Source organism: Niastella yeongjuensis, assembly GCF_900110245.1.
Classification (GTDB): domain Bacteria; phylum Bacteroidota; class Bacteroidia; order Chitinophagales; family Chitinophagaceae; genus Niastella; species Niastella yeongjuensis.
In genome coordinates this window covers 807400-865070 of the sequence record NZ_FOCZ01000002.1, presented here as the reverse complement: position 1 = coordinate 865070, position 57671 = coordinate 807400, and the positions used below count along the sequence as shown (strand labels likewise).

Below are 57671 nucleotides of genomic sequence, written 5' to 3'. Positions count from 1 at the left end.
ACGAAAGCGATTATGAGGTCTTCTTCAACTACCTTGAAAAAGAACGTTATTTCAAAAGAACAGCAGCAACCATGACGCCCATTAAAGCGGTTGGCAATTACCTGCTGGGACTGTTGTTAACCATAGGACTTACCATTTTTGCTTACTATCAGGCTGTTGGCATTGCCAATGGAACACTGGAAGATTCAGGCAATAGAAAAACAAGAGCCTTTAACGCGCTGGTAGGGTTACTGGGCGACAAAGGCGTACTTGCAGTAGGCGCGTTGATCGCTTGTTATTTGATTTACAAGATCTGGACTAGATTCAAAAACCCGCCTAATCAAACGAAGTTCATTGCGCCGAATGGGTATTAGAACCCACTAATCTTAATAAAGAATAAGTATTAAAAGGGTCGTTCACAATGGAACAGCCCTTTTTTTATAGCCAGGTTTATAGAAAAATTGTATTTTACCTGCCCTTCTAATATATGATACTCGAATGGAAACAATAATATTTTGCGGGATCCAGGCTACCGGGAAGACTACTTTTTTTAAGGAGAAGTTCTTTAAAACCCATATTCGCATTTCTCTTGATCAACTTAATACCAGAAATAAAGAACAAAAATTCATTGAAACCTGCCTCCTTACCCAGCAGGCATTTGTAGTAGATAATACCAATCCAACCAGGGAAGCAAGAGCCAGATATATCGCTGTTGCAAAAGAAAACAAGTTTAAGGTAATTGGTTATTACTTTCAATCCAAACTAACTGAGGCGCTTACTAGAAACAGCCAAAGAATGGGAAAAGAGAACATCCCTGAAATAGGGATCAAAGGCACCTTCAGCAAATTGGAAATGCCAGGCTGGGAAGAAGGGTTTGACGAATTGTATTATGTTGAAATAGATAATAACAATTTTATTATAAAAGAATGGACAAATGAAATTTGATGACTTAGACCTTAAAATGCGGGTATACGAAACCTCGCACGACCGCTGTGTTTTGCCCAATATGTATATCGTTGCAAGAATTGACGGCCGCAGTTTTACCAAACTCACCAAAGAGGTGCACAAATTCAACGCCCCTTTTGATGAAAGATTTCGCGACCTGATGGTTGAAACTGTAAAACACCTGATGAATTGTGGTTTCAATGTAATCTATGGCTATACGGAAAGCGACGAAATTTCCCTTTTGTTCAACCATAATGAAACAGCGTTTGGCAGGAAAACCAGAAAGTTTATTTCCATCCTGGCCGGGGAGGCAAGCGCAAAATTCTCTTCCTTACTCGGAGACGTAGGGGCTTTTGATTGCAGGCTTTCAGAACTACCAAATAAACAACTGGTGCAGGACTATTTCAGATGGCGGAATGAAGACGCGCACAGAAATGCCCTGAATGCACATTGTTACTGGCGTCTAAGAAAAGATAATCTTTCCCAGGGCGAAGCAACTTCCAAAATAGAAGGGCTTAGTATTGCAGCCAAGAATGAACTACTATATCAATATGGCATCAACTTTAATGAATTGCCCAACTGGCAAAAAAGAGGGATAGGGGTTTATTGGAAAGACGTTAAAAAGGAAGGGTTCAACCCTAAAACCAACCAAACAGTGTTGGTTGACAAACGTGAATTATATACAGACTTTGAATTGCCCATGCGCGATGATTACAACCAGTTTGTTAAAACCCTGATGGAAAAACATGAAGACCCAATCGTAATATAATTTGAATCCATGGGAAGCGGCTCATTGCCGCTTCCCATGATGTTCACTACTGCCCTGATGCAGTACTGCTTCGTTACAGCTCCCTGTTTCGTTTATTAAAAACTCCAGGCAGGCATCCTTTTCAAGCGCACAGAAATAATTGTCTTTTTCTGCCAGCATTACTGTCTTTGGCTGTCCTACAGGCTGGGCAACCAGTTTACCTTCTTCAACAGTAATATCCATAGAAAAGGTAGGCGTAAACACATAATGGCCCACGTATTTTTTTAGCAGAAGACTATCCACCGGTACATCAATTGGAAGTTTATACGGTTTCCCGTAAAGCAATTTACAGATGGCATTGTTTAATACATCCAGGATCGAGTTCTCATCATTGCTTAAGAGAATTATGCAAATACTGTCTTGCGGGATAAAGAAAAAATTGCTGGTAAATCCCGGTCCGCCCCCACCATGAGAAATGGCTTTTTTACCCTCTATGTTGCCTATCTGCCAGCCAAAACCGTAATGTGTGTTAATAGTGTCGGGTGTCTAGGCCTGGTATAATGACTGCCGGCTGATCAATTTAAATGCCTGTTGAGCTTTGTAATAGCGATAAAGATCATCTACTGTTGAGTAGATGGCACCTGCAGCATAAGGGCCCGGCGGATCAATATCCTGCGCCTCCTTTTTTGTACTGGCAGTAAACACTTCATAGCCGGTCGATTTATTTTTATCCTTGAGTGTTTTGAAATCAAAACCGCTGTGGTGCATTTTGCAGGGTTGGAAGATATAACGTTTAACAGCTTCCTCATAAGCAATGCCAGTCACCTTTTGAATGATATACCCCAGCAACCAATAACCTGAATTGCTATAATCCCAGCCTTTTCCGGGCGGAAACTCCAGGGGTTTAGCCGAAAGAAAACGGATAAAGGTGGCTTCCGACTGGTCCTTCATGTCATTGCCTTTCGTGTAATTATAAATGCCGGATTTATGCATAAGCAAGTGTTGAATGGTTATGCTGTCGCCCTTTGGAAAGGATGGATAGAATTTGCTTAACCGGTCATCGAGCGACAATTTCTTTTCTTCTATCAACTTAAATATAACCGTAGCCGTAAATGTCTTGGTAACAGAATAGATCCTGAAAAGCGTATTAATATCATTATTTGTTCCCTTTGCAGCGTTCTTTATTCCAAACGCCTTTTCATAAACAATAGCGTTGCCACGTGAAACCAATACAGTACCGTTGAACCGGTTCAACTTCGCATGTGCGCTAACCAGTTCATCCAGCTGTTTCGACTGGGCATTAATATTCCCCGTTGACCCGAGGGTCAACAAAAAAAGAACCAACTTTTTCATGTTATTTTATTTCCTTGTCAAGGTCTGACAGGTAGGCCGGCCCAATTGGTAGTTCAGCGTTACCAATCCAGACCGTCTTCCTGTCAATTTTGTGGAGGTGTTTCAATGAAACTATATAGGAGCGATGTATTCGAATAAAATGCCTGACCGGCAACAGTGCCTCTGCTTCCCCCATCGTAAGTCGCGAGGCGATCTTTTGGTGCGGCGTTACAAACTGTACATAATTGCCGCTGCTTTCGGCATACAGCACACTTTCAAGTTCTACCCGTACCTGTTCATAACCACTCTTAATAAAGATCGCAGGCAGTGCTGCGGGTGTCTTTTGCCTTAACTGATATTGTTCATACGCTTTATTACAGGCCATCAGAAAACGGGCCAGTGAAAAGGGCTTCAGCAGGTAATCGATCGCATTCAGCTCAAACCCTTCCACCGCATATTCGCTATAGGCAGTCGTAAAAACGATCATCGGCGGATCTGGCATGGTTTTCACCAACTGAATACCAGACATATCCGGCATATTGATATCCAAAAAGACAAGCTGTACCGCATTTTGTTGCATATATCCCAGCGCTTCAAACGCGTCGGTGAAATAACCGGTCACTTCAATGAAAGTTACTTTGCGGGTCAATTCCCGTATTACCTCCAAAGCTTTGGGTTCATCATCTATTACGATCGCTTGCAACATGGTTTCTGTTTGTTATGGTGATATGTAACCGGATAATGAATTCCCCGTCTTTTTCTTCGATCAACAGTTCGTGTTGATGTGGGTACAGCAGGTTCAACCGGCCCTTCACATTCTGCAATCCAATCCCCGTTCTCCCCGCTTCCATATCAACCCGGCGGTGAATGCTGTTCCTTACTTCAAACAGGATGTCTTTTTCGCTGCACTCCATTTTTAAAACGACCCACGACAATTCTTTCCCACTGATCCCATGTTTGAACGCATTTTCTACAAAAGGAATAAAGAGCATCGGCGCCACCAGGTGATGACAACGCACCTCATCCAGGTTATCCTCTATAGCAATGTCCGATGAAGATAAGATCCGAAGCTTTTGCAGGCTGATATAATTTTTAAGGTAATCGATCTCCTTTTCCATTGGGATGAACGCTTTTGTATTGTCATCCAGCATAAACCGCATCATATCGCCCAGCTGCTGAATGCCTTCCGCCGTTTTCTCCGAATCGTGTTGCAATGCAGTCGCATATAAAGTATTCAGGGCATTGAACAGGAAATGTGGGTTTATTTGCGAACGCAGCAGTTGAAGGTTCGCATCCGATTGGGCCAAGGCCGTTTCCATTCCCCGTAATTGCAGGATCTGTTTTTTCCGTTGTTGATATAAAAGCCAGCTGAGCGGCACCACCCCAAATAAAAGAAATGCCCAATACAAGGAGTAAAAAAGCATTGCCTTATCGTGGTGAAAGCAAACCTTGGAAAGTATGGAGCACAAGAAAGTAACGAGCAGGATCCTTTTAAGCACCGGCGCCTGAAGAAACGACGCATCTCCTTTAAATGGAAAAATCCAGAAAGTAGTAAACAGATACACAAGGAAGACCGGGGTAACGCAGCCAAAATACAGTAGAAAATCCTGGTGCAGGGGATTGAGTACAATCAATACCAGCAGGTAAATAAAGAACAGCGGTGTAATATTATTTGTTATCAGCACCCTGAATTCCCGGCGGCCCCAGGGCCGGACAATCAGCCAGCAGATAAATTCACGCACCCCCGCCAATGCAATAACCCGCAGCACCATGCCGGCAATGGCGCCCACCCCATTGAATACGTTTGTAAGTGGCTGGAAATTATTATACTTTAACCAGAATACATACCGGTGCCCCCAATAGGTATACAAATGTTGTCTGCTCAAATATGCAACGAGGTTCATGCCCGCTGCCAGCAGGTAACAAGTACAAATAACAGCGAGGGCAGCCCATAGTATGTTCTTTGAAAAAATCCGCTCTACGTCGTTGAAGGAAATCTTCTTTATCAGGGGAAGTATCACCAGGTTTATAGCCAGGTAGGCTGCAAACAATAACAATACCTCCATTAGTTGTGGTGCAAATACTTGCTTCCAGTAAATAAATTTTCCGCCTGCTTCTTCAAACTCCTTCGCATAACTGACCACGGTCATTCCCACCGAGGCTTCATAAAGTTGTTTCAGGTAAATGATCACCTGAATAATAACCAAGAGGGTAATAAAGATTATCTCATGTTCGCGCCACCTTATTTTCATGCCGGATAATTTTCAACAAGATTAAAGCATACTTCGACATGACTGTAGTAAATGTGATAAAACCGGTAAAAAAGGGATGAATTTAATAAAAGCTTGATGAAACTAAGTGATTCGTAGAAGAAGTAGACACTTCCTCCGTTGATATCACGTGCACATGAGTAAATCTGTTTTTTATGGCAATACTTCAGCGAGCTTTTCCTGCAACCTTGGTCCTTGTAGATTCATGGCTATGATCTTCCCATTTGGATCTATCAGGAAGTTGGAGGGTATGGCATGCACGCCGTATTTAACCGCCACTTCATCATCGAATCCTTTAAGGTTGGAAACCTGTAGCCATTCGAGTTTATCGTGCGTTACGGCATCGAGCCAGCGTTGGCGATCAGCATCAAGCGAAATACTCAAAATATTAAGGCCTTTGTCTTTAAATTGATGAAACGCGGCTGTTACATTGGGGTTCTCGGCACGGCACGGATGGCACCAGCTGGCCCAGAAATCAACCAACACATATTTACCGCGATAATCTGCCAGCTTTATGGCTTTACCATTCGCGTCTTTTTCTGAAAATGCAGGAGCAGACAGCCCTACAATGGCCGTACGGCGGCCATCGTTCAATGCCTTTAACGACTTTACCCTGGCATATTTTTTCAATTGCGGACTCAATCCATTATACAGGGCAGCTACTTTATCGCTACTGATATCCCGAAACCTGATCATTCTTTCCTCCAGCAACAGCACACTGAGCCACGAGTTGGGATGTGTTTTTATAAAGCCGGTTACTACCTCACTATCGGCCTGCTCATTTTTCCTGCGTAAACTTTCAAAATTATTAGCCTCTTCCTGTAATGGCGAGCCCGTGATCATTGATTTTGAGAATTGTGCATTAGTAGATACCGTTACTTTCTCAGGCCCTGCATAAAACTGAACGAACCCTTTCATTCTGCCACGGCGAAGTTCTTTTGTTCGATCTTCCAATGAAACACTTGCCCGTATGGCGCCATCCTGCATAACACCCTGCAAATGCCAGGTGTTGTTTACCAGATTGGCACTATCGCGCATCTCCTGGCCATTATCATTATACGCCAGGTATATTTTTCCTGTTACGGCAGTATCTGCATCGATCTTTCCGTCGATGCTGAATTTTTGGGTCTGCGCCTTTGTAATAAAAGGAAGCAGACCCATCATCGCTACAATTATGGGTTTGTTCATGATTGTTTAAATTAATTGTTCTTATAATATTTCAGCGAGCTTTTTCTCCAGCATTTCACCACGCAGGTTCACTGCAATGATATTTCCCTTTGGATCAATCAGGAAATTGGCAGGCACTGAATTTATGTTGTACAACAGAGCCGATTTTCCATTCCACCATTTCAACTCCGACACCTGTGTCCAGTCCATTTTAGTTTCCCTGATCTTATTCAACCATTTTTCTTTGGAGTCCGGACGATCGAGTGAAATACTTATGATGTCGAAGTTTTTGCTTTTATATTTATCATGTGCTTTAATGAGGTTGGGAATTTCGGCAACGCAGGGACCACACCAGGTGGCCCAGAAATCGACCAGCACATATTTGCCTTTGAAATCAGAGAGAGAGACCTCTTTTCCTACTGTATCGGGAATGGTGAATTGCGGTGCCATATCGCCTACGCCAACCGCGCGCATGCCTTTGATGCGATCGGCCAACTGAATGCCACTGGGAGAGTTTTTGAGGATGGGGCTTAATTTATCATACACCGCCTGCACCATATCGGCTTCTTTACTTCTTATGGCAAAGTCATCCAGTACATCTATACTAACCGGGCTTTGAGGGTTCGCGAGCACAAATTGTTTAATTACCAGGAATTTATGCTGCTGTACTTCCTTCGAGAATTGAAAATTCGCAGCTACCTGTTTTCCCGCGCTTAAGCTGTCGATCAAATGGCGAAACATAGTATTATACCGGTTCAGGCTAATATTGAATGTCGTACCGCCCAATGTATAGGTGTTTTTCTCCGCCGAATAATCGATCGTTATATTTCCCGGTTGCAGGTAAAACACTACCGATCGAGTTCCGTGTGCTGTATAAACGATCAATTGGTCCCTTTGTCTTTCTTCATTTACCACACCTTTTATGGTTAGTTTGCCGTTCACCGGTTGTAGGGTGTCAATGTGTTGCCCGGTCTTCAACGTATAGCGAACGAACATTACCTTTTGAACAGAATCTGCGCCCAGGTTAGCTTTTATAGTAAATGGGCCGCCTTTTTGCGCAAGCGCCATTGCAGGAATAAACCCTGATAACAGGATGAGTATTTTCTTCACTTATATGTCTTTTTTTGATTTACTATTATCTGTCTCTGTAGCCTACACTTACAATTTTTCCAAAACCGGTCCAGGAATTGGTTTTAACCAACTGCCCGTTTACATCGGGTATGCTGTACTGGTCAAGCGTACCATTATTCCCCGAAGTACCTGTTGCATCAAGCACGCCTACGAGCAGCGATTTTGACCAGGCGACGTAATTAGCTTTGCCAAACCGGGAGGCAAAGTGCGGGAATGACAAATATGTAATGGCAGAGGCGCCATAATCGGCCATTAAAAAGCTGCTCTTTAAATATATATCGTACTCATACAGCTTTCCGCCTACGCTATAAAAAACATAGTTATGGTCGGGGCTAACAGCATAATAGGTGGCTTTATCAAAGTCGGTACCGGTAATTTCAGCGTAATAGGTTTGTGGTTTTGCCAGCACAAAATTCAACAGGTATATTTTTTGTGTTGCCGGGTCTTTCAGAATGGCGTAGGTATTGGGAACTATACCGGCCTCTGTATAATAAATGCATTCCATGTATAACAGATCGAGGCCGGTTGGATAATTGAGCGCCGGCGCCACATCTGTAACAGCCGTGCTGGAAGCCGAAGCCGCTGTTACAAATGTTCTCTTATCTGTATTATACATAACTGCTATAGAACCATTGGTGGCAACAAAGGGAGCCACTTTAAAAGGTGTACCGGAAGGCGTATACACATTCAATGGTGAATACCGGAAAGCATAGCCCGCAATCGTGGAATAACAATATACATTGTCGTCCTGTCCAATCATATAATACAGATAATTGGTGGTGGTAATGTTAAGGCCCGTAATGCGCTTCGCCATAAAATTTGCCGGCACATTGCCTGCCATCAGGTAACGGATATTATAAGTTGGGGCCCAGGCAAAGGTTTCCTGGTTTACGCGATTGGTACCGGCGCTGTTCAATAGAAATATACCATAGCCCTGCGGTGTAATATTGGCGCCTACATAAGGCATACAATGTATCTGGTAAGGTATTCCATTCATGGGCACGGTTGAGTTCTGCCTTTTCAACACATCGGTAAACTGGGTAAAGATGCCGGCGGCCTTATTGTAAGAAAGCATATCCAGCCTCGACTGGCCATTCACCTCATTCAACACCATAAAACCTTCGAATACTTCGGTTGATACCGTAAGCGTTGTACGCACATGCACCATTACCCTGGTATTTTTATAGGTGACCTTGTACATCAAAGTATAACTTCCCGGCGCTATATTTACCAGCACTTTCAGGTTTTTGGTAGTTGCCAGCAATGAATCATCTGCAGTAGATACAGAGGTGCTTTTCCTGTACTTCCACTCGTAGGTGTAAGCATCTTCTCCTGTTACGTCTTCCGATGAAATGATCTGTGGCGATACGCGCAGTGTGTCTTTATACAAAGCAGTATAACCTTTCACCGTATCAAAATTGCCGATTGTTACCTGGTTAATGGCGTGGTAGTCATAATTGCCTGTATCCTTGTAACAGGAGGTAACGGCCACAGCAGCCAGGATAAATAAAATGCTATATAAAAATATTTTCTTCATAATGAGTTTGCTTTTTGGAACAATTAAATAAACAGGCCTATTGATAATTGGCACTCATAGCCATCGGGGTACCATCATCTTCGTACACAGTTTGGCCTGCAGCAGTCTGGTCTTTCAGGTAACGGCTCATGGAAATAGCGTAATAAGCGCATTTTGCGTCGAGGTTCAGGTCGTAGATGCCATTTATGGTAATATCTATCGGCATGCCGGTTACCTGGTTCAACAGATTTACCTTCTTTACGCTGAAGATGCCGAAATAGCCCTGAAAAATACCTGCCCAATAAGAGCCTGGGCCAAGAATGTCGGTAACATTTATCTTAAGCGTTAATGGATTAATTGAATCCAGGAGGCCTTCAATGATCTGTATGTTCGTTTGAAATTTACCATTGGGTTGCAGGTTCAGCTTCAGAAACATCGTTCCTTTCTGCAAATCGGGCGTGCGTAATAATTTAACAGGAAAGCTGTCGACCAGTTTACCGGCTCCCAGCACAAATTTGCCGGGTAATAAAAAATGCGTCCCAACCTGGGCGGAAGAGGACGGGTCAACAGTAATGATAAACTCCCGGTCTTCTTTTGCAGGTACGCCCGTAACGGCAAAGGGCACCATGACATTGCTATCTCTAACCGAATTGGGACTGTATGCAAAGGTAAAATTGATACTATCCAATCGCAGTCCGGATTTTTTATAATAAAAGTAGATGTTGTCGGATGCATTATAGGTAAGCAGTGATTCCTTCTTGCACGCATCCAACACCACTACTGTAACCAGGCCCCATACTATATATTTAAATAGATTCATTGCTGTTATTTTTTGAATTAACGGGGAGTTGTTTCGGACAATGGCAAAGGCACTAAATAAACCGGGCTTACATTAGCTGTTGACGAGCCGCTCATTACGGTAGCGGTTTTGGTTCGCTTATAGTAATAGAATATCTGTCCTTCGCCCCAAAATTCCTTTTGATATTCCTTTTTTATCTCAGCCGGTAGGTTGGCAGTAGCAGCCAGAACGGGCAATCCGCGGTGGTATCTTACTGTATCGAGCAGGGTCTTTGCCTGCGTCACGTCCGTTTCGGCCAGTATATAATATAGCTCGGTTTTACGTACCAGAGGTTGCACAAAACGCCATGACTTGGTTTGATCGCCAATGTCTTTGAATTTATCGAAGGCAGTGAACCCGTTCGCACTCGCATTATACCAATACGCATAGCGGTAATCGTTCTTATTGGCTTCAAATATCCTGTCGAGGCCGGTATTGTCCATGGTTACCACCTGGTTACTTTGAAGGGTGGAACTAAAGGTGGATATATAATTGTTGTACATCTCCTGATTATAGGAGCCGAACAATATCTCGGAAGAATATACGCGGTCGGGCGCCACGGCATTGGTAATAGCGGTAGTGGGTGTCCAGGGGAACCATTTTTCGCCATTCGCTAATACGGCTTGCGCTGAATCTCGGGCAGCATCGGTGTTACCACCCCATAGATACGCACGCGCCATTAATGCTTTTACAGCGAAATAGTTCAGGCGTTGGTTACGGAAACCACTGTAAAAGTCGGTGGTATTATTAATTCCCCGACTGATCACCGGGTCTACCAGTAATAGGTCCTCTGCAGTTGTAAGATCTGTGAGTACATTATCGAGCACCTGGCTGGCTGGCAATAAAGGTTGTGCAGCACCATTGGCCTGGGTATAATAAGGAATGGATGGTGCTGTTGGGTTATTGACATACACAGGGCCGAATAACCGCAGCATATCAAAATGCAACATAGCCCGGATGGCAATGGCCTCGCCCTTCATCTGCTGGGCATGGGCGGTAGTCAGGGTACCGGTTTCGGCCATTTTATCCATCTGGGGAATAAAGTCATTTACATACACAATTGTACTATAGGCTTTTTGCCATATCTGTTCGAATGTGGGTTGCACCTGCACATGGGAATAATTATATTGGGCCACAAACTGGTAATTGTTGGAGCTTCCGCTTGCAGGCGATTTAAACCGCTGCCCCAACAATTCAATGGTAAGCGTACTGAGGTTGGAACCATATAGCTGATTATCGGCGAGGTAATTGTAGATCCCATTCAACGCCTGCTGGGCCGATCTTTCACTGGCGAAAACCTGGTCGCGGGTAAAAGAAGATTCCGGTTGTACGGTGAGGTATTTTTTACAGCTGGTTATACTGGTTACAATAGTCAACAACCAGATTATATATTGATGTGTTTGTTTCATGTGAGTTGATTTTTTCGCATTTAGAAAGAAGCACTCAAACTGAAAGCCGCGGTACGGGCAAAAGGATAGTCTGTTCCGCGTTCGGTCCTTATACTCTCCATCCAAAAAATATTGTTCAGGAAAAAGCTCATGCTTAGTGACTGCATCCTGAGCTTTCTTATCCAGCCATTCCCAAGGCGATAGGCAAGGCTGAATGATTCGCCATTGAAGTAATTATCTTTCTCAATGAAGCGCGACGACATGGGTGTACTGCCCGTAAGTATAATGGACTTGAATTGCGCTACATCACCAGGTTTTTGCCAGCGATCGTACAACGCCCGTTTATCCTGGTTGGCCAGCAGATCGCCGATGTTTTCCACTTTCGTGTATACCGCACTGTTCAGCTTATGACCGCCCTGGCTGTATCGGATAGCAGCGGAGAGTGTAAAGTTTTTGTAAGTGATGCTTGTATTGATCACCCCTTGTATACCCGGCCGGGTATTACCCACCTGCACCGCATCTTTGGGATCGTAATTATAAGAGAGCGTTCCATCTTTTTTCTGGAACAACTCATTACCTGTTGCGGGGTCAATACCTCTTGACACTACCGCCCAAATATCGTCGGGACTGTTTCCATCAACATACCGGTTCAATCCATTGAGCGCCGCTGTTCCGCCTTTGTTATTGAGGCTATCAGATTTATTGTTGATCACATTTAAACTGTTGCCCAAACCGCCATAGGTGCTTTTATAGGCGCTACCGGTAACCCCTATTGTCCAGATGAGCTGTTTTTTCAGATCACGAACTGGCGTAAAGCGTACATTGAATTCCCACCCTTTTGTTTGCAGATGTCCGAGATTGATAACATAGCTGGAATTCACACCAACTGAAGAAGGCAATACCCCATTAATGCCAATGGCCATGGGATCGGTAAGTTTGGTAAAATAGTCAACCGTACCGCTTATTCTTCCACCCACAACGCCGAAGTCAACTCCATAGCTTTCCTGCCGGGTTTTCTGCCACTCCAGGTCGGGATTGCCTAATGACAACATATTCAAACCCTGGCCAAAATTGTTCTGGCCTGATTGAAAAGCGAAAGTAGAAACAGATGTAAACTGTCCCAGGTTTTCGTTACCGGTAATACCAATATCGCCTCTAACTTTCAACAAGGTTAACCAACGAACACCCTGTAAGAAACTTTCTTTATGAATATTCCAGCCTATACCACCGGATGCGAAATTTTTAAACAATTTATTAGAACCAAAAACGCTGGCGCCATCTAAACGATAGGTAGCGTCGAGCAGAAACCGGTTATCAAACACATAATTCACGCTGCCCAAGAAACCTACGCTGCGGCTCTTTAGTGTTGACGCACTGGGGCGACTGAAAGGGGTGTATTGAAAAGCATAGGAAGGATTGCCATTGGTACCATAGGGAAATCCTACCGCCGAGAAACCTGTTGACTGGCTGGTATTGTTTTGTATTTCGGAGCGGCCATTCACATTCAGCTGATGTTTTCCTATTACCCGGGCCCAGGTCACCATAAGGTTGGCGCTGTAAGAATTGAACTCTGTTGTAGCATTGGTATAGGCACCCTTTTGGTGCGGGTCTATGCCATCGAACTGGGTATTATCGGGTGGAATAAATGAGATCTTCGAACTATTGCCCTTAGCCAGTTGCAAACCACCCTGAATACGTACTGATCTGCTGATGGTATAAATGGCCGAGATATTATTCAGGAATGAGAAATTAGGTGTTTTATTTATACTGAACAAAGAAGCATTGTATAATGGATTGAACAATCGCGCCCCTGTTGTATCGAGGTATTTGGGAATAGAACCATCACCCAGGCGTTTTTTATAATAAGGGCTGGCTGTGGCGAAAGCACTGAACGAGCCATAGGGTGAAGCGATGGCATTACCGCCCGAAACAGACAACATATCTATAATGTTCAGTTTACCTTTACGGTAAGTAATGTTCATATTACCGCTCCAGGTACTCCGCACAGATCCTTTCATAATACCATTCTGAGTACTGTAAGAGGCGCCGCCGTTGAACATCAGATCGGAGTTACCACCGCTTAATTGCAGGGAATGCCGGTTATTGTATCCTATGTGCACGGGCTCGCTTAACCAGTAGGTGTTTATACCCGATTGTACAGCTTTCATACGGGTGGCGTACTGTTGATCGGTAGCCCATTGATCGGTGGGCTTTACATACACGTTTGATAATCTTTCAAACTCCAGCTTTTCTCCGGCATTCATGAGGTTGTAGCTGCGCAGATCCGGCATGTCTAATGACAAGTCGCTGGTATAATGCATTCGCAACTGACCGGCCACCGGCCGTTTGGTTTCAACCACCACTACCCCATTCGAGGCTTTAGCGCCATACAACGCAGTAGAAGCGGCATCTTTCAAAATGGTCACAGAGGCCACCCGGTTCATATCCAGGTCATAGATCGCCTGCAAAGTGCTTTCAAAACCATCGAGAATGAATAAGGGCTGGTTAGGGTCACTATTGAATTGGTTATTCAAATCGGTGGTATTCACACTTGTTCTACCCCGGACCTCAAACGTAGGCAATGCATTGGGATTAGAACCCTGGGCATTATTGGTAATTTGTACAAAAGAAGGGTCGAGCGTTTTTAAACTTTGCAACAAATTCCTGTTACCCACCAGCTTTAACTGTTCACCAGTATAGGTTGATGCAGCCCCGGTAAAGTTTTCTTTCTTGCGGCTGAACATCCCATTTCTTATTTCAACACCCGACAATTCGGTCACTCTGGTTTTTAACCGGGCAAAGAATTCGGTTTGAGTGCTGCTCACCTTTACTTCTTCATCTTCGAAACCAATGCTACTGATCACCAGGGTAAATGGTGGATACACATTTTGTAAAGAAACGTTCCCCTTGTCATTGGTAAGCCGGGCAAAACCTCCGTTCTTTATTACAACAGTAGCGCCCGGCACCGGCTTGCCTTCATCACTCACTACAATGCCTCTTACATCAATGCCCGGTTTGCCAGGCACAGTATCCGTACGTGTCCAGCCGGGATATTTTGGAGGCATCACCGGCTTTTGCGAAAAAATAATGTTCTTCCCATCTATCCGGTAATTCAGTGGTTGGGACTGCATTATTTTAGCCAGGAAATCTGTCAAAGGCATATTAGCAGCAGTGATGGTAACGGGTTTCGTCTCTTTCAACAAGGCATCATTTCCAAAAACCACATAGCCGGTTTGTTTTTTAACTTCAGCAAACACTTTTCTTAACGACACTTCTTTCCCTGAAAAATTAATGATTTGCCCCTTTGCAATGGTTTGCATACTCAACAAAGCCAGGGTTACAACAAAAGCCAATAACTGTTTTCTCAGCCTGGATCTGGCTGAAGGGTCACACCAATAAGCAGTTCTTTGCATGTACGTAGCATTTTACAGCCCGCCATAGTCTTTAGCTGTGGCGGCAGTTTGGTTATAAAAATAGAAGCCCTTAAGGCCTTGCGCAAGGCCATTCAATTTTGCAATTCAATAAGATAAGTGTGTGAGTGTGGTTTGGTATCTAAGGCAGTACAATCAATCTATTCCCATCTATGCGAAAACGTATTCCTGAGTCTTTTAATGCGTTTATTATTCCTGACAAATTTAACCCCCTGCTTAATTCTCCATAAAACTTCACATCCGGAACTTTCCCTTCATACACCACCTCTATATCATACCAGCGTTCAAGTTGTTGCATTACTTCGCGCAACTGCATTCCTTCAAAATTGAACAACCCGTTTTTCCAGGCCATCACGTTGTCCAGATCAGGTGAATGGTCAATGGTGAGTGGTGAGTGATCAGTAGCTATAGCCTGCTCTCCTGGTTTAAGAACTGCCGATTGATTACTACCGATTGCTCCCGTGCCTGGCAGGGACCGGTTGCCGACTTTCACCTTCCCTTCCAGTAAGGTTGTTTTAATTACTGATTCATCTTTATAAGCCTTTATATTGAAATGGGTACCCAGCACTTCCACTTCACAACGTTCGTCTATATTCACCTTAAAAGGCATGCGTGCGTTCTTCGTTACTTCAAAATATACCTCGCCGGTTATTGCAACCAGGCGTTGATCTCCAGTAAACTGTGTAGGATAATGTATTGAGCTGGCTGCATTGAGCCATACTTTTGTGCCATCGGGCAGGGTGATCTGGAATTGTCTTCCTTTGGGTGTACTCACCGTATTATAGATCATCCCGCCTTTGTTTGATCCCGTTGCATCATAGGAAAGCCTGCCTTCGTCGAGTATCACTTTTGTTCCATTTTGCGAAGTGATCAGGCCTTTGCCAAGGCTGTCGAGCACTACCTGCCTGCCATCAGCCAGGGTCAATACAGCACCGTTTTTACCGGGCGGCACATCTGCCGGCCCGGGTTGAACGGTATTGTGAGCGGTATCAGTGTGAATAGTATTTTTCAAAAGATAAAAAACACCTGCAAACCCTATCAACAAGACAGCGGCTGCGGCCCAGCCCCAGCGACGCATAAAATTGATCCGGTGTACAGGCCGTCTGCTGATATTGGGGGTATTATTTTCTTTGTCTACCTCTATTACCCGGTTAAATGTCGTTATAACTGTTTCCCGGCTTACCCCTACTGCCTGATCACTTTCCTGATCTATCCATGCATCCAACACCCTTATTAATTGGTCCTGGTCGGGCACTTCCAACAATGATTGCAATTCCTCCAACTCCGGTTCTGATAACCGGTCGGCAGCAAACTGTTGCATAAGAAATTGTAACCTTGTTGTTTCCATATTCATGTACATTGAAAGTCTGGCCCCTTCGGCATCGTTTCAGGCGTCGTCTTCTTCCGGGGATAATAAGACAACGCCGCGAAACGAACGTCACGACCAAAATGAACATTTATTTAAAAAATCTTTATTAAAGTGTAAATGATCAGTACGGGACCATGCCCGGAGGCAATTAAATGTTCCCTGATCTCCTTCAGGGCAGCCGAGAGTTGATTTTTCACCGTTCCTACCGGTATACCCAGCTTTTCAGCTATTTCCATGGGCATCAGTCCCTGTTCGCGGCTCATTGCATACACCCGTTTTTTTTGTTCGGAAAGTTTACCGATGGCCTGTTTGATGGCGGCACTGATCTCCCCTACTGAGGTGCGTTCAAAAGGAGTAACCGTTTCAACAGCAGTACCGGAACCGGCTATGAGGTTGCGCTTTTTTTCGCGGATTGCTTTTTTAAGATAATTCAAATACGTGCGGGAGGCAATTTTAAACACCCAGGCCTTTACATTTTCAATTGTTGCAAGGTCGTCGCGGTTCACCCATATTTTTATAAATGTTTCTTGCACAATTTCTTCTACGTCACTTTCAACGCGGGTGTATTTAAAAAGGAATGGCCTGAGCAAAGCGGAGTAATGGTCATAAAAAGAAAAAAAGGCCCTTTCATCGCCCTGTGCAATATTTTGCAGTAACTCTTTTTCATTATATAGGGCATTGTATGACAACAATACGAGCCAGTTTGGTTTTATCGTTCGAAGCTAAAATAAAAAATTGATTTATATTATTTCTTTCCCCTCTTCGATGATTTTGCTTTTTCATTAAAGCTTACACACAAACCAACCCAGTACTCAAAATCTTTTTTTGACTTGAACCCTTCGGGATGGATATAGCAATAACCTTTGTATTCTCTGCCTTTCATGATCATGGGTTGAAAGCCGTTTTTCTCAGCCACCTCGTCCTGCAAAGCAGGATCAAACCGGCACATCAGGTTTTCACCGCTTACGCTGACACACATTTTGCCATTCACCATAAATGTAAGCCCCCTGAACATTTGTTTTTCTTCGATCTTTAATTTGGGAAATTGCACAAGGTATTCCCGTATTCTGTCTGCCAGTTTTATATCGTAAGCCATGACAAGTTGATTTAAATTAACATTACCAAAATACAAAAAAGTGTTCACTCAGTGCCACTCACGCTGCACGGTTATTGGCTAAAATTGCACACTTATCGACCAAAACAACACGCTTATTAAGTTATTATTATAGGTTCTAAAATCTTGTTATAGTTTTACGGTTTGCAACTTTAATCAATCATGATCGTCATACATGGTGGAAGTCACATTTTGGGAAATAAAAAAAAGTAATCGGCTGCATGAATCCAGCAGATAATAATATTTATTTATTGCAGACAGAGTGGAACATACAGGGAAGTTCATATGCAACGGAGATAAATGCGCAGCTGGCATTTGTTGAGGAACATGGTTTGCATAACTGGAAGGGACAGGAGCCTGCAGATAGCCGCAGCGAACTGGCGCTGGAAGTATTATCTCTTTTAAAAAAGGCCAACAGGGAAGGCACTATCGATAATTTCAGGGCATCTTATCCACCTGCACATGCCCCTTTTTTAAATATCATTCAGGAACAGGGGCAAAACATAGAAAACCTTTGTTACATAAATGACAATACGATCGCATTTATTATAGGTTCTGCTTACGAAAAACGAAGGGCCTATGTACTCACCAACAGGAACATTGAAAAGTTATCCGATTCCATACAGGCAATTGGCCGTTCGCACCAGAACAATATTTACGCCATTGCAAAAACCAATTCTATAACAACCCATAAGAACTGGGAAGGCAGAAGAATTGCAGAATTCAAATTACCTCCTGTTGCCACCTTGCCCATTTCACAACTCATTCCCTTTAACGACGGCTTATCTGTATTGCTCATCTCTTCAGAAGGCATCTACCTGCTCACCACCAGTGGGCACACCCTGATACATCCCGTTCCCGATCCGCAGGATCAGGAATGGAGCTCCTATATAGACATGGAGCATGCCGCCCTGTCGTATGACAATGATTTAATTGCCGTAGGCGACCAAACTTCCGCTCACCGCCTCCTAAACCGCTTTGGGCATCACCTGGCCACCATCGCCCCGCAGTCATCATTTCCGCATTATGCATTGTTCTCTAAAGACGGGCAAAAAATATTACTGAACTCCTGTCATTTATACGATGGGGTTACCATCAGCGTACCCACTGCCTCATTTACCAATCTATATCCGGGTTTAACCAGTCAAACCATTATCGATAAAAATTGCCGGGTGTATGCTGCGGTAGCCACCTCGGAACTTTACATCTTTGGCGATGCCGCCGGTCACATCCAGGCATTCGATCAGGAAGGAAAAAAGTGCTGGCATTATTTTGTAGGTTCTACCATTACCAGCATGACACTTTCTGAAGATGAAAAAACCTTATGGGTTGCTTCCTGCTCAGGCATGATCCATAAACTGAAACTCAATGAAGGCCAGCGCGACAATCACACCATCGGCAACGGCAAGCACTACGAAGAGTTCAGGGTAATATTCTGGAAGAATGAACCACAACCATTGGTATGGTAACCCTCCTACGCCAAGGCTTCGGCGGGCAAAGAAAAAGCTTCCCCGGAATTTGCATTCCAGGAAAGCTAATACACAAGGGCGCACACGATTCTAACTCACACCAACTTCTTATAATTCTCGCTTTGAGGGCATGGCTTTGAGGGCAGCCTGTATTATTGAACGATTAACTTTTGCGTGTAATTATTGCTACCGTTGCTGATCTTTACCAGGTATACACCGGCAACTTTAGCAGCAGGGATAGTTACAGTGGCTTTGCCTGCATTGTAGGTGGCAATCGCCTTTCCTGAAAGATCCATTATCGTAACATGTACCGGGGCATTTGCATTGTATTTATCTACAGTGATCGTATACAAAGCACCGCGGCGTACAGGGTTTGGATATACCGAACCAACCACCCTGGCAGCAACAACACTTTGTGTTTCTACAGTGGTCAGTCTGGCCCCGGATACACTGCCAAATCTGAACTTCTCCCAACCATCGATAGTAGGCCGGTTACAATTCATTGGTTTTTCCCCGTTCTCTGAAGACACGAACATCCCATTGTTGCCGCGCAAAGAGATAGTACCATCACCATTATCGAACCAGTCGAACTGTTCCCAACCCTGTGGCGCAGGGCGGTTACAGGTCATCGCCTGTGCACCATTTTCTGATGATACATATTTACCCATGCTTTGCAGGGTTATTTTTCCGCCTCCCGCATCGCCTACATAAAACTGTTCCCAACCCTGTGGCGCAGGACGGTTGCAATTCATAGCCTGTGTTCCATTCTCAGAACTTACGAACATGCCGTTATTTCCCTGCAGCCAAATAGTTTGACCAACAGGTGCTTTGCCGGAAGGATTGTTTGGCGCAGTGCCCGGAGCTACTGCCGCAATGGTTCCATTGTTGCGAACACAATTGGCAAATTTGATATTGTTAAGCACGGTGCTCATAGTCCAGGCACCATCGGTAAGAAAAGGCGCATTCATATGCATCAGGGCCGCATTCTCTCCCCAGTCAAAACGTTTGTAAGTCCAATGACACCAGCCAATACCTTTTGAATTCAGCGCAGCGATATTTTCTCTTAACCAGTCGTTGTTGTTCTCACCGGTTTCACCCACCCATACCGGAACATTATAGGTGTTACGGAAGTTCACCATATTGGCGATCTTGTTGATCTGGTTAGGGTTGCCATCCGTTTCAGTGGTAGAATTGGTGAGCCAGTACCGGTGGGCATTGTAGATCAGGTTGGTTCTGTTGCTGAATGTCCAGGGCTCCATATAATCATAGTTATTGCCCCAGCCGTTTCCTTCAATCATCAGCATGTGATTATCGCCCTGGGCCCTCACTGCATTGATCAGTCTTTCAAACAGATCATGAATAGGCGGGTTTGAGGGCACATTATTGGGTTCATTGATCAGGTCGTAAAACGCTACGCGGTCATCATTGATGTAGCGGGCACTGATCTTCTGCCACAGGCGAACGGTGATGTCGCGATAGATCGCTTTGTTCCACAGATCATTTCCCACGAGGGCATCGGAAATATTAGCATCTGTACCCTGGGCACCAGGTGCAGCATGCAGGTCGAGGATCACATACATGTTATTGGCAGCGCACCAGCTCAGGATATTATCAATGATCCGGAAACCTTCCAGGTTAGGATCGGTAAACAGCGTATTGCCATTATACCAGCTGGTTAGGCTGTTCACATAATTATTATAATTACCTGAATTGCGTGCTACATTGTTTCGTACGGAACGTTGCGCATTGGTAAGAAATAATTCATAGTGCATAGGGAGTCGCACGCAATTGAAACCCAGTGATGCGATATAGTCGATGTCGGCTTTTGTAATGAAGTTATCGCGCCAGTTCTGATAAAAAGTTTCTACATCGGCTTCGGATACACCCTGATCGTATAAGCTCTTTTTAAATGACCATTGGGTTCCGCCTGTGCCGGGGTTTATCATATACCCTTCCTGCAGCAACCAGCCACCCAGGCCCACTCCTTTCAGCAATACTTCCTGGCCGGAAGCATTGACAATTTTTGACCCGTTAGCAGTAAGCCGGGAAAGCTGGGCTGTAGCCTGCTGCACGCCAGCAACAGCTATTGCCAGTAACCAGGTAAATAGCAAAGTAAATTTCATTTTCATACGATACTGTTTATTTTAAAGATTAAGGAATAGATTACCCGGCCATAACAGCGTTACAGCTAAATAATATATGGTAATGGCAATAAGGGCTTGATTGCTGCTTGCAACTGCAACAATAACAGTTTAGGGTGTGGGGCTATGAGAATAGTGTAGGCGTGCTCTTTGTGTAACAGGGATTGATTGCGATGATCATCAATGCAGAAGAAGTAGAAGGGTACATTGATGCGGCAAATTTACTTGACCAGATAATTACAGCATCTATTCTTTCTCATTTTATTTGTTAACATTATAATTGATCGTCATAACTATGCCCCATACCCGTGTAACCAAAAAATGAAGTTACTGTTACCAAATTTATCACAACGTTCATTCATACCACCACTTGCTATTTTCGCTGCATTAGAAATACGGTTATTTGCAAACGAAATACCATCTCCTTCTTTCCGCTTTACGCATAACATAACCCATTGAAAAATATAAACTTCGCACTGGGGAATGATTTGGGCAAAATGTATATAATCTGTAGATTGCTTTTAATATTAATTAAAAAGCAAGCAGTTATGGAATCGCATATTGTAAAAATAAAGACCATCAAACAGGTAACCCATGATGTTAAAAGTTTTCGCATAGAGAAACCGGAAGGTTATGTGTTTACACCGGGTCAGGCTACTGAAATAGCTGTCAATAAAGAAGGCTGGAAAGATGAACGCAGGCCCTTTACTTTTACTTCATTGAACAATGAGCCCACGCTTGAGTTTACTATAAAGCGTTATGCCGATCACAACGGCGTTACCAATCAGGTCCATCAACTGGTGCCCGGCGATGAATTGATCCTGCACGATGTGTGGGGTGCCATTGCGTACAAAGGACCTGGTTATTTTATAGCAGGGGGCGCCGGCATTACACCTTTCATTGCCATCCTCAGACAATTACACCGCGATAATCAAACTAAAGGCAATACCCTTTTCTTTTCAAATAAAACTGCGGCTGATGTTATTTATGAAGAAGAGTTTAAGAATATCCTCGGCAGCGATGCCATCAATATTCTTAGCCGCGAGCAGAAGGATGGATATGAAAATGGCAAGATCGATGAAGACTACCTGCGCAAACACGTTACCGATTTCAGTAAACATTTTTATGTGTGCGGGCCTGATAAGATGATTGCAGATATAAATGCTATATTGGAGAAATTAGGCGCCTCTGCAGATTCAGTTGTTTTCGAAAAGTAAAGAAGACGAAGTAAGAAGCAGGAGGTAAAAAGTTTCAGGATCTTCTTACCTCCTGCTTCGGCTAGACAAACCTCCGTCTCGTCGCCTTCGCCACTCTTTTCTTCCTGATATACGCGGACCCAAACCAGCCCACCAACAACAACCCAAATATAAACCCGCCGATATGCGCAGCATAGGCAATGCCACCGGCATCCTGTCCGCCCAGGGCACCCAGCCCGTTTACAACCTGGAAGACAAACCAAACCCCTACGGCAATAAAAGCGGGAACAGGAATGATAAAAAGGAATAGCAGGAGATGAACGGCCTTGCCGGGGAACAACCGCATATAAGCCGCTAATACGGCCGAGATAGCGCCCGAAGCGCCCAGACTGGGGATCAACAGGTTTTGCCCGAATACCAGCGTAGCGATCACATGGCTCAACCCGGCCAGCATTCCGCACAGCAAATAAAAGAACAGGTATTTTATATGTCCCAGGGCATCTTCTACATTATCACCAAAGATCCATAAGTATAACATGTTACCGGCCAGGTGGGCCAGTCCGCCATGCATAAACATAGAGGTGAACAGGGTTAAAAAAGTGGGAATATTGGTAGGCTGTAAGCCCGGCGTTTCAATCAAATTACCGGAAAGCGGGTCTCTTTCCACCAATGCCTTGGTAACAATATCATGACCAGTTAATATTTCACCGGGCACTGCCGCATACCCCAGGGTGAACTCGTAGTTCTGGCCAAAGCGCTGGTAATAGATATATACAAAAATGTTAAGCGCAATCAGCAGGTAGTTGATCACAGGAAAAGTTTTCCTGTCTCTATTGTCATCTCCGATGGGGAAGACCATACTTTTTTTACCAAATGTATGCAATTGGTATTCCTAAAAACAATCCAGCTGCAGTTTCAGGTTACAAGTTTCAAGGTTTTCCCTGAAACCTGCAACCTGGAACTTATAACAGCCTCTTCATCACAATTAATCATTTTAAAGTATAGGTAAGTGTAGTATAATAAAACCCACCTATCTGTGGCCCACCCAAAATGGAGTAGTAATAATGGTTCAGGAAATTGCCGGCACCCACTTTAACGGTAATTGCGGGTTTGTTAAAGGTATACTGCACCATGGCATCGGCATTGAAAACAGCCGGCACATTTCCATTTACCAAAAACGACTGGTAATAAAAATTGCTTTGGTACCTGCCCGATAAAGAAAAGCCCAGGTTCTTGTACACATTTGTTGCCCGAATGCCGGCATTCACCATCCACTTAGGCGTATTGAAGCCATCTTCTAATCCGTCGTTGGTGTTTGTTCTTTTCAGGGTTTTATAGCTGGCATTCCCGAATAATGAATAATGGTTGTCGATCAGGTACAGCAGATCGATCTCGGTACCATAATTATGAACAATGGTTTTTGAATTGGTCCACAAGCGATAGCGGGCCTGCTTGTTTTTATCATACAGGTAGGCCGGCATCTGGGCGCTGTCGGTGGTATTGGGTACACTGCCTTCTATCTGGGCAATAAAGTTCGAATAGAAATTGTAGTAAAAATCTATATCTACAGAAAAACGGCCATTGAGCAGAATAGACCGGTAGCCCACTTCAAAGGAGTGCATTTGTTCCGGTTGTAGATACGTATAGGTGTTATGCTGTAAAATTCCCTTGTTTTTCTCGATGGCAGCCGTCTGTGTCAGTCCCTGGGTATTTACATCTTTATTGACCGCGGCGGTAAATTCATCGATGGAACTTTTTAACCAGGTGTTTTCAAAAACGCCGTTCGACATCACTTTCAACCCGCCTACCCTTTTCACGCCTCCACTGTTGATATTGGAGAACCCTTCAAAAATGCTGGGGAAACGATAGCCGTTCTGATACGAGAAGCGTACAAAGCCGTTGCGTGTTAACTCATATACTGCAGTAAGGCGGGGGTTCCATTTTAAATTGAAGTACTCGTAACCGGTTCCACGCAATACAGCGCTCAACTGCAGTTTATCGTGCAGGAACCTTTTTGAGGCCTGCACAAAAAAGCCGTAGCTCGTATAGTTTAAATTATGTCCGGAGTCGGTTGGATTGATAAAATAATTGCCGTCAGGTACAATGATATAATCCCTGAAATCAGCGCCTACCTGCAGGTTGAAACCGGTATGCAATAATTTTCCCAGGTCAAAGGAACCTTCCGTATGCACCAGGTGGGCTTTTACTTTTAAGGCGGCGCCTATATCCCAGTTATTGATCTCCTGTAATTGTTTCAGCTTGTCTTTAAAGGCATCAGTGCCGGGTTGCAGCCGGCCGGCATCAGCGGCATCGCGCGCAGCATGGAGGGCTGCAGATACATCTCCTTTTGCGGCGTATGCAGTATTAAATGCACTGGTATAGTCCGCAAACCATTTGTTATTGTCTTTAAAATTCAGGTCCATCGTTTCTGCCATCGAGCGCAGGTTATAGGAGTGCCCGGTATTTTCTGAAGTAATGTAAGCACGCGCCTGCACCAGGGAATTTTTAAATTGAACAATGTGCTGTTGCAATAAATAATCCTGTAAGCGAAAGCGGTTCGACCGTTGATACGTATTATTCAGAAAAGCGGTGCGGTAGGTATAAGAAAGCTGTGCATTCTCTGTAGGCCGGAAATAAAGCGATACATCCCCCTTTACGTTTTGCAGGTTATAGTCGGCTACATCGCGTTCGTAATAACCGGTGCGCGCCACTACATAATTCTTTCCGGCAAGTGTCAATGTTTTTCGGTTCGATGATTCGTTCCCATAACCATTCACGGCATCATAGGCCGGGTTATCGGCACCCATTAAATTGGTTGTGGCATTGCCGTTGGGAAACAGGTCATTCCGGTTGTCGGCTACCCAGTCGTACCCACGGTTGTAACCCGCATTTATTTTAAAGGCCCATTTTTTTCCTATTACCCTGGCCCAGCGCAGGTTGGTTTCATTGTACAACCTGGCCGATACATCGTTGGGATCGTTTACATGGTTCACCGCCACTTGTTGTTGTATGCTAAACCCCTGCGTTGTAAATGGATCTTTCGTTGTAAAATTCACCAGCCCGTTGGTGGCATTCATGCCATATAACGCCGATGCCACACCCTGGATCATTTCCACATGATCGATATCGAGGTCGCCGGGTGACAATGCATTTGCAATGGGGGCACCTATATGCGGGGTCTGGTTATCTATATTATCGATCATTTGTACAAAGCGCACATTCGTAGTATTTGAAAAACCACGGGTATTGATGATCTTGAATCCCATACTGGGGACAATCATATGCACGCCTTTCATACTGCCAATGGCATCAAAAAAGCCGGGTGCGGCGCTTTGTTGTATCTGCGAGTTGCTCAGTTTCGAAATGCTCACCGGGGCTGTGAGTTGTTTTTCCTGTAAACGGGAAGCAGAGATTACAATCTCCTGTAGCACATGTACTTTGCGGCTGGTGTCTGGTACGTCAGGCTGTTTTTCCTGGGCCCCACTACTAATAGCCGATAATGAACATGCTATAATACATAGCATCTTTTTATCATAACCCATATATAAGCAGTTGATTCGTTATCTCCTTAAGAATACAACGCAAATATAGGGGGTTTTCAATTGAGGAGATAAATGATGAAAGTCAGGGTAGAGTTGACATGTTAACAGGTTGACAAGGCAAAGACAGACATGAAAGAGGCTTGCAAAAAACAGAGGCCAGAAATAGGAGATCCTACTTCTGGCCTCTATTGCCATATATTTATCAGGTTACCTTTTATCAACTCCATCAACCCTATCAACCTGTCAACGTGTTAACCTGTCAACATGTTAACCTGTCAACCCCATCAACTCTACCTAAACATCTCCTGATACAACTTCCCTTCCATGGACTTGAACGGTATACCGGTGAGGTGAATGATCAACGGACAAATATCCACGAGGTTCATCTCCGGCAACACTACACCAGCCTTAAGGCCCGGACCAACAGCTACAAAACCGGTCTGGATCTCTTTATGGTCGGGAAAGAAACCGTGGTTACCTTTCACTACTGGTAGTACATCCATGAGATTGCCATCCTGTTTGCTGCCAAAGCCTGTTCCTTTAAGTCCTGTTAAAGCAAGCACCGCGCCCGGGAAAGCGCCTTTTTTCTCTAAAGTACTTTTGTCAATCACTTTAAAATATTGCTTTAACGAGTCGGACAGCCCTTTCAATAACGATTGCACTGCAGACAGCGTTTGCTGATCATTCGGATCTTTCAAAACCAGAAAGGTACAGCCGCCCTGCTGGTAAAACTGGGCGCGCCATTGGTCGTTGCGCACATCAGTAAGTATACCATGTTGTTTCAGCAGCACATTCGGTTGCAAATTGCGGTACACATTTTCAAACCCATGATCACCGGTAACAATGATGGCAGTACTGTCTTTAATACCGGCCCGGCGAATGGCTTCCAGAACGGTTTTTATACCTCTGTCAATGCCTGCTACTGCAGCCCTGACCCCATACCCATCGCGCCCATACTCATGCTGGTAATGATCGGCGGCGGCAAAGTGAATGGCTGTAAGGCCCGGTTTGTGTTTTTTGATAAGATAAGCACCCATGCGGCCAATATTCTCATCCATGCCCAATTCATCATCGAACATATTCCAGTCCAATGCGTCCAACTGTCCAACGGCACTATCCTGCAAAGTTTTCCAAAGATCCGCAGGGTATACATTGTCTGCCGTGATGCCGCGCCTGTCTTTTGATCCCGGCTGGGCAATATCGGGTACATTGTAGTCGATGGGCGCATGTACCGTTACAGGCCAGATAATGTCTGCAGTTGTGCGGCCGGCTTTTTTCATGGCCCCGAACAAGGTTTCCGTTTTAATGGAATCGTAGTATACGTACGACTGCCCGGCTTCGCCACGCGGACGAAACGGCGCATTGAAGTAAATGCCATGTTTGGCCGGAGTAACGCCGGTAATGATCGTTGTATGATCGGGATAGGTAACGGATGGGAACACCGGATTTACTCCCTTTGCGGCCACGCCTTCTGACATCAAATGACGCAGGTTCACCATACCCCAGGAAGGGTCCAGATAAAACTCGGGACGCAATCCATCGATGGTGATCAACACAATGTATTTCGCAGGGCGTTCCTGTGCCCATATCAACATAGGGAACAATAGTAACGACAGCATAGCTGCCAGCGGATTATATTTTCTCTGTATCATCACACGTTTTCAATTACGGGTTGGGTTCTAAGAGCTTATTCAGGTCCAAATCACCTTGTGGTATCGGGAATAAAAGATTGTGTTCGTTCACCACATGGCTGTCAGTTGGCAGATAGCTCACTTCCTGTCTGATCTTTACGCCAAACGCATTGATCACGGCCAGGGCATTGGTTTTTCCGGAGCGCAGCAGGTCTTCCCAACGATGATTTTCAAATGCCAGCTCTACCCGGCGTTCGTGCCAGATGATGTTTCTCAGTTGCGCCTGGTCGGTAGTGGTAGTGGTTGTAATTCCGGCCCTTGTTCTCACCTTATTCAAAGGTACCAATGCATCGGCTGACTTACCCTGCTCATTCAACGCTTCAGCCAGCAGCAATAATGCTTCTGAATAACGGTAAATAGGGAAATCATCACTGGAGCCTGTACTGGCCGGCAAAGGTGAATGCAGGTATTTCTTTATGTAAGGGATACCGATCTTCCCGGCAGCAGGTTTATAGTTCACAATGCTTTTAACGGCTGAATAGGTCATATAATAACTTCCGTCGTAGGTACCCTCTATGATGCCGATCGAGGAGTCAAGGCGTGCGTCGTTAGGTTCATAAGCTGCGATGAGGTCGCTGGAAGGTGTGTTCCAGCCACCCGAACCGGTATTATCCAGTTTGTCGATACCAGTGAGTAATCCGGTATTTTTACTGCGGGGAATAAAATGCAGCGTGGTAGCATTAGGTGTAGTACCCGTAGCAGTACCACCAAAGAACTGGATGGCGAAAATCGATTCTTTACCCGTGTTATTGGCAGGCAGAAAAGCGTCGCCATAATTGGCATACAAGCTATATCCCATAGCCGGCAGGGTGTTCAACAAGGCTTCCACTTCGCTCCAGCGCTTTTGCTGGGAATACACATCGGCGAGTAACATGGTGGCTGCTCCTTTAGTAGCAGTGCCTGGTGGCGCGAATTTTGGAAGGGCCAGTTCATCGATCGCATCTTTTGCATCGGCAATGATCTGCTGGTAAACAGTGTCTACAGCTGTTCTGGGAATAAAGGCATCATCCGCTTTGGTGATCACTTTCAGGAACAGGGGAACCGCTCCGTACAGTTGCACCAGCTTATAATAATTAAGTGCGCGCAGGAATTTGGCCTGTCCGTCTATGCTCTTGCGTACCGAATCGGAGGAGATAGTTTCCAGAAAAGGAAGGCTTTCTATAATGGTATTGCAGCGGCTGATGCCTGTATAGCTGTGCTGCCACGTTGCGTTCGCATACGCGTTGGTAGAGGTATTGGTGAAGTCTGCGATATTTCTTCTTTGCGAATAGGCCGTACCCTGGTCAGCATAAGGCTGATAAATGGTATTGTCTGAATGCATTTCAGAAGTAAAATAATCGTTCACCAGCACATCGCGCAACGGGGCATACGCCGCCACGATGGCCGACTGAAACTGGGCCTCTGTTTTATAAAAATTATTGACTGTATAAGCATCAACGGGAGTTTGCTCTATAAAATCCTTTTTACAGGCTGTAGCTCCCATCAGTAAAAAGCCGGTGATAATAAGCTCAATTCTTTTCATTATACCTGATTTGAAAGATTTATTTAATAGACAGGTTTATACCCATGGAAAAAGTTCTTGGAATAGGATAAGCATTTTCGTCCATACCCACACCCGCAGTCTGATCGGAACCACCCACATTCACCTCGGGGTTCATACCCGTGTATTTTGTGAAGATATAAGCCTGCTGTACGGAGGCATATACCCGGCAGTTGTTCAACCAGGGAACGTTTTTCAATGGAATGGTATAACCCAATGCAATATTCTTCAGTGCCAGGTAGGAACCATTCTCTATCCATTGGGAATTCACTTGTCTTCCCATGGCTGTAGTATTGGTCTTGGTGCGGGGATACATGCCAGATCCGGGCTGCTCTTCTGAACGCCAGTAATCCAACGCTGCAGCCAGGGGAACACGGCTGCCATCCATATTGGTTTGATAAGCCCATTTGGCCGCATTCAGTATTTTACCCCCTACTGAATAGGTCATATCTATGTTCAGATCGAAATGACCGTAGGAAAAACGGTTCACCAAACCACCGGTGAATTTCGGAGTAGGATTGCCAATGAAAGTGCGGTCGTTCACATCATCGATGACACCATCGTCGTTGATGTCTTTTACCTTTATGGTACCTATGTCGGAATTACCATTGGGATTGCCTGCTGTAACCTGGTATTTGGGAGATTTGGCCAGGTCGCCCGCATCTTTATACAAGCCCTCAAATACGAACCCGTAAAACTCACCCAGGTGATGGCCCACCTGCTGGCGGTAATAGTCACTCGAAACGGTATTATTCCGGCGGATGTAGCCAGGGTCAACCAGGTTGGTGATGAGGTTCCTGTCTACTGATACAACGAGCGTGGTATTCCATTTCAACTTTTTGCCTTCCAGGTTAGTGGTGTTAACCGTGAATTCATGTCCCCACATCTTAAGCGCGCCCACATTCGAAATGATCTGGGTAAAACCAGAAGAAGTGGGAAGTGCGCGTTGTTGAATGAGGCCATCGGTGATCTTCCGGTAATAGTCGTAGGTAAAGTTCACGCGGTTATTGAAAAGATATATATCAAACCCGATATCGAGTTGCTTATTGCGCTCCCAGCCCAACAAGGGGTTACCTACCCTGTTCATGGCCAAACCCGGTGTTATCGTGTTATTGAAATCGTTATAATAGGTGGCGAAGGTAGCCTGGGGATCGTAGGCGCCAAAGAAATTGTTACCGGTTAAACCATAGCTTGCCCGTATTTTCAGGAAGTTAATAGCCGGTATAGCATTCATGAAAGGCTCATTGCTGACTACCCAGCCGGCCGATACAGAGGGGAAATTACCCCATTGGTTGTCGGTGCCGAATTTCGACGACCCGTCGCGCCGGATGGCTGCTGAAAGCAGGTATTTCTTTTTGTAGTTATAGTTCAACCGGCCAATTGTAGATAATAAAGAGTATGCCGAGCTGAAACTGCCCGTACCGGATGTAAAGCTTGTAGCCTGGTTCAAATAAGGAATATCGTCCAGGGCATAACCTGTTCCGTTAAGGGTGTTGCTGTAGGTGTTGAATTTTTGTGCTGAATAACCTACCAGCGCTTCTATGTTATGGTCTTTGGCAATGGTTTTTTTATACTCGAGGTTGGCCTCTGCCGTCCAGGAATAATTGTCTACCGCCTCGCTGGTACCGGTTGTCTGGTTTGCCGTAGCTGTCACCAACCCGGGTTGAAAATATTTTCTTGTTTCTCCACCCTTGTCTATACCCACATTTGTTTTAATAAACAAACCGTCAATAACCTCCAGGTTCAGGTAGGCATTACCGAGTAACCGGGTAGTATAATAATCATCATTGGTAAGGTTATAGGTAGCCAGTGGGTTGATATAGGCCACCATACCGGGCGATGCCACATTGCGTACGTAGGTGCCGTCAGGATTATAGGGTGATATCAGCGGGCTTGCTTCGAAAAAGCGTTCGAAATAACCACCCACCCCATCGGTACCTAACCGGTTGTTATGATCTATGCGGTAACTGGGTGCCAGGTTCACACCCATTTTCAATTTGTTATTTATTACCGAGATATCATGATTGAAACGCGCCGAGAATAATTTAGTCCCGTTGTTTATGATAACCCCCTGCTGCTCCTGGTAGCCAACCATGAATAAGGAAGAAGAATGCTCACGGGCCGACTGCATAACCACATCGACATTGCTCATAGGGGCTGTGCGTGTCAACAACTTGAACCAGTTGGTGCCTTCTCCGTATTGATCAGGGTTGTCGTAGGCGGCGTGATAGTCTGCTGTTATTTTATAACCCGGTTCATATTTCAGGCCATCTTCTCCACGTTGCTTCATGAATGTAGCAAACTCCCTTGCATTCATCATTTTGGGTATCCGCTCATTGGGTATTTTTTGAACCGCATAATAAGAAGACACTTCCACACTGGAATTGCCTGCTTTGGCATGGCGGGTGGTAATGAGCACCACGCCGTTGGCGGCTCTTGAACCGTACAGAGCAGTGGCAGAAGCGTCTTTCAAAAAGCTGTAGCTCTCTATTTCCGATGGATTGATATTATTGATACTACCGGTCACCGGCATACCGTCTACCACAAACAGCGGCTGATTGCTGCTGTAAAAGGAGGCTGAGCTTCGTACAACAAACCCGATGCCCCGGCCCGGCTGACCGCTGAACTGATTGACCTGAACACCCGCTATCTTTCCCTGCAACTGTTGTGCAAACTGGGATACCGGCATATCCTGTAACTGATCTGATTTCAGTTGTGCCACAGCACCCGTTACCATGGACCGGCGCTGCGTTCCATAAGAGACCACCACTTCATCCAGAATATTTGAAGTAGGCGCCATACGAACGAATAAACTGTTGTTATCGGTTTGAGTAACCACAAATGAACGCTTAATAAAATCCTTGTACCCAAAACTTTTCACCAGTACGTCGTATTTGTTACCGGCTTTTAAGTTTTGCAGGGCAAAATTTCCGTTCTTGTCGGTATACGTGCGTATGGTATCCGTAGTTCCGCTTGGGTTCACTGATACGATGGAACCGGCTACGGGGTCTCCGCTTTCATCGAGTACGATACCCGTTATTCTCGCGGATTGCTGGGCGAAGGCTGGTATAGCCAGGACCACCAGTCCCAGGTATACAACCCATCTCAACCATTTCGTGCTTGTTTTCATTTGTATAATTTCGGTTTTGTGCAATAGGCTGCCTGTCCGCCAGCTGGCGGATAGTTTGCCTTGATAATAACTGTTAGATTTTTACTGTTTACTAATTACAATACGATCCTGCTCTTTTTTGAATGACAAGTGGTTAATGTTGCAGATCACTTTAAGCGCCAGGTCCAGTTCATCAGCCGGACCAAAATCGCCCGTGAACGACAAGCCTTGTACTTCAGCTTTATCGTATAGGATGGGGGTTTTATAGTATTTGCTTAGCCGTTCGAAAACCACAGCCAGGCTCGTTTTTTCAAAGGAAAGCGCAACGCCATTATCGCCATCGGTCATCCTGTTGGACAGTTGTTTGCTTCCGGTATTTATTCTGTCAAAATGTTTGGTAGCCGTGTTGATCCGCAATTCCTGCCCCGGTGTTAAATACACCTTTTGTAAGGCCATGCCTGCATCAGCAGTAGCATTCACTACTACTTTTCCTTTTAACAGCCTGATAGAAACAACGTGCCGGGTACCATCTACAATAAACCGGGTACCCAACGCGGTGGTTGCAAAACCATTGGCGGTTACAGTAAAAGGTTTGGTGGAATCATGTGAAACTTCAAAAAGTGCGCGCCCCTGCAACTGTATATTGCGGGCATGGGCTTCAAAGTGTTCCTGATAGCGGATACTGCTGCCAGGTGCTAACAGTACTATTGAATTATCGGGTAGGGTAAGCGTATCCTGGCCCGGGTTGGTGTTCTTTTTGATCACCATATTTACAACGGGCAGTTGTGCCACCACTGGTTTCCCCGCAGCGCTGGCAGCTGATTTTGTTGAAAGGCTATTATATAATACGAGCGTTCCGGTAATTACCACCAGTGCGGCGGCGGCAATTTTTATAAACCGTATCCGCCGGACAACAGCCCCTTGCCGTTGCTCATATTCAACCAATTGTATATTATTTATTATTGACCTGAACAGGCTGCTTTTGTATTCAATGGCCGGTTCGTTGCTTTCGTTCCCAAATAACGGCGCACCTGTTTCCCCCTGTTGCCGGTACCAGTCAGCATACTCCTGCAGCTCTTCTTCCGTAGCCGTATTTGTCAGAAACCTGTCGAGTAAATATTGTAACCGGTCTTTTGTCATGCAGGGCGCTTTCATTCATTATCTCACAACCCGAAATTTTCCCCCATGCCTTTCCCCATAAAAAATGTGATTTCATTTTAAGTTTACCAAATGTTCATCATAAGATAATATTGAGATTTTTTATATTGCGGATACTTTTGCTTGCCAAATCAGCCAACATCTCTACAAGTAGCAACCATACAGCTTCACATTTATGGACTGCCATACGACAGGGCGATGAAAAAGCTTTTGAACTGTTGTATAACAATACCGTGCTGCCCCTCACCAACCAGGCTTATAGCATTTTAAAAGACCGGGAGCTGGTTAAAGATATTCTGCAGGATGTATTTGTAAGTTTATATACCAGGCGGCATGAACTGCCGGGCGACCTGAATATTATTGGTTACTTAACCAACGCCGTAAAGTATAAAGTATCCACGTATTTAAGAGATCAGCTTTCGCGCGATACGCATCATGTGGCCATACTGCAACATGAGCAACAGGCTGCCTTTTCACAATCGTTCCCTTACGAACAACGGGAGTTAAAGAACCGCATCCGCGAAAGCATCGATACCCTTCCTGAAAAATGCCGTCAGGCTTTTATGCTGAACCATTATGGCAGCATGAGCTATAAAGACATTGCACAGGAAATGGGCATCTCCGTTAAAACGGTAGAGAAACATATTGGAAAAGCCCTGCAGGTTTTACGTAAAGAACTAACCGAAGAAAAACTGATCCCCATTGCGCTTATCTTGTTGAGCACATTACCGGGCAATCTGTAACAGGACATTGTAGTTCTACTACCGCCCAAATGAGTATCTTTCCTATACCCCATGGCATTATAGCTGCATTTCAGGCATTGTATTCAACATTTTAGCATAACGAGCTTGCATCCACAACATTGATCTATTATATTTGCCCCGAAATTAATGCAGCATTAAATGATAGCTGCCCCCCTAATAGTCAATACCATGAAAAACAATTCTTACACAATGGCATCGTACTTCAGCCACCATTTTATCAGATTACTTAGTAGTTAGCTCCGCATTATCGCCTTTTTAATAAGAACCGCTGTAGCATACATAGCTGCACGGCCTGTTATTGCCCTATAAGAAATTTACCGTAGACATTTATTTATTTAACCCCTTTACTTCAAAAAGAAAGATTGAGATGAAAAAGTTACTCATTATTTTCGGTGTATTCGTTATTGGTTCTTCTCTGGTATCCTGTAACAAAAAATTGAAAGACGACATTGATGACCTGAAAAGCCAGGTAACCGATTTAAAGAATCAAAACGACTCTTTAAAAACTGCAACCGACACACTGAAAAGCTATCACGATGCTTTACAGCAGCAATTGAAAGGTGTGATCAATTCATTGGGTTCTGATGAGCCAATTACAGCTGTTACCACTTTCACGGATAATTCAGGAGCTACCAGAACCGTTACCGGTGTTTACAAATTCAAGTCTACCGGCTATCAAACACAAATGGCGATTAAAAATAGCGACGGTAGTTATGACATTTATATCCAACGCCTCAGTGATGTGCTTGGGGAAGAATATGCATGGGTAGAATTCACCTATAATCCAGCTACCAAGGCTATTACCAACTACGATGGTGGACAACAATGGAGTGATTTGGATCCTTATGGTGATGAGGCATATTATAATAGCTCTTACGGTGGTGCCGGTCTCACTTTTAATGTAACTGTTGATAGTTTCAATACTACAACCGGCGACATTTCTATGAAATTTGCAGCCTCCACAACAGCTGCCTATACCGGTGGTAATATACCTAATGCAGGAAAACCAACTTCTACCAATTTCACCTTTACAGGAAAATTGACGATTTTTAATATAAACTAATTACCTGTAATAGAAAGGGCCGCCTTCCATGTTTGTAAAACAGGGAGGCGGCCTTTCCTTTTTTAAACACCATTATGAAAAATAGGTACCGCTTTTGATATCGATATTGGTACCGGTGATAAAGCTGCTTTCAGTACCGGCCAGGTAAACTACCAGGTCTGCCACTTCAACGGCATTTCCTTCCCGGCGATATAACCGGCTGGTGAGGTCACTTTTCTGGCCGGGTCCTGGGCGCACGGAGTCAGGCAGGCAATTAAGCCCGCAAAAATCAATGCAGTATTTTTCATTTAAAGTGGTTTAAGTATCGTTCTAATACTATTGGTCCGTTACTTCAAAAAATCTTCCCGGTGGGGCGAGAACGAATCTATCAGCATCCCCGCTTCCAGACACACGCAGCCATGTAACACATTTGGTGGCACATAATAACCATCGCCTTTTCGAATAATCTTTTTTTGATCACCGATGGTCATTTCAAAAACACCACTGTCTACATAGGTTACCTGTGAGTGCGGATGCTGATGCATAGTGCCCACGCCGCCTGTTACAAATTTTGCCTTAACCAGCATCACCTTATCGTCATAGCCGAAGATCTGTCGGGTAATGCCATTGCCTACATCTTCCCAGGGGATGTCTTGCTCAAACTGAAATTCATTGCTTTGGATCATAAGGCCTATTTTATTGTAATAAATGATTGTTTGTTGTTGTATTGCATGGAAACCGTATAGGTTTTCTTATTGTTTCTATTTTCAGCGCCACGCTTTTCCAGGTACCTTTTTTCAATAAAACGGTATCCCCTGGTTAACGTGTCAACTACATCAACTTCACCTCTCCCTGCTAATCCGAAATATATCATCCAGATGCGCCGCCATTGCCGCCGCCGCCGCATCCGCATCCTGATCAGCAATGGCCTGCAGAATTTCATGGTGTTCGGCCACGGCCTTTAAACCGCGGTTATCGCCACAGATCTTTTTTTCTATGATGTTGCGGATAATATCAGGCAATAACATCAACAGCATGCTTTCAAATACCGAGTTCCTGGTGGCATTGGCAATACGCAGGTGAATGAACATGTCTTCCTGAATAGCGTCCTGGTGGCTGTTTACTTTATTGTCATAATCTTCTACGGCGCTTCGTAATAAAACCAGGTCTTCTTCGGTACGACGCATAGCTGCCAGCCGGGCGGCATTGATCTCCATGTAATACCGGGCTTCTATTAAAGCGGAAAAATCGTCTTTATTGAAGTTGATGATATCTGTCAATACCCCTTCGATCATTTTTATGCTATAGCCCGATACATAGGTGCCGCTTTGGGGCGAGGTTTTCAGCAAGCCGAAAAACTCCAGCTTTCGAATGGCCTCGCGCACATAACTTCTACCCACACCCAGTTTTTCTGCCAGTACGCGCTCGGCTGGTAACCGGTCGCCCGGTTTTAACTGACCGGAAACGATCAATTGTTTCAACTGCTGAATGATCTTGTTGGTGGGGCTTTCTACTTCGATGCTTTTTATGCTTTGTATAATATCTGCAGTGTCCATGATAACTGTATTTTATTACAGGTGTAAGGTTACTGATTTTTTATTGTTCTTTCATAATATCAAAGGTCAATGTAGAGGTGCCCTGGTTAGGGGAGCCTACTACGTTGATCGCATTAATTTTGATCAATATATTTTTTGTAGCGCCGCTGCCGCCGGCCGGGGTCATTTTCGCCCAGATAAGCGAACCCACCGAATTAAGGGAATAGCAGGACAGTTGTGGGCAGGTTGCCTGGAAATTGTGAAGGAATGGCCTGAGTATTGCCTCGAGATGGCCTTAGCCGTAGTACTATCCCGGAGTATACCCAGGCAATACCCAGGCGATACCCAGGCCATTATACTACCATTAGGCTACTATTTCAATACTACAAGTGCGCCTTTTTAGCCAATTAAGGCAGGGTCTACCTGAGATTTAACCCGCACCTAACAAGGGCAAAATCCCTTTCAGGCCCCTGGTTGGTCCCTGTTAAGTCCCTGTCAGGTCCTTGTTAGGTCCAGTGAAATCCGGTCAGTGTCACGTCCAAAAATCCTTGTGCACCAATTTCTCGATTTTAGGGCTAAAACGTTAGAGAATATTTTAGCAAGTCTTGAATGAGGGAAACACCGAAACCAGTTGTTTTATGGTATTAAAAAGACACTAAATCGATATAGAAACCGAGGATGGTTTCATGCGCCTAATTCCTGTAAAATGATAATAAGAATTATCGCACCCATTCAACGAATATTAGCTAATTTATGCATGAAAGCAAAGCGTTGGAACATTCATGGAATCAGTGAACATAAAAAAGCTGGCCCAGCTTTTAAATTTATCAATTGCTACCGTATCGAAGGCATTGCGTGATAGTTACGACATCAGCCAGGAAACCAAGGACAGGGTGATGGCGCTGGCCAAAGAGCTGAACTATCAGCCTAACCCACATGCCAGTTTTTTACGAAAACAAAATAGTAAGACAATTGCCGTCATTATACCGGAGATCGCCAATAATTACTTTACCCTCGCCATTAATGGTATTGAATCGGTAGCCCAGGAGAAAGGCTATCATGTGATCATTTATTTATCGCATGAAGATTATAACCGGGAACTCGCTTTTACCCGGCTGTTAACCAGCGGCCGGGCCGATGGCGTACTTATTTCAGTTTCCAGCACTACTACTGATTATACGCATTTGCATGACTTACAGAATAAAGGCCTGCCCATTGTTTTCTTCGATCGTGTTTGTGAAAACTTCAACACGGTAAAAGTGACCACCGACGATTACCAAAGCGGTTACCTGGCCACCAGTCATTTAATTGACCAGGGCTGCAAACGCATTGCCCACCTGGCCATTTCCCAAAGCCTGTCTATTGGCAATAAAAGGGCGAAAGGATATATACAGGCACTGCAGGATAATGGCTTTACGCCCGATGAATCGCTGCTTATTGAATGCACCAATAATGAGGAGCAGGACGCCACGCTTATTAAGGAACTGCTACAACAACAAAAACCCGATGGTATTTTTGCTGCCGTTGAGCGCTATGCGATTGCCAGTTATGAGTTGTGCGAGTCACTGGGCTTGAACATTCCCGAAGATGTAAAGGTAATCAGCTTCAGCAACCTGCAAACCGCATCATTGTTAAACCCTTCGCTTTCTACCATTACCCAGCCCGCCTTTGAAATAGGCCGCGAAGCAGCTGCCATGCTGTTAAAAAAACTGGAGAAGAAAAATTTTCAATTGCCCGATGAGAGTATTGTTATACAGTCGAAGTTGATTACAAGGAAGTCGACCATGAGGTGATCTATTGCAGTTACAGGTTGCACGTTTCAGGTTCGTGGCAGTAAATGTCAGTATTTACGTAATAAAAACGGGCGCCCGTTGAATGGCGCCCGCTTGTTTCTTTAAGTTTATCAATAGGTAACCGGATAGGACAAAATTTCTGACCAGGGACCAGCCTGGCAATTAGCGCCCGTACCGGACAGGACAGGCAGCGGCCAGATATTTCCATAGCTTGCCAGGGTACCGTTGTAAACAATATTCCGATACCTGATAAGCACGTTGTACGAGCCTGCCGGCAGATCGATCTGCAACAGGAGAGCGCCAACCGGATCAACAAAGCCTAAATGAGCGTTGATAAAATTCTTAACCGGTGTTGTCCAACTCACAGGAGGAGACTGCCAATAGCGTAAGGTGGAATTGGCACTCTCACCGATCCAGGTAACACCACCATCAATGGAATACTGCACTTGTTGCATAGAAGGATAAACATAGGGAAGACAGAACCCGGCAGGGTCTTCACCAAATATGCGTATGGGATTGACCTGCGTAACCCAGGCTGCGTCTATACGAAGGAGCGGGTTATTATAAACGCTGTTAATTCCATTCAGATTAAAGCTTTGAACCGCGATAAGAATCGATTCAACATCGTCACAATCCGTAACCACCGTTCCGCCCAATTTTATTGTATTACTGCCGCCAAAATTGAAAATATCGATGGGATCAGATGTAAAGGTGACGGAATAAAGTTCATAGCCGGGGTTGCTGACATCCGCACCAATGTCAATTATACTGTAAGCATCCTTACTCGCAGAGTAGAGGGTAGTACCACTGCTGTTAGTAATCTTTACCGTACCCTTCGTTTTTACGCCGGTAGCAGTGTTCACGGAAACGAGATTGTTGTTTGTAGAGATGGTGTAATTCCAGGTGAGCACAAAGTTCTGGGCGCAGTTGACGGAGACGCCATAAGTGTTGAAAGTGGCCACCGGTTCATTCATGAAGTCACAGGCAGAGATAATGCTGGTGGTCCTGCCTGAGGCGCGGGCCGACCGCTGCCTCAACACCTCTGTTGAGAGGCGTTGACCTGACTCATTTGAATAAAAAGTTTCCAATTTCTGATTCACACGCACAGTGAACTCATGGCCCTTTTTTTCGAATTCGGCCTTGAGGGCTGCATTGTCATCTTCGTGTTTTTCGATCGTTTGAGGATTCTTGTTACAACTGTGGAGAGTGAAGAGAATACCCGTTAGCAAAAGGGCAGACAAGCCCACTGTGCTTAGTAAGCGCATTTTCATAAAAAAAGGTTTTTGGTTAATATTATCCGGTAAAATTACTCTCTTCTATATTAACCAGGAAAGAAATCCAGCATCAACTTATTCACGATCTGCCGGCTTACGTACTCATCCGCCTGATCAACTCCACCGGTACTATAATTGGTTCGGGGTATAATACTTCACTACCCACATCACCCTTCAGGCGTTTTAGCACTTCCGTTACTATTACCTGACCGATATTCGCAGGAAATTGTTCTATGGTGGTAATGGAGGGTGTTATGATGGCCGACCGGGGATCATTGGAATAGCCTACGATGCGTAAGTCTTCAGGAATTTTTATACCTACCTCCTTGGCATATTCGAGTACTGCAATGGCGGTTACGTCATTCGCAGCCATGATGGCATCGGGAAAGGGCGCCTTAGCAAACAATCGGTACATGGCTTTGCGGGCATTATCGGCCGTTAACTCCTGATAAAACACCCAGTCTTTTCGAATAGCCATCTTATGTTGCATCATGGCTTTTTCAAAACCGGCGTACCTGTCTATATAAATATTACAGGTAAGCGACCCCGAGAGATACGAGATGCGTTTACAACCCAATTGTATCAGGTGCGACGCTGCTATAAAACCACCGCGGAAATCATCGCCTTTTACAATACAGGCATTATAGGGCTGTACCGGCACCCGATCATAAAACAGTACCGGAATATCGTTTTCCGTTAAAATATCAAAATGGCTGAAGTCGGCCGTTGATAAGGTACAGGCTGCAATGACCGCATCAACCCGGGAGGCATACAAGGTACGTGCAAGGTCTTTCTCCATGTCCAGGGAATCGTTCGACTGGCAAATAATAAGATTATACCCATGGGCATGTAATCCACTCTGAATGGTAGTGATCACCTCGGTATGCATAAACATGGAAAAGCGGGGCACTATCAACCCTACGGCATTGGTTCTGTTGGTTCGCAGGCCCGAGGCCATTATGTTACGGGTATACCCTGTTTTTTCAACAAAGGCCATTACCCGGTTACGGGTGGTAGTATGTACATGCGGGTGGTTGTTCAATACCCGGGAAATGGTTGCCGGCGACAGGCGCAGCGCTTTGGCTAATTCCTGGATAGAATTTTTCTTGGTCTGTTTCGGGGTCTTCATTGACTGCAATCGTTTACGGAAATATCATTGGCATAAGCCCGTCAAACTTGGTAAAAATTGATGGAATCGTTTTCAGATCCGGATGATTTATTTACTGAAACGTTTTCGTAAATAAGGATACGGCAGGCGCAACTGTTTTTGTGTGATGCATCATCTTAAAGGGTTAAATTTATCAAGGTACCATCACGAAACACCACTGCTATATGAAAAAAACGATGCTATTACTGACCATTATCAGCTGCTTCCTGCACAGCACCGCCCAACAAAACCTGTTGAGCGCAAAATATTCGACCCAACAATTACAGGAATTACTGATCTCCCAGTCTAAATGGACTCCCTTTCCCCGTATTACCGACCGCGCCGGTTGGGCCAGGGTCGATGACGCCACCATGCTGGCCTTTATAAAACAGGCCAATGCCTATCTTACTTATCAATGGCCATCCATTCCGGCCACTACTTCCCTGCTCATCGAGCGTACCGGCGAACGAAGTGCCTACGAACGCATCAGTTTTGAAAAGCGGGCCGTACTGGGCACGCTGGTACTGGCGGAGGTATTTGAAAACAAAGGCCGTTTTATAGATCCCATTATCAATGGCATCTGGAGTATTTGTGAAGAATCCTGGTGGGGGGCATCGGCTCACCTGCCCCGCAATAAAGACAATGCCGGATTGATGGACGTATCGCAACCTTTTGTTGACCTGTTCAGCGCTGAAACAGCTACCTACCTGGCCTGGGCCGATTACTTTGTGGGCGACAAACTGGATGCAGTTTCGCCACAGGTAAGAAAGCGCATTTATTACGAAACCAATAACCGCATCTTTCAACCACTGATGAACAAACCACATGGCTGGATGGCCGCCTCAGCCAATGGGCGCCCGCCAAATAACTGGAACCCCTGGATCTGTTCCAACTGGTTAAATGCCGCCCTGCTGCTGGAAAAAGACGCTGCCAAACGCACGGCCATGGTTGGCAAACTGCTCACCGTGCTGGATGCGTTTGTAAATCCCTATCCGCAGGATGGGGGTTGTGATGAAGGCCCTGGCTATTGGGGCGCAGCCGCCGCTTCTTTATATGACAATATTGCCATGCTGAACATGGCCACCAACAACGCCTTCAACTTTGTATTCGAAAATGAAAAGATAAAGAACATGGCCCGTTTCATTTACCGGGCACAGATCAGCGAAAAGTACTGGCTCGATTTCGCCGATGCCGACCCACAACCCGGGATGGCGGCCAGTATGATCTACCGCTTTGGAAAAGATATACATGATACCAGCATGATGCAGTTTGGCGCCTACTACCGCCAACCCGATGATGGCCATATTGGCCGGTTCCATTATTTCAGAAATCTGTTTGAACTGTTCCTGCAAAATGAATTTCAGCAATCGGCCAAAAGCCTGCCTCTGCCGGCGGATGTTTGGTTCCCCGGCATACAGGTAATGATAGCGCGTGATAAAAACGGCAGTACCGATGGGTTGTTTGTTGCTGCCCAGGGCGGACATAACGACGAAAGCCATAACCACAACGATGTAGGGAATTATATTGTTTATTACAATGGCGGCCCCGTGCTGATCGATGTTGGCCGTGGTACCTACACCCGTAAAACGTTTAGTGACAAACGCTATGATATCTGGTACAATTGTTCCGATTACCATAACACGCCCACCATCAATGGCGCCAATCAATTACCCGGCGCCCAATACAAAGCAGAGAACGTTGCTTATAATAAAGGGAAGTCGTTTGCGGAATTGTCGTTGGAGATCTCGCATGCCTATCCTGAACAGGCAGCCACATCGAACTGGCAGCGTTCCATTCGTTTGAACCGGGGTAAGAATGTAGTGGTGAAAGACATATTCAAACTGAACAACACCAATGGTATTACCGAACACCTGATGACCTGTTACCCTGCCGAGGTTACCAAACCAGGCGAACTGGTTATTCACTGCACACCTAAAACAGGCAGCCCTACTGATATTGTAATTCACTACAATGCCAAACAAATGCAGCCCACTGTTGAAAAACTGCCGTTAACAACTATGGAAGACAAAGGTGTGGAAGAAAAATGGGGGGATAATATTTATCGGATCAACTTTACGGTTACAGCGCCGAAAACAAATGATGCTATTGAATTGGTGATTGCTCCGAAGTAATTGACAAATACCTGTCAGGTGCGCATCAGCCAGCTGAAATGGCAACACGTTAAAGCGCACCTGACAGGTATTAATTTTAATCATTATCCACTTTAGCTGCAAAGGGATTAAATTCAAACATATTATCTAAATAGAGTGTGCCGGTTATGCCGGTGAGTACGAAGGCCCGGTTCTTTACGGTGAAGGCAACAGCACCATCGCGGGTTTTTGCTTCAAAGCCGGTATATTCTTTCCAGGTATCCGCATCGGCATCGTAGGCCCAGGTACTGCCCACATATCCGCTATTGGAACCCAATGCGATAAAAGCATATTTATCGAGCGTAAAGGCCACACCATTTTGTCTTACAATAGAGGTATAATGATCATCGTAAGGATCATTGCTGAAATTATACAAAGGGCGTTTGGTGGTCCACAGGTTCTGATCGGCATCGTACTCGTACAGCTCCTTCTGCACTTCAGAATTATTAGTACCCGTAACCAGATAACCTTTGTTGTTCAAGGTAAAGGCAAGGCCTGCATATGTTTTGTGTGAAAAGCTGGCTTTTTCTTTCCACTGGAATCCTTTGGGTTGACTGGGATCAAATTCAAAACAATCATTAAATGCCTTGTTATTGTCAAAGCCACCGCATACATATGCTTTGCCATTGATCACAAAGGAAGCGGCATCGAAGCGGGCCTCACCGGGCAGGGTGTCCATTTCCGTCCAGGTTTCCGTAGCAGGATCGTACTCCCAAAAATCTTTCAGGTTCTTATCACTTTTAATATCGCCCTGATAACCGGTACCCACATATCCTTTTCCATTGATGGTAAAAGCCACGGCGCTGTTGCGGGCAGCGCTGGCCGGCATTGCCGCTTTTTTCGTCCAGTTACTATTGGTTACATCAAAGGCATACATATCGTTATAGACCCCGTTTTTTGAGGTGCCTGTCAATACATAAGCAATATCATTAATAACAAAGGTGGCGGCTTCACTTCTTGAATCGCCTTTAAAGTCGGCAGCTACGCTCCAGTTTCCGGTAAGGTCATCACTACTTGAATCGGATTTATTGCAGGCCATTGTAATACAGGTTACACACATCATTAATAAGAGTACGGGTTGGGTATAGCAGTTTCGCATACATAATAAAGTTTGCTTAAAACTATCCCGTTCCCTTACTAAGACAATCTTAAAATCGATAAGTTGGGTGCGTGTGTGGACTAAAGTGGCGGAGAAATCTTCGAGTGCGGTTTGTTCATGAAAAGTTGCTTTGAAAGGCAGAGGGCAGAGGGCAAAGGGCAGAAGGCAAAGGGCAGAAGGCAAAGATAGCCTCGCGAACATTTAGCAGTCAATGTAAATAACAAAAGCCGGCAACCTGCAAAAATTGCCGGCTTTTGTTTTTCTGAAATTGTGCGCGCTGCGGCTGTATTTTTCTCTGCCCTCTGCCTTCTGCCCTCTGCCCTTTACAACGCATACCGCTTCATACTAACCACTGCATTTTTAGTGGAGGTGCTGGCCGTATTGAAATAAACATAGGCCCGGTATTTATGGTCGGCTGTTTCCACCCATACGCCGGCTTCCTGTTTCAGGTTGATGGCATAATTGGGTTCGTTGGTCATATTCAGTTGTTGAAAATCCAGGTCATCTATATAGATGCCATACTGCATTTGCGCCAGGTTGAAATCCTGCAGGTTTACTACCCTGCGTTCATACGTGCTTCTGGTAACGCCACCGGGCAGGGTAACACCGGGTAAATACTGGGCATCGGCTGCGGGCGACACCAGGGCAAAGTTATAGGCACTGGTGGTAATATTCCGGTACAGATACACCAGGTCAATGCTGGCTGCTTTGGCTGCGGCATCGGTTGCATTGTAAGCTGTCATGTCGGCAATAGAAAGATACATCAGTCCGCCATCGGTGAGGGTGATGTTCTTTTTCATATCCATTTTTGCAATGGTATACGGCCCCATTTTAAAAGAGACCGTTTCACCATTGCTGCTCTCTGCGGAAAAAGTAAAGGATACGGATTGTCCACGGGCCGCTTCCGGAATTACATAATAGTACCGCAGCGTAGCTGCATTGGTATCTTTATTAAAGGCAACGGAAGTAACATTTTTAGCCGTTACGGAGGCATTGCCTACGGAGATGCCTACATCTACACCGCTGTTATTGGTGTAGTACGATTTATTTTCCATCCAGGTACCGGCATCGCCTTCCATGGTGGCTTCTACTTTGGCATTGGTCAGGTTCCCTTTTTCGGCCAGGATGGCCATAGCATATGCAAACTCAATGGTTTGTCCTACTATATTAGGACCCTGCGTTCTTTTTATACAATCGTTTTGCAGCGTATCTTTTGGAGTGGGAATTTTGTATTCTTTCTTTGTGCACCCGATGGTTGTTGTTAGCACGATGATGGCTATTGCAATGTATTTGATATATGGTTGTTGCATCTTATCTCGGTTGAACAGTTATTAATACTTTATACGTTTTGCTTATCTGCCTGTTGCCTGAGATCACGGTATATTCTTTAGGATTAGCCAGGTCAGAAAAATCAACCTTGCCAACGATCCTGGGATCCAGTTTACAATCGGAAGCCAGTGTAAACTGTGGGAACAGGTTCTTCAGGTCTGTTCCAAATTGTACGATCACACTTACTGTTTGGGCAGTGGTATCAATGACCGGCTGTTTTGTCAATACGGTTAAATAATCAGCCCCCAGCAATTCAAAATTGCTTACATAACATTCCTGCCGGGGTGTGATCAATAAGCCATCGTCGTCTATCGGATGGTCTTTGCTACATGAGAATGCGCTTAGTACTATTAGTGCGCTTATGATTAGTTTTTTCATTTGTTTCTCTTTTAAATATGGTTTGAAGTCTACTCTTCAACTTGACTCCCAGGCCTCCCTCCCATCTTCCGCCCAATAGGAGGAGGTGATCATTTTAACTTGTTAACTTTTCAACTGATTAACTGATCACCTATCTCCACGGCACATTCTGTGTCAGATTCGGATTCCTGTCTCTTTCCGATTGCGGGATCTTGAAAATATAATCCTGCTGGTATTCACGGAAAGAGGTGTTCTGGAAATAGCGTTGCGCCTGTGTGCCCCAGGTGTCGTACCGCCATACGCCCGCTGCATTACCCGGACCAACCCACCTGCTTTCAATAGCACGCCAGCGGCGGAGATCAAAGGAGCGTTGTCCCTCGCCAATCAACTCCACTATTCTTTCCTGTTCTATGGCATTAAAGAAATTATCGTAACCGGTTGTTTTTGCTGCGCTCAATGGAGGCAGGTTTCCTCTGTGCCGTACCCTGTTCACAAGGTCAACTGCATCTGCGGTGGGCGCCCCATTGGTTATTTCATTTACAGCTTCGGCATACATCAAATAAACATCAGCCAGGCGGATCACCGGCCAGGCAAAATCACCATCACTACGTCCCTGCCCGGCATAGTTTCGAACAAATTTGCGGAACACATACCCTGAGTTGGAACCGTCGGTATTATAAGTAATGTAGTTCACGCCACCAATGTTTACATTGGTGCCCCATGTTTTGTAAATAAAGGGGCACATACCGGTAGATTGCAGGGAAACCATCCCCACACTCATTTCATAATCCCATTCAATGGTTGATTTACACCGGTAATCGCGGTTGGCATAACTGGCAGGATTAACTGCCGAATTCACTCTGGTGCGGGCATCTGCCGTGTTGGTCGGGTTCAACCCTACCAGTTTAGGTGCAAAATCGCCTGTTGTGAGCAGTTGATAACGGTCGGCTATTTCAAAACGAGGTCCTACCCAGCATTGTGATCCTTCGTGTGAACGGCCGGCAAAGTCGCGCATCAGCTCTTCCCCCTGACTGGTGCCGGTACCACCATGCGTGAAGTACAGCAGGTTCTCCGGATCGCCATTGGCTTTGGGCGTGAACAAATAATAATAGTTCGGTAATTTATCTGCTTTACCAAGGGCATCGATATCGCCCGGCTCGCCACCTTTGTATAAGGTGAGGCCGAAATCGTTGGATACACTTTTAAAATCGGCCGCAGCGGCAGTAAAAGCGGCTGTTGCTTCTGTTACATCCTGCGTAAACCCTTCCAGTTCGGGCCAGCCCCGCTTCTTCCAGGAACCCCAGTATAGATTTACTTTACCCCGTAACGCCAGCGCGGCTGTTTTTGCCATTCTTCCCAATGCCACGTTTGGTGAAGGCGCCGGCAGTTTGTTATAGGCATAGGTAAGGTCAGACAGGATCGAATCTTTTACCTGGCCTATAGGCATGCGCGCCACATCTCCAATTTCAATATTGGCTTCATCTACATCACTGCTTACCGTATGACTGAGAAAGGGCACATCGCCCCACATGCTGATGAGTTTAAAATAACACAGCGCGCGCAACAGGCGGGCTTCCCCAATGATATTTTCGAGATTGGCCACCGAGGAAGCATCTGCCGTTTGCAGCATGTTACTTACGTTATCAATTACATAATTGGTGCGGTTCACCCCTCCGTACAGGTAACGGAACATTTTATCGAACGAACCACCATAACCGGTAGGATTGTAATTGCCATTGTTATACGCATCGCCTAACCGCAGGTTATTGTTGGTGGCGCTGTTGGTGCCACTGCGGTCGCGTACATATTCACCCTGGCCATCAAAATAATAGTCCCGGTCGAAGCAGGGCCTGATGGAAGCATAGACCCCCATCAGTGCATACGTAGCATCGGCTTCGGTTTTCCAGTACTGGGATATCAGAATTTCGGTGGTGGGGTCCTGATCAAGGAGCCCCTTCCGGCAGGCCATTTGTAATAACATACCACCCACCAGGGTAATTAATACAGGTATTCTTATTGATAGAGTTGTGTTTCTTTTTTTCATACTGCAGCAGTTTATAATCCTAATTGTACAGACAGGGCATACGATTTAACCAGCGGATACATATTATTGTTATTGCCAGCTTTTTCAGGGTCTAATCCGCGGTAAGAAGTAATGGTTGCTATATTTTCAGCAGTGCCGGCTATGCGCAGGCTGCTGATACCGGCCTTGCCTATTATTTTCCTGGGAATGTTATAACCAATCTGCACATTCTTCAGTCGGATGTAACTCATATCCTCCAGCCAGAAAGTAGACATCCCGGCGCCGGTAGCTCCCGTGGCCTGGTTGTTGCCGCTGCCACCAAGGCGCGGCCATTCTCCATTGCGGTTATCCCATGACCAGGGCAGGTTCCAGTGGTCCCAGGTTGCTGCATAACGGGATGTGCTGAAGTTGACGTTGTTGAACGCATTCAACCAGAAATCTTTTCTACCCGTTGCCCCCTGAACCATAAAGGCCACATCAAACCCTTTCCAGCTGGCATAGCCATTAAAGTTTACGTAAGTGGTTGGGCGGTCGCGGGCAATGTTGGAATAGGCGCGCATATCATTGGCATCGATGCGGCCATCGCCATTGATATCTTTGCGCAGAATGTCGCCGGGTTGTGCCCCTTGCGGCGTATTGTTATAAATATCTTCCCAGGTTTGTGCAATGCCAAGCGCTTCATAAGCATACACAAAATTATAAGGCATGTCTAAAAAGATATTATAGCTGTTGTTATTGATGGTAGTGGTAGAACCTCTGCCTATGTATTCGTTCCATTTTTCGAGTCTTGTCTGGTTGTACGAGGCATTCAGCGTAAGGCCATAGTTCACTGTTTTAATATTGTCCTTCCAGTTAATAGTAGCTTCTACTCCCCGGTTGCGCAGGTTGCCTATGTTCTTTCGCGGGGCATTGTAGGCACCCGATAAAAATACCGACAGGTCAGACGGGCGGTTCATACCGGTGGTGAGGCGATCGTAATAATCGAACTCAGTAGTAAGCCGATTATTGAGGAAGGCCAGTTCCAAACCAAGGTTCATAACGCTTGTCTTTTCCCACGACAGCTCCACATTCATCAGTTTGCTGTTCACAAACCCACGGGTAACATTGCCATTGATCATGTACAGGTTATTGGCCAGTGTTTGCTGTTGCTCGTACCTGTCTACCCCACTGTTGTTACCCAACCCGCCATAGGACACACGCAGTTTTCCGTTTGTCAGAAATTTATCGGTAAGCTTACTGATAAATTTCTCTTCAGTAAACCGCCAGCCGAGGGCTACGGATGGGAAGAAGCCATACTGGTGGCCGGGCAGGAATTTGGAAGAACCATCTACCCGGAAGTTCCCTTCCAGCAAATACTTATTAAAAGCGGCATAGTTAACCCGGCCGATGTACGAGCGCAAGCCTTCCGCGTTGGAAGTACCGCTGGATGATACCACACCTGTGAGTGCTGCATCTACTTCATGCAATCCCGGGAACAGGCGGTCGTTGCGGGAACTGCCCTGGGTACGATCGTACCAGTATTCTTCACTATATACTACCAGCGCGCTGATGTCGTGGTTAGTAGCGATAGTAGTGTGATAGTTCAGGCGGCCGTTCAACATGGTTTTGTAACCATTCAGGGTATTATTGCTTATACCGGCATTGGCGCCCACATACACCCGGCTGCCGTAAGTACCGGTTTGAAAGTTGAATGCCTGGTTGGGCATATTGGCATTATAAGCAAACTGGTTGTAGTAATTGAGGGAGTAATCGACAGTGCCGGTTAACCCTTTGATGGGCGTCCAGTCCCAATACATCATGGCATTGGCTTCCTGCCGGGTTTGCCGGTTGAGGCTGTTGATGTATAAGGTATAGGGATTGTATGCCTGGGGATCTTCGCCATAAGCCATAACCCCGCCATACTTATCGGTAGTGGGGTCGTAAGGTAAAATACCGGCAATGGCGTATTGCATATCGGCACCGGCGGTATTGGCGGGGTCGGCATCGGTAAAGCCATCTTCCAACGCATAGGTCAGCTTCGACCAGTTACCGTTGAACTTTACACCGGTGTTCATATTGTTTCGCACTTTGTAATCGAAATTGAACCGGGCGTTGTACTGGTTGTAATCATTGTTGATCTGCAAACCGGCTTCATTGCGCATGCCTACCGAGATGAAGAAGTTCGATTTATCATTGCCACCGGAAGCGCTCAGGTTATAGTTCTGATATTTACCATCGCGAATGATAATATCCCACCAGTCGGTATTGGGATAGCGAAGGGGATCAATCATACCGAGTGCCATCCACTGATCGATGGTGCCATTTTTAAAGGTTTGGCTGGCAGGCAGGGTATTGGTTGCGGCACGCTGCTGTTCCAGGGTTAACGCCCTGGGGTAATCGGCCATGAATGAATAAGCCTTTACCGGTTTTTCCACCGCCATATTGCTGTTGAAATTGATGGCCGTTTTTCTTCCGCCTTTTCCGGTTCGGGTAGTTATAAGAATGACCCCATTGGCAGCTCTTGATCCGTACACGGATGCCGACGTAGCATCTTTCAACACCGAGATGGTTTCAATATCGTTTACGTTTATGCGATTGATGTCTATATCGGGCATTCCATCTACCACCACCAACGGGCCGCTGTTATTTACCGTACCTAAACCCCGGATCAACAACGTAGCGCCATTGCGGCCTGCCATCCCGGAGTTTTGGGTAGCGGCAAGGCCCGGCACCAGTCCGCTTAAACCGGCCGATACGTTGGGCACAGAACGGGTGGTGATCTTTTCATCTACATTCACGGTACCAACGGCACCAACCAGGTTCACCTTTTTCTGGCGGCCATACCCCACCACTACCACATCGGTCATGTTCAATACCTTTAGTTTCAGGCTAACATTGTATTCGGTACGGTCATCAACCGGCACTTCCGCTGTTTCATAACTGGTTGAAGTAAATACGAGGATGGCACCCGCGGACGCGCTTATTGAAAACTGCCCTTTGGGATTCGTTTTTGTACCGGTAGTAGTGTTCTTGATTACGATGGAAACGGCGGGTACGGGCGCATTGGTTTCGTCGGTAACAGTACCTGAAATCGTTTTCAATTGCGCAACAGAAAAAAATGGGAGTAATAGTAGGGACAATAGTAGTTTGGGAACGGGCAGAGGGATCCTGGCCCGTTTGTAGCAAGTAAACGGCATAAGCAATCAGTTTTGTGTTTTTATTTAACCAGACCAAACTTGATAAAAAAAGCTGGAATCGTTTTCAGAAACGGACGATTTAATTACGTAAACGTTTAAGTAAGGAGTGGACAAAATGGGGTTTCATTATCAATGGTTAAGAACAATTAAAATAGGAACTGGGAACTAAAAGGTAACTTTAAATACAGACAGGAGATTTCAGAAAGATTAATCAAACAGTAGACGTATGTTAAAAGTACTATCCTTACAAATAGCCGATGGCATTGATATTAAAGAATTTAAAACCGTGTTCAAGGCCGAGTTGTTACATGGGGATTCAGACGAGTTGTTTTATCGGGCGAAATCGGATACCCCCAAGTTCGTGTATATCTTCAAATACGGTATTGTATGTTTTCTTAGTTACAACGAGGTGGAGATCATGGCATTCATTCAGGCCATTACGCCTTATTGCAAAAACCCGTTCGAGAATCACATCAGTGATGAGTTTGACATAGAAGTGAATGCCCGCCATAATAAATTCGGCTATAACAAGATTGAAATTGAAGGGGAAACCACTGACAGCCTGAGGTTAATTATGCTGAATGTGTCGCAGTCTGTAGCGTTGGACCATTTCAGCCAGCAAACCAATTTGCTGCTGGAAGAAACGACCTACCATACCCAGCAATTGGAGAAGAAGGGCCGGCTTGATCTGTCGGGCGGCAATTTGAAAAAATATATTGGTCGCACGCTGAACCTGAAAAATCGCATCGAGGCCAACCTGTATATTTTTGATTCACCCGAAGAAACCTGGGAAGATGAGAATCTGAACCGGCTCGACATTGGTCTGAAAAGAACATTCGACCTGCAGGCCCGGTTCAGAACTATCCGCGAGGGTTTGGAAATTGTAAAAGAAAACCTCGACTTGTTTAAAGATCTGCTTCAATACAGGAACAGCATAGTGCTGGAATGGATCATTATAATTCTTATCCTGGTTGAAGTGATTAATCTTTTTATAGAAAAGCTTATGAAGTAAGGTGTAGCTTCCGGATACTAAGGTCAGGTTTCAGGTTCCAGGTTACCAGTTACCAGCTTTGCCGCCATTGCCCATTACCCATTGCCCGTTGACTATTGCCCATTGGCAATTGCCTTTTTCACTTTTCTTCCATTTACTTTGGCATGAACCGATTTGCCATTTCCATTGGTACCATTTACTTTGGCGCCATTGGTCTTTTTGCCATTCACCTTTTTACCATTGGCCACTTTACCATTGGCGATTTTGCCATTTACTTTGGCTCCGTTTACTTTGGCACCATTGGCAAGGGCTTTCTTTTTCTCTTTTATGTCGATACGGATGTTATGGCGAATTACCTGCCAGTATTCAGGACCATACCCTACCAGTATTTCACCACCGGCCGGAATATCTTTTGTTGCCTCGATAAACACACGTACGCCTTCTTCAGCATACTCGGCATTATTGTTTATATCCTTAACCCGCTCTAAACCCCGGGCATCATTGGCATACCGGGCCAGGGCCTTTTTATCGTTCAAAGCATCGATTACGAAATTGCGTTTCACGTAGTAGATGTAAGGGCTTTCATCTTCATCAGCCTGAACTTCTTTCCAGGTCCTTGTTCTGCCTTTGTATTCTACAATACGGGTTCCCTTAGGAATTAATTTTTTGGTAAATAATCCTTTTCCAGCGTTAGGTAAGGTTGATTTTTTAACGTACAAATGTTTCTCCAGGAATGCCATTCAATAAATAAATAAGTAGTTTAAAAGATGCTTTTACTATATATCAAAACCAACAGGCCATTAACCGTACTATTCATTAGTTTATTGTGCGTAGTAAAATATTAATATTCCGTTTGCCAATAACCGAAAAATGCATGGTTAAACAGGCGTCGAAGATAAGAACTTAAGTGATACTTTTCGCATGCAGCAGGAATGCATCTGGCTGCACAAAATTGCAACAACTGAAATTATTACAGTCCCCCGCTGTTGCCTGAACTGCCATTTTTTACCGGTAACGTTGCCGGAACCATATTACCGGTTGCTAACTAATCCCTGCTAAACCCGATACAAAGTTACCCCTATTGGTTGCTACGCACATTTACTATCGACTTTACTAACCGGTAACATCCCGGGAAGAAAATCCCATGCCGGGAATTAGTCTCACCCACACACTGCCTATAAACCATTCATAGTAAACAGGTTGCATTCTGGCACCGAACTGGGTTATATACTGGCATGTGCAAAACCCCAATAAAATGAAAACTCTTACAGATCCTAAACCCTCAACCCAGCATATCATGACCACAAAATTTACCCTGATAGTTGCCATGATCTTATTGCCACTTTTTATGTCGGCACAAAACCTGGTTACCAATTCTTCTTTTAATAATGGCGGTACCGGCTGGACAAACAGCTGTTCTGTTGAAGTGAATCCTGAAAACGTGTACGGCGGTTCAAGTACTACCAATAATGTTACCGAGATCGATATGGAACGTTGTCTTGATCAAAACATCTGTATCATGCCTGGTGTTACTTATGTATTTACTTTCAAAGCAACAAGAAGGATCGATGCCAGTACCCCTAATAACCCCGGCATTTCGGTAAAAGTAAGAGGAGTTACTTCTCATACCAACTACGTAAATTCAACCAAAAGCTATAACAATACCACCTTCAGCTGGACTACCGAAACATATTCGTTTACCGTACCTGCCAACAGCAGTGATAAACAGGTAAACATTCATATTGCTGATAATAACGGCAACTCTTCCTATGGGGTTATTGTGGACGATATTAACATGCATCCACAATCCAGCCTGGCTATCAGCGGTAACACTGCTCCGCTGGTAAATAATACCTATAACTACTCGGTAAGCAACAGTCCTTCCAGTGGTATTACCTACAACTGGAGCTTTGGTTCAGGGGCCACACCAGCTACTTCAACCGCTGCTACCCCTTCCGCCAAATGGACTACTACCGGTGATAAAAGCCTGTCTGTTACCATCAGCAATACAACCTGCCAGGTTGCTACCTTAACTACTTCTGTTCTGGTAACTGGCGCCTTACCGGTGACTTTCACCAGCTTTACCGGCATTATTAAAGATAACAAAGCAGCCCTGACCTGGGTTACCGTAAATGAAATGAACAATAGCCATTTTGTTGTTGAACGTTCGTTGAATGGCCGCAATTACGACTCTATAGGCCGGGTGCAGGCAGGCAACAACACCAGCAATACCTATGCCTTCAATGAGAATAATACCAATGCCACCAGCTATTACCGCGTAAAACAGGTTGACATCAATGGAAACTTTGTCTATTCATCAGTAATCATTCTGAAAAATGGAGGCCTTAACAATGAGGTAACTGTTTATCCAACGCAGGCTACGTCCACCATCAACTATGTACTTTCAAGCGAAGCTCCTGCTGCCGTTACCGTGCAGGTATATAATATCACAGGTCAACCGGTGATCAGTCAGCAAGCATCTTTACAACAGGGATTGAATGTCAGATCGGTGAATATATCGGGATTGGTTGCTGGTACATATGTACTGAGGATACAATTACCTGCTTCCGGGGTTAATTTGGCGAAGCAGTTTAGTAAACTTTAAAGGCAGTGGGCAGTGGGAAAAAGGCAATGGGCAATAGGCAATGAGAAAACCACTTCAGACTGCAAGCAGGAAGTAATACACCTATGCGCGGCTCAACTTCCAAGAACCCAGCACTCATAAACCTAAGAACTTAATAACCCAATAACTGGAACTTCGAACTTGAAACTTGAAACTTTAAACTTTAAACTAATTCTCTCTCATAATTCTAACTTCTCCATAGACGGGACCAACCATATTGTGCGCAGCAGGTTTAAACGTAAGTTTTACCTGCTGTTTGCCTTTGGTGATGTTAACGGGAATGGGATATACAATATCGTAGAATTTACTGGATTTATACTTGTTCAGGTCTTCGGTAGCAATTGTAACGTCGTTTACCAGGATATCGAATGTTCTGCCCCGGTTATCCATTCCCCAGTAAGTACACAACAGGCTGTTGGGCTTCTCCGGGTCAACCTTAAGGTTAAACGAGAAATAACCACCGGAATGCGCCAGCCGGTATTTACGGGTATGCTCTTCGCCTGTATTTATCTTCTCCCCGGTGAATTCATGGTCACGTTCGGGCTGCATTTCGCCCAGTCGTACCAGATCAACCGTTCTTACTTCCAGCTCGTGTCGTTCTTTGCGTTCGGCCTCATATAACTTTTGTTGTTCGCCCCAGCGCTGGGGGGTGAACAGGTCCCAGTATACATTGTAAAATTCTTTTTGTACCTGGTTGAATGGTTTCAAGGTAACCTCCTGCGGTTGCCCGGTATTCAGGGAATGAAAAACCAGTGGCTGGTTGTTATCTGCCTTTAACCAACTGGCCGGATCGACTTCTGTTGACACCAACACCGGGATACCCGTAACAGGATCTGGTTCTTTATTGCCCAATACGCCCGCCAGCACTACAGGCCCATAAAAAACCGCCAGGCGGTTGGGATTATCGGGCATGGATTGGGTATATAATTGCAGGCTGGGTTTGAAGATGACCGCATCACCTGTTTTCCAGGTTCGGGTAATGGTAAAATACCCATCGGCATCAGGTTGCAGATTCGTTTGCTCTTTTCCGTTCACGGCTAACCAGCTTCCCTGAGTTGACCAGTGGGGATTACGAATGCGCAGGGTGAACGGTACCGGCCGGGAAGCTGTGATGGCAAAACGTACCCAGTTGCTCTCCGGCAATTGGGTCTGTTGTTCTATCACCACGCCTTTTTCTTTCCAGTTCAACCTGGAAGCAATGAACAGGTTTACATACAGGCTGCCATTGACGCCCTGGTAATAGATGCTTTCGCCATACTTCACATGGTTTTCCATACCTGATCCCACACAACAGGTAAAGGTGTTGAAGGAATCGCTGAACTCCTTTTGGGTACCCATACGCAGCGGAACAAAATAACACATCATGCCCGTGCTGTGGTCCTGAGACGATAGTATATGATTATACAAAGCGCGTTCGTAATAATCCATGAGGCTGGCGGCCGGCTGCAGGGCAAACAAATGCCGGGTCAGCTTCAACATATTATAGGTATTGCAGGTTTCCATGGTATTGTCGGTGAGCGTTTCATTCAGCTGATTGGCCGGGCCCAGGTATTCGTAGTTGCTGTTGCCGCCTGGTGCATAGGAATGGTTGTTCACCACCGTTTGCCAGAAGAAATCAGCAATGGTTTTGTCTTTATCATCCGCGGTTAATTCATAGCGGCGGATACAACCGATGACCTTTGGGATCTGGGTATTGGAATGCTTGCCGGGCAGGACGTCTTTTTGCAAGGCCAGGGAATCGAGGATGTGTTTATCGTGAAATTTATAGGAAAGGTCCAGGTATTTCTTTTCGCCAGTGAGGGCATAGGTGTTGGCCAGCACATCGTTCATGCCGCCGTATTCACAAAACAACATGCGTTGCAAAGAGCTGTCGGGCAGGTTGCGAAGAAGGTGGGCCGACCAGTCGGCCATACCTGTTTCTACCGCCAGTGCTTTCTTATTATCGCAATATAAATAAGCATCGAGCAAACCGGCCATGATCTTATGCACGGTGTACCAGGGCGACCAGGCGCCATTGAGATCAAAACCACGCGAGCGGATATTTCCTTTTTCCACTTCTGCCCACATGCTGTCTTCTTTGGGAATGGCGCCCACATATCCATTGCGTTTAGGCTGACATTCGGCCAGTTCGTCAACGATGTAGTTTACTTTATCGAGGAACTGTTTATCGCGCGAAGCCGCATAGTGCATGGCACAGGCCGATAAATAATGACCGAGGGTATGGCCTGCCAGTCCGCTGTGTTCCCACCCGCCATAGTGTGTACCTTTTGCTTTTAGCCCTGCATGTTCGCGAAAGTCGGCCAGCAGCCGGTCGGGTTCTATCACCTGCAAATAACGCACATCTGCTTCCATCGCTTTTTTAAACGGACCATCCAGCAACTGCACATCCTGCAGGTTAAAGCTGTAGGCTTTTACCGGCACAACGGGCTTCACTTTCATTTTAGGCTGTTGCTTTTCGGGGACGTAACTCTGTGTATAGGCGTTTATCGTTAGCAACAAAATGACTGAATACGTTATATGCTTTTTCATTGCTGAACAGGCTTATTAGTTCAAGGTTGAAAGTTTAAAGTTCAGAGTTCCGGGTTATTGGCGATTCCTCGCTATTTGCAGCGCAAAGGTGTATTTCTCTCTGCCTTCTGCCCTCTGCCTTTATTTATAAAACTTCCATTCCGCCTTATAATCCTTCGGTAATGCCAGGTTGGTAAGTATTGCCCTTACCATAGTAACCGGCATGGAGTTTTCGTGCAACACGGCATCGTGGTATTGCTGCCAGGTCATCTTACCGCTGTCGACCAGTTCTTTTTTCATGGCATAGAATTGCAATCCGCCGATCATATACGCCAGTTGATACAAGGGGCCATAATTTCCAATAAATGACCGGCGCACTTCACCTTCGGCATTGGCCCTTTCATGGCCTACACGGTCAACCAGGAAGTCGATACACTGCTGGGGCGTCCATTTACCGAGGTGATAGTTCAATGAAAATATAATGCGGGCACACCGGTGCATGCGCCAAAACAACATGCCTACCCGATCTTCGGGCGATTGCGGAAAGTGCAGGTCCCACAGTACCATTTCCCAGTACAACGACCAGCCTTCGATCCAGAAAGGGGTATCAAAATTGCGATAAGCGCGGTACCGGTTATTCATAAAACCTTGCAGGTGATGACCGGCAATCAATTCGTGGTGTACCGTAGCGCGGGAGAAATGCGGATTGTTCCCACGCATACTCATCATTTTATCATCTTCTTCCATGGTATTGGTTGGGTATGAAATGCTCAGCACTTCTCCGCC

General features: G+C 45.3%; 44 protein-coding genes and 1 pseudogene (2 of these 45 only partly in view). 11 read left to right on the top strand and 34 right to left on the bottom strand.

Features of this window, described 5'->3' with window-relative positions:
* The 3 genes from BMX95_RS08185 to BMX95_RS08175 form a co-directional block, all read left to right on the top strand.
* A protein-coding gene (locus BMX95_RS08185; RefSeq protein WP_081201698.1) for a hypothetical protein crosses the window boundary here: on the top strand, positions 1-353 show its 3' portion. It extends 265 nt beyond the left edge of the window; 353 of the gene's 618 nt are visible here — the last part of the coding sequence; its start codon lies beyond the left edge, outside the window; the stop codon is at positions 351-353.
* Positions 354-477: 124 nt separating this feature from the next.
* The gene (locus BMX95_RS08180) at positions 478-924 is read left to right on the top strand and encodes an AAA family ATPase (protein ID WP_081201696.1); all 447 of its coding nucleotides are present in this window, start codon (positions 478-480) and stop codon (positions 922-924) included.
* Positions 914-1693 carry a tRNA(His) guanylyltransferase Thg1 family protein gene (locus tag BMX95_RS08175; RefSeq protein WP_081201694.1) on the top strand — a complete coding sequence of 260 codons (780 nt, stop codon included), beginning with the start codon at positions 914-916 and terminating at the stop codon, positions 1691-1693. Before BMX95_RS08180 ends, BMX95_RS08175 begins: the two co-directional genes overlap by 11 nt.
* A 21-nt stretch (positions 1694-1714) precedes the next feature.
* Here BMX95_RS08175 and BMX95_RS34455 read toward each other — a convergent pair whose 3' ends face one another.
* The 13 genes and pseudogenes from BMX95_RS34455 to BMX95_RS08110 all read right to left on the bottom strand — a co-directional run bounded on the left by BMX95_RS34455 (position 1715) and on the right by BMX95_RS08110 (position 17210).
* Positions 1715-1975: a DUF3471 domain-containing protein gene (locus BMX95_RS34455; protein ID WP_133053962.1), complete on the bottom strand. Its 261-nt coding sequence runs from the start codon at positions 1973-1975 to the stop codon at positions 1715-1717.
* A gap of 84 nt (positions 1976-2059) precedes the next feature.
* A pseudogene (locus tag BMX95_RS08165) lies at positions 2060-3025 on the bottom strand (serine hydrolase domain-containing protein); the annotation flags it as partial.
* A 1-nt stretch (position 3026) separates the two neighbouring features.
* Complete coding sequence (locus tag BMX95_RS08160) at positions 3027-3710, bottom strand: LytR/AlgR family response regulator transcription factor (RefSeq protein WP_242673161.1); 684 nt, start codon at positions 3708-3710, stop codon at positions 3027-3029.
* Positions 3685-5256: a sensor histidine kinase gene (locus BMX95_RS08155; protein WP_081201684.1), complete on the bottom strand. Its 1572-nt coding sequence runs from the start codon at positions 5254-5256 to the stop codon at positions 3685-3687. The genes BMX95_RS08160 and BMX95_RS08155 overlap by 26 nt, the downstream gene beginning before the upstream one ends.
* Positions 5257-5427: 171 nt before the next feature.
* Positions 5428-6462 carry a TlpA disulfide reductase family protein gene (locus BMX95_RS08150; RefSeq protein ID WP_081201683.1) on the bottom strand — a complete coding sequence of 345 codons (1035 nt, stop codon included), beginning with the start codon at positions 6460-6462 and terminating at the stop codon, positions 5428-5430.
* Positions 6463-6483: 21 nt separating this feature from the next.
* The gene (locus BMX95_RS08145; protein ID WP_081201682.1) at positions 6484-7551 is read right to left on the bottom strand and encodes a TlpA disulfide reductase family protein; all 1068 of its coding nucleotides are present in this window, start codon (positions 7549-7551) and stop codon (positions 6484-6486) included.
* A gap of 25 nt (positions 7552-7576) precedes the next feature.
* Positions 7577-9109 (bottom strand): PKD-like family lipoprotein, encoded by a 1533-nt coding sequence (locus tag BMX95_RS08140; protein WP_081201681.1) that lies wholly within the window; start codon positions 9107-9109, stop codon positions 7577-7579.
* A gap of 37 nt (positions 9110-9146) precedes the next feature.
* Positions 9147-9908, bottom strand: coding sequence for a DUF4843 domain-containing protein (locus BMX95_RS08135; protein WP_081201680.1), 762 nt, complete (start codon positions 9906-9908; stop codon positions 9147-9149).
* 17 nt (positions 9909-9925) lie between these two features.
* A complete protein-coding gene (locus BMX95_RS08130) occupies positions 9926-11335 on the bottom strand; it encodes a RagB/SusD family nutrient uptake outer membrane protein (RefSeq protein WP_081201679.1) in 1410 nt (469 codons plus the stop codon).
* Positions 11336-11355: 20 nt separating this feature from the next.
* Positions 11356-14727, bottom strand: a complete 3372-nt coding sequence (locus BMX95_RS08125) for a SusC/RagA family TonB-linked outer membrane protein (RefSeq protein WP_081201678.1) — start codon at positions 14725-14727, stop codon at positions 11356-11358.
* Between the two features lie 139 nt (positions 14728-14866).
* Positions 14867-16093 (bottom strand): FecR family protein, encoded by a 1227-nt coding sequence (locus BMX95_RS08120; RefSeq protein ID WP_165758979.1) that lies wholly within the window; start codon positions 16091-16093, stop codon positions 14867-14869.
* Positions 16094-16206: 113 nt separating this feature from the next.
* Positions 16207-16806 carry an RNA polymerase sigma factor gene (locus BMX95_RS08115; RefSeq protein ID WP_165758978.1) on the bottom strand — a complete coding sequence of 200 codons (600 nt, stop codon included), beginning with the start codon at positions 16804-16806 and terminating at the stop codon, positions 16207-16209.
* 53 nt (positions 16807-16859) lie between these two features.
* Complete coding sequence (locus BMX95_RS08110) at positions 16860-17210, bottom strand: TfoX/Sxy family protein (protein WP_081201675.1); 351 nt, start codon at positions 17208-17210, stop codon at positions 16860-16862.
* Positions 17211-17449: 239 nt separating this feature from the next.
* Here BMX95_RS08110 and BMX95_RS08105 point away from each other — a divergent pair, with 239 nt between their 5' ends.
* The gene (locus tag BMX95_RS08105; protein WP_081201673.1) at positions 17450-18697 is read left to right on the top strand and encodes a hypothetical protein; all 1248 of its coding nucleotides are present in this window, start codon (positions 17450-17452) and stop codon (positions 18695-18697) included.
* Positions 18698-18849: 152 nt separating this feature from the next.
* Here BMX95_RS08105 and BMX95_RS34910 read toward each other — a convergent pair whose 3' ends face one another.
* Positions 18850-20826 carry a cellulase family glycosylhydrolase gene (locus BMX95_RS34910; protein ID WP_165758977.1) on the bottom strand — a complete coding sequence of 659 codons (1977 nt, stop codon included), beginning with the start codon at positions 20824-20826 and terminating at the stop codon, positions 18850-18852.
* Positions 20827-21386: 560 nt separating this feature from the next.
* On the opposite strand from BMX95_RS34910, the gene BMX95_RS08090 reads away from it, so the two are divergent.
* Positions 21387-22055 (top strand): ferredoxin reductase domain-containing protein, encoded by a 669-nt coding sequence (locus BMX95_RS08090; RefSeq protein WP_081201671.1) that lies wholly within the window; start codon positions 21387-21389, stop codon positions 22053-22055.
* Between the two features lie 61 nt (positions 22056-22116).
* On the opposite strand, the gene BMX95_RS08085 is transcribed toward BMX95_RS08090, so the two are convergent.
* The 6 genes from BMX95_RS08085 to BMX95_RS08060 form a co-directional block, all read right to left on the bottom strand.
* Positions 22117-22893 (bottom strand): rhomboid family intramembrane serine protease, encoded by a 777-nt coding sequence (locus BMX95_RS08085; protein ID WP_081201828.1) that lies wholly within the window; start codon positions 22891-22893, stop codon positions 22117-22119.
* A gap of 130 nt (positions 22894-23023) precedes the next feature.
* Entirely contained in the window at positions 23024-25576 is a 2553-nt protein-coding gene (locus BMX95_RS08080) for a TonB-dependent receptor (RefSeq protein ID WP_081201669.1), read from the bottom strand.
* Between the two features lie 290 nt (positions 25577-25866).
* Positions 25867-27228 (bottom strand): alkaline phosphatase family protein, encoded by a 1362-nt coding sequence (locus BMX95_RS08075; protein WP_081201667.1) that lies wholly within the window; start codon positions 27226-27228, stop codon positions 25867-25869.
* A 13-nt stretch (positions 27229-27241) separates the two neighbouring features.
* On the bottom strand, positions 27242-28789 hold the full coding sequence (locus tag BMX95_RS08070) for a RagB/SusD family nutrient uptake outer membrane protein (protein ID WP_081201665.1): 1548 nt from the start codon (positions 28787-28789) through the stop codon (positions 27242-27244).
* Positions 28790-28808: 19 nt separating this feature from the next.
* Positions 28809-31937 (bottom strand): SusC/RagA family TonB-linked outer membrane protein, encoded by a 3129-nt coding sequence (locus BMX95_RS08065; RefSeq protein WP_081201663.1) that lies wholly within the window; start codon positions 31935-31937, stop codon positions 28809-28811.
* An 81-nt stretch (positions 31938-32018) separates the two neighbouring features.
* Positions 32019-33056 carry a FecR family protein gene (locus BMX95_RS08060; protein ID WP_165758976.1) on the bottom strand — a complete coding sequence of 346 codons (1038 nt, stop codon included), beginning with the start codon at positions 33054-33056 and terminating at the stop codon, positions 32019-32021.
* 137 nt (positions 33057-33193) lie between these two features.
* Between BMX95_RS08060 and BMX95_RS08055 the strand changes: the two genes are divergently transcribed.
* Both BMX95_RS08055 and BMX95_RS08050 read left to right on the top strand, forming a co-directional pair.
* The gene (locus BMX95_RS08055) at positions 33194-33817 is read left to right on the top strand and encodes an RNA polymerase sigma-70 factor (RefSeq protein WP_165758975.1); all 624 of its coding nucleotides are present in this window, start codon (positions 33194-33196) and stop codon (positions 33815-33817) included.
* A gap of 388 nt (positions 33818-34205) precedes the next feature.
* Positions 34206-34901 carry a hypothetical protein gene (locus BMX95_RS08050; protein WP_133053961.1) on the top strand — a complete coding sequence of 232 codons (696 nt, stop codon included), beginning with the start codon at positions 34206-34208 and terminating at the stop codon, positions 34899-34901.
* A 72-nt stretch (positions 34902-34973) separates the two neighbouring features.
* Here the strand turns inward: BMX95_RS08050 and BMX95_RS34445 are convergent, their stop codons facing one another.
* From BMX95_RS34445 to BMX95_RS35650, 4 genes are all read right to left on the bottom strand, one after another.
* Positions 34974-35138 (bottom strand): hypothetical protein, encoded by a 165-nt coding sequence (locus BMX95_RS34445; RefSeq protein ID WP_207631607.1) that lies wholly within the window; start codon positions 35136-35138, stop codon positions 34974-34976.
* 89 nt (positions 35139-35227) lie between these two features.
* A complete protein-coding gene (locus BMX95_RS08045) occupies positions 35228-35566 on the bottom strand; it encodes a cupin domain-containing protein (RefSeq protein WP_081201655.1) in 339 nt (112 codons plus the stop codon).
* Between the two features lie 156 nt (positions 35567-35722).
* Positions 35723-36436: a FadR/GntR family transcriptional regulator gene (locus BMX95_RS08040; RefSeq protein WP_081201653.1), complete on the bottom strand. Its 714-nt coding sequence runs from the start codon at positions 36434-36436 to the stop codon at positions 35723-35725.
* Between the two features lie 40 nt (positions 36437-36476).
* A complete protein-coding gene (locus BMX95_RS35650; RefSeq protein ID WP_280517374.1) occupies positions 36477-36602 on the bottom strand; it encodes a hypothetical protein in 126 nt (41 codons plus the stop codon).
* A gap of 595 nt (positions 36603-37197) precedes the next feature.
* Between BMX95_RS35650 and BMX95_RS08035 the strand changes: the two genes are divergently transcribed.
* Positions 37198-38208 carry a LacI family DNA-binding transcriptional regulator gene (locus tag BMX95_RS08035; protein WP_081201651.1) on the top strand — a complete coding sequence of 337 codons (1011 nt, stop codon included), beginning with the start codon at positions 37198-37200 and terminating at the stop codon, positions 38206-38208.
* A 110-nt stretch (positions 38209-38318) separates the two neighbouring features.
* Here the strand turns inward: BMX95_RS08035 and BMX95_RS08030 are convergent, their stop codons facing one another.
* Both BMX95_RS08030 and BMX95_RS08025 read right to left on the bottom strand, forming a co-directional pair.
* On the bottom strand, positions 38319-39479 hold the full coding sequence (locus BMX95_RS08030) for a hypothetical protein (RefSeq protein ID WP_081201649.1): 1161 nt from the start codon (positions 39477-39479) through the stop codon (positions 38319-38321).
* Between the two features lie 97 nt (positions 39480-39576).
* Positions 39577-40611 (bottom strand): LacI family DNA-binding transcriptional regulator, encoded by a 1035-nt coding sequence (locus BMX95_RS08025; protein ID WP_081201647.1) that lies wholly within the window; start codon positions 40609-40611, stop codon positions 39577-39579.
* 203 nt (positions 40612-40814) lie between these two features.
* On the opposite strand from BMX95_RS08025, the gene BMX95_RS08020 reads away from it, so the two are divergent.
* Positions 40815-42761, top strand: a complete 1947-nt coding sequence (locus BMX95_RS08020) for a heparinase II/III domain-containing protein (RefSeq protein ID WP_242673159.1) — start codon at positions 40815-40817, stop codon at positions 42759-42761.
* 76 nt (positions 42762-42837) lie between these two features.
* Here the strand turns inward: BMX95_RS08020 and BMX95_RS08015 are convergent, their stop codons facing one another.
* From BMX95_RS08015 to BMX95_RS07995, 5 genes are all read right to left on the bottom strand, one after another.
* Positions 42838-43878, bottom strand: coding sequence for a Kelch repeat-containing protein (locus BMX95_RS08015; RefSeq protein WP_165758973.1), 1041 nt, complete (start codon positions 43876-43878; stop codon positions 42838-42840).
* A gap of 323 nt (positions 43879-44201) precedes the next feature.
* Positions 44202-45188 carry a DUF4466 family protein gene (locus BMX95_RS08010; protein ID WP_081201643.1) on the bottom strand — a complete coding sequence of 329 codons (987 nt, stop codon included), beginning with the start codon at positions 45186-45188 and terminating at the stop codon, positions 44202-44204.
* Position 45189: 1 nt separating this feature from the next.
* Positions 45190-45585 carry a DUF5018 domain-containing protein gene (locus tag BMX95_RS08005; RefSeq protein ID WP_081201641.1) on the bottom strand — a complete coding sequence of 132 codons (396 nt, stop codon included), beginning with the start codon at positions 45583-45585 and terminating at the stop codon, positions 45190-45192.
* A 130-nt stretch (positions 45586-45715) separates the two neighbouring features.
* Positions 45716-47608, bottom strand: a complete 1893-nt coding sequence (locus tag BMX95_RS08000) for a RagB/SusD family nutrient uptake outer membrane protein (protein WP_081201638.1) — start codon at positions 47606-47608, stop codon at positions 45716-45718.
* Positions 47609-47619: 11 nt separating this feature from the next.
* A complete protein-coding gene (locus BMX95_RS07995; RefSeq protein WP_081201636.1) occupies positions 47620-50763 on the bottom strand; it encodes a SusC/RagA family TonB-linked outer membrane protein in 3144 nt (1047 codons plus the stop codon).
* A gap of 226 nt (positions 50764-50989) precedes the next feature.
* On the opposite strand from BMX95_RS07995, the gene BMX95_RS07990 reads away from it, so the two are divergent.
* Complete coding sequence (locus tag BMX95_RS07990) at positions 50990-51775, top strand: RMD1 family protein (protein WP_081201634.1); 786 nt, start codon at positions 50990-50992, stop codon at positions 51773-51775.
* A 92-nt stretch (positions 51776-51867) separates the two neighbouring features.
* Here BMX95_RS07990 and BMX95_RS07985 read toward each other — a convergent pair whose 3' ends face one another.
* A complete protein-coding gene (locus tag BMX95_RS07985) occupies positions 51868-52494 on the bottom strand; it encodes an SET domain-containing protein (RefSeq protein WP_107686033.1) in 627 nt (208 codons plus the stop codon).
* 515 nt (positions 52495-53009) lie between these two features.
* Here BMX95_RS07985 and BMX95_RS07980 point away from each other — a divergent pair.
* Complete coding sequence (locus BMX95_RS07980; RefSeq protein ID WP_081201632.1) at positions 53010-54359, top strand: T9SS type A sorting domain-containing protein; 1350 nt, start codon at positions 53010-53012, stop codon at positions 54357-54359.
* Positions 54360-54545: 186 nt separating this feature from the next.
* Here BMX95_RS07980 and BMX95_RS07975 read toward each other — a convergent pair whose 3' ends face one another.
* Both BMX95_RS07975 and BMX95_RS07970 read right to left on the bottom strand, forming a co-directional pair.
* Positions 54546-56906 (bottom strand): glycoside hydrolase family 127 protein, encoded by a 2361-nt coding sequence (locus BMX95_RS07975; protein ID WP_081201629.1) that lies wholly within the window; start codon positions 56904-56906, stop codon positions 54546-54548.
* Positions 56907-57026: 120 nt separating this feature from the next.
* Positions 57027-57671: the end of a DUF885 family protein gene (locus BMX95_RS07970; RefSeq protein WP_081201627.1), read on the bottom strand. It continues 1065 nt past the right edge of the window; the window shows 645 of its 1710 coding nt (coding positions 1066-1710); its start codon lies off the right edge, out of view — the gene reads right to left on this strand; the stop codon is at positions 57027-57029.

What these genes read in the sequence shown, in the direction of transcription:
- BMX95_RS08180 (WP_081201696.1), top strand. Translation starts at nt 478, where the DNA reads ATGGAAACAATAATATTTTGCGGGATCCAGGCTACCGGGAAGACTACT.
- BMX95_RS08110 (WP_081201675.1), bottom strand. Translation starts at nt 17,210, where the DNA reads ATGGCTTACGATATAAAACTGGCAGACAGAATACGGGAATACCTTGTG.
- BMX95_RS08135 (WP_081201680.1), bottom strand. Translation starts at nt 9,908, where the DNA reads ATGAATCTATTTAAATATATAGTATGGGGCCTGGTTACAGTAGTGGTG.
- BMX95_RS08005 (WP_081201641.1), bottom strand. Translation starts at nt 45,585, where the DNA reads ATGAAAAAACTAATCATAAGCGCACTAATAGTACTAAGCGCATTCTCA.
- BMX95_RS07975 (WP_081201629.1), bottom strand. Translation starts at nt 56,906, where the DNA reads ATGAAAAAGCATATAACGTATTCAGTCATTTTGTTGCTAACGATAAAC.
- BMX95_RS07980 (WP_081201632.1), top strand. Translation starts at nt 53,010, where the DNA reads ATGAAAACTCTTACAGATCCTAAACCCTCAACCCAGCATATCATGACC.
- BMX95_RS08155 (WP_081201684.1), bottom strand. Translation starts at nt 5,256, where the DNA reads ATGAAAATAAGGTGGCGCGAACATGAGATAATCTTTATTACCCTCTTG.
- BMX95_RS08160 (WP_242673161.1), bottom strand. Translation starts at nt 3,710, where the DNA reads ATGTTGCAAGCGATCGTAATAGATGATGAACCCAAAGCTTTGGAGGTA.
- BMX95_RS08090 (WP_081201671.1), top strand. Translation starts at nt 21,387, where the DNA reads ATGGAATCGCATATTGTAAAAATAAAGACCATCAAACAGGTAACCCAT.
- BMX95_RS08140 (WP_081201681.1), bottom strand. Translation starts at nt 9,109, where the DNA reads ATGAAGAAAATATTTTTATATAGCATTTTATTTATCCTGGCTGCTGTG.
- BMX95_RS08035 (WP_081201651.1), top strand. Translation starts at nt 37,198, where the DNA reads ATGGAATCAGTGAACATAAAAAAGCTGGCCCAGCTTTTAAATTTATCA.
- BMX95_RS08030 (WP_081201649.1), bottom strand. Translation starts at nt 39,479, where the DNA reads ATGAAAATGCGCTTACTAAGCACAGTGGGCTTGTCTGCCCTTTTGCTA.
- BMX95_RS08080 (WP_081201669.1), bottom strand. Translation starts at nt 25,576, where the DNA reads ATGGGTTATGATAAAAAGATGCTATGTATTATAGCATGTTCATTATCG.
- BMX95_RS07985 (WP_107686033.1), bottom strand. Translation starts at nt 52,494, where the DNA reads ATGGCATTCCTGGAGAAACATTTGTACGTTAAAAAATCAACCTTACCT.
- BMX95_RS07990 (WP_081201634.1), top strand. Translation starts at nt 50,990, where the DNA reads ATGTTAAAAGTACTATCCTTACAAATAGCCGATGGCATTGATATTAAA.
- BMX95_RS08120 (WP_165758979.1), bottom strand. Translation starts at nt 16,093, where the DNA reads ATGGAAACAACAAGGTTACAATTTCTTATGCAACAGTTTGCTGCCGAC.
- BMX95_RS07995 (WP_081201636.1), bottom strand. Translation starts at nt 50,763, where the DNA reads ATGCCGTTTACTTGCTACAAACGGGCCAGGATCCCTCTGCCCGTTCCC.
- BMX95_RS08065 (WP_081201663.1), bottom strand. Translation starts at nt 31,937, where the DNA reads ATGAAAACAAGCACGAAATGGTTGAGATGGGTTGTATACCTGGGACTG.
- BMX95_RS08025 (WP_081201647.1), bottom strand. Translation starts at nt 40,611, where the DNA reads ATGAAGACCCCGAAACAGACCAAGAAAAATTCTATCCAGGAATTAGCC.
- BMX95_RS08070 (WP_081201665.1), bottom strand. Translation starts at nt 28,789, where the DNA reads ATGAAAAGAATTGAGCTTATTATCACCGGCTTTTTACTGATGGGAGCT.
- BMX95_RS08175 (WP_081201694.1), top strand. Translation starts at nt 914, where the DNA reads ATGAAATTTGATGACTTAGACCTTAAAATGCGGGTATACGAAACCTCG.
- BMX95_RS08125 (WP_081201678.1), bottom strand. Translation starts at nt 14,727, where the DNA reads ATGCAAAGAACTGCTTATTGGTGTGACCCTTCAGCCAGATCCAGGCTG.
- BMX95_RS08015 (WP_165758973.1), bottom strand. Translation starts at nt 43,878, where the DNA reads ATGCGAAACTGCTATACCCAACCCGTACTCTTATTAATGATGTGTGTA.
- BMX95_RS08105 (WP_081201673.1), top strand. Translation starts at nt 17,450, where the DNA reads ATGAATCCAGCAGATAATAATATTTATTTATTGCAGACAGAGTGGAAC.
- BMX95_RS08000 (WP_081201638.1), bottom strand. Translation starts at nt 47,608, where the DNA reads ATGAAAAAAAGAAACACAACTCTATCAATAAGAATACCTGTATTAATT.
- BMX95_RS08045 (WP_081201655.1), bottom strand. Translation starts at nt 35,566, where the DNA reads ATGATCCAAAGCAATGAATTTCAGTTTGAGCAAGACATCCCCTGGGAA.
- BMX95_RS08150 (WP_081201683.1), bottom strand. Translation starts at nt 6,462, where the DNA reads ATGAACAAACCCATAATTGTAGCGATGATGGGTCTGCTTCCTTTTATT.
- BMX95_RS08085 (WP_081201828.1), bottom strand. Translation starts at nt 22,893, where the DNA reads ATGGTCTTCCCCATCGGAGATGACAATAGAGACAGGAAAACTTTTCCT.
- BMX95_RS34910 (WP_165758977.1), bottom strand. Translation starts at nt 20,826, where the DNA reads ATGAAAATGAAATTTACTTTGCTATTTACCTGGTTACTGGCAATAGCT.
- BMX95_RS08050 (WP_133053961.1), top strand. Translation starts at nt 34,206, where the DNA reads ATGAAAAAGTTACTCATTATTTTCGGTGTATTCGTTATTGGTTCTTCT.
- BMX95_RS08010 (WP_081201643.1), bottom strand. Translation starts at nt 45,188, where the DNA reads ATGCAACAACCATATATCAAATACATTGCAATAGCCATCATCGTGCTA.
- BMX95_RS08130 (WP_081201679.1), bottom strand. Translation starts at nt 11,335, where the DNA reads ATGAAACAAACACATCAATATATAATCTGGTTGTTGACTATTGTAACC.
- BMX95_RS08075 (WP_081201667.1), bottom strand. Translation starts at nt 27,228, where the DNA reads ATGATACAGAGAAAATATAATCCGCTGGCAGCTATGCTGTCGTTACTA.
- BMX95_RS08060 (WP_165758976.1), bottom strand. Translation starts at nt 33,056, where the DNA reads ATGACAAAAGACCGGTTACAATATTTACTCGACAGGTTTCTGACAAAT.
- BMX95_RS35650 (WP_280517374.1), bottom strand. Translation starts at nt 36,602, where the DNA reads ATGACCCCGGCCGGCGGCAGCGGCGCTACAAAAAATATATTGATCAAA.
- BMX95_RS08040 (WP_081201653.1), bottom strand. Translation starts at nt 36,436, where the DNA reads ATGGACACTGCAGATATTATACAAAGCATAAAAAGCATCGAAGTAGAA.
- BMX95_RS08020 (WP_242673159.1), top strand. Translation starts at nt 40,815, where the DNA reads ATGAAAAAAACGATGCTATTACTGACCATTATCAGCTGCTTCCTGCAC.